The organism is Delftia sp. WY8 (assembly GCF_018437695.1).
Taxonomy (GTDB): domain Bacteria; phylum Pseudomonadota; class Gammaproteobacteria; order Burkholderiales; family Burkholderiaceae_C; genus Comamonas; species Comamonas tsuruhatensis.
On the sequence record NZ_CP049795.1, the window covers coordinates 2946684 to 3001490 of the forward strand.

A 54807-nucleotide genomic window follows, 5' to 3' on the forward strand; every position below is an offset into this window, starting at 1 on the left:
CCACGGCCTCCATGCCGAAGGTGCCGCTGCCCGGCACCAGCACGGCCGTGTGGGCGTGGTAGACCTCCTGCAGCGTGGTGAGGATGTCCTGCATCACGCCCGCGAAGCGCTTGGACATGTGGTTGAGCGCGCGGTCGGTGTAGACCACCGAGAATTCGAGCAGGCCGTCGGGATCGATATCGGGCAGAAGTCCGGGCATGGGAAGGTCTCCAGAGGCAGCGGGGCCCGCTTGAGCGGGCCCGCCATCGTGTTCGTCGAAAAGAGGATCAGCTTAGCACGCCGCCTGCAGCGTTTTCAGGGCCTACCAGGTGTCCACGAAGCCCGCCTGGGCGGGTGCCACGCGCGCCCCCGCCAGGCCGCGCGACAGCCAGGCGCGCGTGTCGGCGGGGTCGATGACGGCGTCGATCTCCAGCGTGCCGGCCATGTGCATGGCCTCGCCGTGGGCGTACTGCTGGGCCAGCAGCCGGTCGAACAGAGCGTTGCGTTCGGCGCCCTCGGGCAGGGCCTGCAGTTCCTTGCGAAAGCCCAGGCGCACGGCGCCTTCCAGACCCATGGCGCCGAACTCGCCCGTGGGCCAGGCCACGTTGAACACCGGCGCATGGAAGCTGCCCGCCGTCATGCCCATGGCCCCCAGGCCGTAGCCCTTGCGCAGCACCACGCTGAAATACGGCACGCGCAGCTTGGCCGCCGTGACGAACAGGCGGCTGACATGGCGCACCTGGGCGGTCTTCTCGATCTCGGGGCCGACCATGAAGCCCGGCGTGTCCACCAGGCTCACGATGGGCAGGCCATGGGCGTTGCACAGCTGCATGAAGCGCGCGGCCTTGTCGGCCGCATCGGCGTCGATGGCGCCGCCCAGGTGGGAGGGGTTGTTGGCCATCAGCCCCACGGGCCGGCCTTCGATGCGCGCCAGCGCCGTGTGGATGCCTGCGCCAAAGCCCGTGCGCAGCAGCAGCAGGCTGCCTTCGTCCACCAGATGCGCCATGGCCGCACGCGTGTCATAGGCACGCAGCCGGTTCTCGGGCACCACATGGCGCAGGGCGCGCGTGTCGGGCGCGGTCCACTCCGTGGTGCGGCCCTGGAAGAAGGACAGGTAGTGGCGCGCGGCGGCCACGGCCTGGGCCTCGTCCTCGACCAGCACGTCGATCACGCCATTGGCATGCTGGATGCCGCTGGGTCCTATCTCTTCAGGGCGGAACACGCCCAGGCCGCCACCCTCGATCATGGCTGGCCCGCCCATGCCGATGGTGCTGGCGCGCGTGGCGATGATGACGTCGCTGCAGCCCAGCAGGGCTGCATTGCCCGCAAAGCAGCGGCCGTGTGCAATGCCGATCACCGGCACCTGGCCCGACAGTGCCGCATAGGCCGCGAAGGTGTGCACATGCAGGCCGGCGACCACGGGCGTGTCGGTATCGCCGGGCCGCCCGCCGCCGCCTTCGGCGAACAGCACCACGGGCAGCTTCTGGGCCTGCGCAATGCCCAGCATGCGGTCGGTCTTGGCATGGTTGCGCGCGCCCTGGGTGCCGGCCAGCACGGTGGCGTCATAGGCCATGACGACGGCGCGCGAGCGCTCCTGGCCGAACTGCGCGCCGTTGATGGAGCCCATGCCCGTGACCATGCCGTCGGCCGGCGTGTTGGCGATCAGGTCGTCCATGCTGCGTCGGCGCGTCTGCGCGGCAATGGCCAGCGCGCCGTACTCGATGAAGCTGCCCTCATCGCAAAGATCGGCGATGTTCTCGCGCGCGCTGCGGCCGCCCTGGGCATGGCGTTTGGCCATGGCCTCGGGGCGGGCGGTGTCCAGCGTGAAGGCATGGCGGTCGATGACGCGGCGCAGGTCGGCGCGGATGTGGTCCGGGTCCTGGGCGATCTGCTGCGCGCGTGCGTCGGCCTGCACGCCTTCGGCGGCGGCCAGCACCAGCAGGGGCTGGTCCTGGGCCACATAGGCACCGGCCTCGGCCAGCCGTTGGGTGATGGTGCCGGCCTGCGGCGCCAGCAGAACATGCTCCATCTTCATGGCTTCGAGCACGCCCAGTTCGGTGCCTGCGGCTACGACATCGCCCACGGCCACGCTCCACTGCACGATGCGCGCGGGCATGGGGGCCGTGATGGCGCCTTGGGGGACGGGCGCGCCAGCAGCCTCGGCCGCCGCCGGAACCTCGGCGGCCACAGCCGTGCGGCGCGCGCCTTCGGCCAGCGCCTGGGCGTCCGCCACCAATTCGGGAAGGGCCTCTTCAAGCCAGCGTGTGTGCACGGCCTGCGATGCCATCTCGGGCCGGCCGGCCAGCGCCTGCAGCAGCGGCAGATTGGTGGCCAGCCCGTCGATGCGGCATTCGTCCAGTGCGCGGCGTGCGCGGCGCAGCACGTCTTCGAAGCGCGGCCCGCTGCTGTGCACGATGAGCTTGGCCAGCAGCGTGTCGTAGTGCGGCGAGGGGCTGGCGCCCGCCACCGCATGCGTGTCGATGCGGATGCCGGGCCCGGCCGGCCACTGCAGTGTGCCTATGCGCCCGCTGCCGGGGCGCGAATGGCCTGCGGCATCCAGCGTCTCGGCATTGATGCGCCACTGCATGGCATAGCCGCGCGGCGCGGGGGGGGTCCTGGCATCCAGGCCCAGCTCGCCCAGGTGATCGCCCGCCGCAATGCGGATCTGGGCCTGCACCAGGTCGATGCCGAAGACTTCCTCGGTGATGGTGTGCTCGACCTGCAGGCGCGGGTTGGCCTCGATGAACACATAGGGCAGGGAGTCGGAGGCGGCATCGACCAGGAATTCGAAGGTGCCCAGGCTCTCGTAGCCGATCTCGGCGGCCATGCGCAGCGCGTCGCGCGTGATGCGCTCGCGCAGCGGCTGCGCCAGGCTGGGGCTGGGCGCGATCTCGACCAGCTTCTGGAAGCGCCGCTGCAGCGTGCATTCGCGCTCGCCCAGCGCGATGGGGCCTGCGCCGCCATCGCCCAGGATCTGCACCTCGATATGGCGCGCGCCCGTCATCAGACGCTCCACATAGACACCGTCCACGCCGAAGGCGGCGCGCGCCTCGCTGCGGCAGCGCTCGTAGGCAGCGGGCAGGTCCTCGGCACGCGCCACGGCGCGCATGCCGCGCCCGCCGCCGCCGCCGATGGCCTTGACCATGATGCCGCTGGCGCCCCCGGCCTGCTGCGCCTCGAAGAAGGCCTGGGCCTGTTCCAGCGTGACGGCCTCGCTGCTGCCCAGCATCAGCGGCACGCCGCAGCGGCGTGCCAGATCGCGTGCGCGGGCCTTGTCGCCCAGCAGCGCCAGGTGCTCCGGCGCGGGACCGATGAAGCGCAGTCCCGCATCGGCACAGGCCTGGGCAAAGCCGGCGTTCTCGCTGAGAAAGCCGTAGCCCGGATGGATGCCGTCGCAGCCGTGCTCGCGCGCAATGCGCAGCAGGTGGGCGCCGTCCAGGTAGGCCGAGGGGCCGCTGGCGTCCAGGGGCACGGCTGCATCGGCAGCGGATACATGGGGCGCCTGCGCATCGTCTGCGGCAAAGACGGCCAGGCTCGGCACACCCAGCTCGCGCAACGCGCGCACGATGCGCAGCGCGATCTCGCCGCGGTTGGCAATCAGGATCTTCTGGAACATGGGTAAAAGGTCCGGTATCAATGGTCAACAGCGTTTGCAACTGGCGCCCTCAAATGCAAGGGGCACCGAGGAAGGGCCGCCCCGCACCGAAGGTGTCGTCCCCCTCCCCCGCGAAGCGGGTAGAGAGGGGGAAGGCGCGAAGCGACTCAGGAGGTGTCTTTCAACATCCTGCGCAGCACCTTGCCCGCGCCGGTGGCAGGCAACGCCTCGATGAAACGCACCTCGCGCGGCGCCTTGTAGCTGGCCATGTTCTCGCGCGACCACTGCACCAGGTCCTCCGCCGCGATCTGCTGGCCCGGCCGCGTGACGATGAAGGCGCGCACGACCTCTCCCTTTTGCGGGTCGGGCACGCCGATCACGGCGGCCTGGGCCACGGCCGGATGCTTGATGAGGATGGCCTCCACCTCCTCGGGGAAGACGCTGTAGCCCGAGACCTTGATCATTTCCTTGAAGCGGCCGATGAAGGTCAGGTAGCCCTCGGCGTCCAAGCGGCCCATGTCGCCCGTGTGGACCCAGCCGTTCTTCAGGGTCCTGGCCGTGGCCTCGGGCTTGTTCCAGTAGCCCTTGAAGTTGCCGGGGCCGCGGATGGTGATCTCGCCCACTTCGCCGGCCGGCAGGGGCTCGCCGGTCTCGGGGTCGATGATGCGCACCTCGTTGCCGGGCAGCGGCTTGCCGTGCGTGCCCCAGCGGATGGCATCGCCCGGCATGGTGGTGTCCATGGTGTGGGTCTCGCTGAGGCCGTAGGCCGCCTCGCTGGAGATGCAGTTCGGGGTGAAGCGCTTCCACTGCCGCGCCAGCTCCTCGGTGTAGGCGATGCCGAAGCTGGTCACCGTATTGCGGCGCAGCGCGGAAAAGTCCATGGCCTCCACGCCCGGCAGCTGCATCACGGCCACGTTCATGGGCGCGATGCTGTACCACCAGGTCACGCGGTAGCGCTCCAGGGCCTGGGCCACGGCCAGCGGGTCGAAGCGGTGCAGCAGCACGCAGGTGGCGCCGCTGTGCACGGGCATGTTCACGCCCATGGACATGCCGGCAATGTGATAGAGCGGCGCCACGGCCAGCAGCATGTCCCCGGCGTTCACGCCCGTGGCGCTGGAAGCGCCGGCCGTCTTGCTGGCCGCGTTGCCGTAGCTGAGCATGGCGCCCTTGGGCAGGCCCGTGGTGCCCGAGGTATAGGTCATCAGCGAGACATCGTCCATGGCGACATCGACGGGCACGGGCTTGGCGCCGCTGTGCATGACATCCCAGAACGATTCCACGCCCTCGGGCAGCGGCTGCACGGGGGCCTGCAGTTCGGGCGGCAGCGCCAGCGTGGCCGATTCAGGAAGCCAGTCGCCATAGCGCACGGCCAGCACATGCCTGAGCGCCGTGCTGGCGCGCACCTTGTCCACCACGGGCAGCAGCACATCGGCCGCGACGATGACGCGGGCCTGGAGGTCATCGAGCTGGTATTGCAGCTCATGCTCCTTGTTCAGCGGCCCGCAGGGGCAGACGATGGCGCCGACCTTCTGGATGCCGTAGTGCGCCACGATGTACTGCGGGCAGTTGTTCATGAACAGCGCCACGGGCTCGCCCCGGCCCACGCCCAGCGCCTGCAGCCGCGCGGCAAAGGCGTCGCTGGCCGCATCCACCTCGGCCCAGCTGATGTGGCGGCCATACCAGATGTAGGCGTCGCGGCCGGGGTGGTTGCGCGCATTGCGGCGCAGGGCCTCATGCAGGGGAATGAGGGTCTCGGAATCCGCCATGCTTGTCTCCTGGGTGTCTGGCCATCCCGGAACCAGTCCTAAGGGATAGCCTTGATTTGTTTTGGGGTCCAGCGGCTTGCCAATATATACCCGCTGGTAGAACATTGCTACCCATCGGTATAACCATCGCAGCCACCGACGCGACACGAGATTTCCCGCATGCCCAAGCCCCCTGTCACCCCGCGCGGCCGCCAGCGCCTTCCCACGGCCGGCTCCGATGAAAAGCGCGAACGCATCCTCAAGGCGGCCGAGGCCCTGTTCGACCGCAACGGCTACGCCAACACCACGATGGAGCAGATCGTCCAGGCCCTGGGCGTGACCAAACCCTTCGTCTACTACTACTTCCGCAACAAGCAGGAGATCTTCGAGACCCTGTGCTGGGCGCCCACCGAGGCCTGCTTCACGGTGCTGGACTTCGCAGCCGACGATCCGCGCGCCGCGCACGAGAAGGCCGTGGACGGCCTGCAGCGCCTGATCGCGGCCACCATTGCCCACTACCCTGCGGCCTTTTTTCCCTACCGCGAGCCCCAGGCGTTCAGCCCGGCGTACATGAAGGCCTCGCGCACGCTGGCGCGCCAGTTCTACCGTCAGTTCTGCGCGCTGCTCGAAGAAGGCCGCGCCAGCGGCCACCTGGACTTTCGCGAGACACGCATCACCGCCCAGGCCGCCTGCAGCCTGCCGGGCTTTCTCTACAACTGGTACCGCCCCGGCGGCCGCCTGGGCACGGCCGAGATGGTGGCCGAGCTGACCGAGCTGGCCAGCCGCGTGCTGGGCCTGCGCACGGCGCCAGCCACCGCGCCCGAAGCCATTGCCGCATCCCCCGCGAAAAAGACGCCTGCACGGCGCAGCCGGCCCCGGGCCGAGCCGCCCGGCAAGGACTGACGACCATTCCTTCGAGGAGACAAGACATGCCGATCCGCCGCCATTGCATCCGACGATATTCCCAGCCATCCATGGCACTCGCCGCCGCCCTGCTGTGCAGCACGGCCACCCACGCCCAGGGAACCGACAGCTTCAAGATCGCCTTCATCGACCCGCTGTCCGGCCCCTTCGTCAGCACGGGCGAGCTGATGCGCGACCACGTGCAGTACGCGGTCGAGGACGTGAACGCCAAGGGCGGTCTGTTCAACGGGGCGAAGCTGCAGCTGCTGCAGTTCGACAGCAAGCTCTCGGCCCAGGAAAGCCAGGCCGCGCTGCAGGCGGCCCTAGACCAGGGCGCGCGCGTGGTGGTGACCGGGGGATCGGGCTCGTCGGTGGTGGCAGCCCTGGTGCAGGCGGCCTCGCGCCACAACCAGCGCAATCCGGGCAAGGAGGTGCTGGTGCTCAACCACTCCTCCATCGACCCCGAGCTGACGGGCAAGGCCTGCAGCTTCTGGCATTTCATGTTCGATGCCAACACCGCCATGCGCATGCAGGCGATTGCCAGCTACATCAAGACCCAGCCCGGCATCCGCAAGGTCTACCTGCTCAACCAGGACTACGCCCACGGCAAGCAGTGGGCGGCCTACGGGCGCCAGATGGTGAGCGCGGCCCGGCCCGACATCCAGTTCACGGGCGAGATGCTGCACCCCATAGGCCGCGTCAAGGACTTCGCGCCCTACGTGGCCAAGATCAAGGAAACGGGTGCGGACTCGGTGATCACGGGCAACTGGGGGCAGGACCTGACCCTGCTGCTCAAGTCGGCGGCCGACTCGGGCTATGACCTGCGCTACTTCAACCACAGCGCCGGCGGCATGCCGGGCACGGTGACATCCTTCGCCCAGACCCGCATCGGCCAGCTGACCTGGGTGGCCGAATGGCACCCGGGCCAGGCCGGCCGCCCGCTGGCCGACGCCCGCGCCCAGGAATACAAGGCCCGCATGGGCAAGGACTTCCTGGCCCCGCGCATGGACCTGGTGCCGCGCATGCTGGCCGCCGCCATGGCCAAGGCACAGTCCACCGAACCTGTGAAGATCGCGCTGGCCCTGGAGGACCTGCAGATGGACACCGTGGTCGGCCCCGTGCGCATGCGCGGCAAGGACCACCAGTTGCTGCTGCCCCAGGTGGTCAACACCATCGCGCCCGTGGATGGCAAGCTGGTCAAGACCGGCTGGGAAGGCACGAACTACGGCTTTCGCACCGACGCCGTCTACACGCCCGAGCAGGTGGAGCTGCCCACGGACTGCCAGATGAAGCGGCCCGGCGGGCGCTGAGGCGGCCTGCCCCGCCAGCCAAGCCAGCTACGCCCCGCTCAATGCGGGGCGTAGTTTCGTTGGCCGAAGATGCCGCTGCCCACGCGCACCATGGTCGATCCGGCGGCCACGGCCGCTTCCAGGTCGCCCGTCATCCCCATGGATACCGTGTCGAAGCGCTCCAGCCCCGGCAGGCCGCTGGCGCGGATCTGCGTGAACACGGCCGTGGCGCGGGCATGCACCTCGCGCTGGGCCTCGAAGCCCGGCACATCGTCGGGAATGCTCATCACGCCGCGCAGCGCCAGGCGCGGCAGCTGCACGATGGCGGCGGCCAGCTCCAGCGCCTGCTGGGGCGCCACGCCGGCCTTGGTCTCGCCGCCATCCACGTTCAGCTGGATGCAGACCTGCAGCGGCGCCAGGCTTTCGGGGCGCTGGGCCGACAGGCGTTCGGCGATCTTCAGGCGGTCCACGGTCTGGGCCCAGTCGAAATGCTCGGCCACCAGGCGCGTCTTGTTGCTCTGGATGGGGCCTATGCAATGCCATTGCAGGGCCTCGCCGCCCGGCAGGCCCATGGCGCGCACGGCGGCGATCTTGTCCACGCCTTCCTGGATGTAGTTCTCGCCAAAGCTGCGCTCGCCGGCCAGCACGGCCTGGCGCACGGCGTCGGGGCCGAAGGTCTTGGAGACGGACAGCAACTGCACCGAGCCGGCCGCCCGGCCCGCCTGCGCGCAGGCCGAGGCAATCCGTTCGTGAATCTGTTGAAGCTTGTTTTCAATCGTCGTCATAATTGCCGCCAGCGTACCAAACGAGGGAGCGAACTCCGTGGACATCACCCAATTGCTGGCTTTCAGCGTCAAGAACAAGGCCTCCGACCTGCACCTGTCCGCGGGGCTTCCGCCGATGATCCGCGTGCACGGCGATGTGCGCCGCATCAATGTCGATCCGCTGGACCACAAGACGGTCCACGCCATGGTCTACGACATCATGAGCGACTCCCAGCGCAAGGCCTACGAGGAGTTCCTGGAGGTGGATTTCTCGTTCGAGATCGAGGGGCTGGCGCGCTTCCGTGTCAACGCCTTCAACCAGTACCGGGGCGCGGCCGCCGTCTTCCGGACCATTCCCAGCAAGATCCTGACGCTGGAGCAGCTCAACGCGCCGCGCATCTTCGCCGACCTGGCCCTGAAGCCGCGCGGCCTGGTGCTGGTGACCGGCCCCACGGGCTCGGGCAAGTCCACCACGCTGGCCGGCATGGTCAACCACCTCAACGAGACCGAGTACGGCCACATCCTGACGGTGGAGGACCCCATCGAATTCGTGCACGACTCCAAGAAGTGCCTGATCAACCAGCGCGAGGTCGGGCCGATGACACAGTCGTTCTCGGCCGCACTGCGCTCGGCGCTGCGCGAGGACCCGGACGCCATCCTGGTGGGCGAAATGCGTGACCTGGAAACCATCCGCCTGGCCATGACCGCAGCCGAGACGGGCCACCTGGTCTTCGGCACCCTGCACACCTCCAGCGCCGCCAAGACCATCGACCGCATCATCGACGTCTTCCCGGCCGAGGAAAAGGAGATGGTGCGCGCCATGCTTTCCGAATCGCTGCAGGCCGTGATCTCGCAGACGCTGTGCAAGACCAAGGACGGCCAGGGCCGCATCGCGGCCCACGAGATCATGCTGGGCACCAGCGCCATCCGCAACCTGATCCGCGAGGCCAAGGTGGCCCAGATGTACTCCACCATCCAGACGAGTCAGAATGTGGGCATGCAGACGCTGGACCAGAACCTGACCGATCTGGTGCGGCGCAACCTGATCAGCCCGGCCGAAGCGCGCGCCAAGGCCAAGATACCGGACAACTTCCCGGGCTGACCGCCACCGGCCCAGCCTCTCGCCACGCGCCATGAAAAGCATTTTCCGCAAGCTGCGAAGCGGCCAGGACCCTTCGGCCCCGGCCTCCGAGTCGGCCTTCTTCACGACCACGCTGGCGGCGCATGGCTTCATGGACCCGCACACGCCTCCCGTTCCCTGGGAGGCGCGCGCCATCGAGGTGGGCGCCACGCGGCTGCCGCGCGGCAGCGTCACCCAGCTGGAGCAGCTGTGGTCGCGCGACCGCTACCTGGGCCAGCTGGATGCGGCCAGCCTGCAGCGGCTCAGTGAATACTTCATCTACGCGGCCGTGGCACCGCAACGCGACGTGATCCGCCAGGAAGAGAACGGCAGCTTCATGGCGGTGGTGCTGTCCGGCCAGATCGCCGTGGAGCGCCAGCAGCCCTGGGGCGAGCGCATGCGCCTGGCGCAGACACGGCCCGGCGACATCCTCGGCGAGATGTCGCTGCTCGACGGCGGGCCGCGCTTTTCCAGCTGCACCACGCTGACCGACTGCGAGATCGGCGTGCTCAGCGCAGAGGCGCTGGACGAAATGATGGTCAAGGATGCCGCGCTGGCCGCCAAGCTGATGGCGCTGCTGGCGCGCAAGCTCTCGTTCCGGCTGCGTGCCATCAGCGTGCGCCTGGGCGAGGAGCAGCACACTTAGATGGCGAATGAGTCGGCGAATGAGTCGAATATGAGGACGCCTGGCCCATCCGGGCCGGACCGGACCACCTGCACATAACAAAACAACCTGCGCGCCACGACGGCGCGCAATGCCCGGGGGAATACGGCAATGGAAAGAGATCAGGCCACCAAGTTCATCAACGACCTGCTCAAGCTCATGGTCAGCCGCAACGGCAGCGACTTGTTCATCACGGCGGAATTCCCGCCGGCGATCAAGATCGACGGGCGCATCACCAAGGTGTCGCCGCAGCCGCTGTCGCCGGTGCACACGCTGACGCTGGCGCGCTCCGTCATGAGCGACAAGCAGATCGCCGATTTCGAGCGCACCAAGGAGTGCAACTTCGCCATCTCGCCGCCGGGCATAGGGCGCTTTCGCGTCAACGCCTTCATCCAGCAGGGCCGCGTGGGCATGGTGATGCGGACGATTCCGCTGGCCCTGCCCACCATCGACAGCCTGGGCGTACCCCAGGTGCTCAAGGAAGTGACCATGACCAAGCGCGGCCTGTGCATCCTGGTCGGCGCCACGGGCTCGGGCAAGTCCACCACGCTGGCCGCCATGGTGGACTGGCGCAACGAGAATTCCTACGGCCACATCGTGACCATCGAGGACCCCATCGAATTCGTGCACCCGCACAAGAACTGCGTGGTCACGCAGCGCGAGGTGGGCCTGGACACGGACAGCTGGGAAGCAGCGCTCAAGAACTCCCTGCGCCAGGCACCGGACGTGATCCTCATGGGCGAAATCCGGGACCGCGAGACCATGGAGCACGCCATCGCCTTCTCGGAAACCGGCCACCTGTGCCTGGCCACGCTGCACGCCAACAGCGCCAACCAGGCGCTGGACCGCATCGTCAACTTCTTCCCCGAAGAGCGCCGCCCGCAACTGCTGATGGACCTGTCGCTGAACCTGCGCGCCATGGTCTCCCAGCGCCTGCTGCCCAAGCAGGACAGCAAGGGGCGCGTGGCCGCCATCGAGGTGATGCTCAACTCGCCGCTGATCTCCGACCTGATCTTCAAGGGCGAAGTCACCGAGATCAAGGAGATCATGAAGAAAAGCCGCAACCTGGGCATGCAGACCTTCGACCAGGCGCTGTTCGACCTGTTCGAGTCCAACCTCATCACCTACGAGGATGCCCTGCGCAATGCGGACTCGGTCAACGACCTGCGGCTGCAGATCAAGCTGGGCAGCCAGCGCGCCAAGTCGCTGGACCTGGCGGCGGGCACCGAGCATTTCGCCATCGTCTGAACGCGCCTTCAGCGCGCCGAGCCGGGACACCGGCTCCTTCCAGGGCCGCACACCGCGCGCCCCTGCGCCACCCGCTCCCACCACCTCTCAGGAATCCCCCATGTCCGACTCCTCCATCGCCGCCCGCAGCTATGCGGCCATCGCTCCCCTCTCCGTAGCCTTCCTGGGGCTGGGCGTCATGGGCTATCCCATGGCCGGCCACCTGGCCACGGCAGGCCACCGCGTCACGGTCTACAACCGCACGCAGGCCAAGGCCCGCGCCTGGTGCGAGGAGTTCAACGGCGGCCATGCGGCCACGCCGCGCGAGGCCGTGGCCGGCGCCGACATCGTGTTCAGCTGCGTGGGCAATGACGATGACCTGCGCTCGGTCGTGCTGGGGCCGGACGGCGCCTTCGCGGGCATGCGCCGCGGCGCCATCTTTGCCGACCACACGACGGCATCGGCCGAAGTGGCGCGCGAGCTGCATGCGGCCGGGCTGGAGCTGGGCCTGCAGTTCATCGACGCGCCCGTCTCGGGCGGCCAGGCGGGCGCCCAGAACGGCCAGCTCACCGTGATGTGCGGCGGTGACGAGGCCGCCTTCGCCACCATGCAGCCCGTGGCCATGGCCTTCTCGCGCGCCTGCACGCTGATGGGCGACAGCGGCGCCGGCCAGCTCACCAAGATGGTCAACCAGATCTGCATCGCAGGCCTGGTCCAGGGCCTGTCCGAGGCCATCGCCTTCGGCCAGCACGCGGGCCTGGACATTCCCGCCGTGCTCGACGTCATCGGCAAGGGCGCAGCCCAGAGCTGGCAGATGGACAATCGCGGCCGCACCATGGCCGAAGGCAAGTTCGACTTCGGCTTTGCCGTGGACTGGATGCGCAAGGACCTGGGCCTGGTGCTGGCCGAGGCCCAGCGCAACGGCGCCCGCCTGCCCGTCACGGCCCTGGTGGACCAGTTCTATGCCGATGTGCAGCAGATGGGCGGCAGGCGCTGGGATACCTCCAGCCTCATCAAGAGGCTCACCCCCTGAGCGGCTTACGCCGCTTCCCCCTCTCTACTTGCTTCGCAAGGGAGGGGGACGACACCATCGCTGCGGGGCGGCCCTTGCTTGGTGTCCCTGGCTTTAGGCCCTGCCAGATTCAAGTGCTATGCCCTGAGGAACGAGATCTTCCTATGTCCAAAACAAAAAGCCGGAACATGTTCCGGCTTTTGCTTTCAGGCGGCAGTGATCATTTCACCGGGGTGACGGTGGCGCCCACGGGGGTGGACAGGCTGCTTTCCGTGGGGCTGGAGGGGGCGCGGGCTGCGGCGGCCTTGCCGGAGTCGTCGGTGACCACGGGTGCGGACTGCGGCTGCATGCGGGCCAGTTCGTCCTCGGAGATGACTTCCACCACGCGCACGACCTTGGTCACGTCGTTGATGCCGCGGGCGATCTCGGCGCCGCGCTTGGCTTCGCGCGGGGTGACGATGCCCATCAGGAAGACGACCTTGTTCTCGGTCACGACCTTGAAGGCCGAGGCCTGGATGTCCTTGGCGTCCAGCAGGCTGGCCTTGACCTGGGTGGTGATCAGGGTGTCCTTGGAACGCTGGCTCAGCGTGGAAGTGAAGGGCGCCACCACCACTTCGTTGAAGACATTGCGCACCGTGGGCTGCTCGCGCACGAGCTTCTCGATGGTCTGGCGGTCGGCCTCGTTGCCGGCCTCGCCGGTCAGCAGCACCTGGCGGTTGTAGCTGGTGACGTTGACATGGGCCTTGTCGCCCAGCACTTCGGAGATGCGGTTGTTGGCGCGCAGCTCGATGCCCTGGTCTTCCACCTGGGTGCCGGTGGTGCGGCGGTCCGCCACCGACATGCCGGCCATCACGGCGCTGCCGCCCACCAGGGCGACGCAGCCCGACAGGGCGGCGCCCAGGGACGCAACGGCGAGCACACCGCAGGCGGCGCGGGACCAACGGAACTTCATAGAGGCATCTCCTGTTCACCAAGTAACTGGGCATCCACGCCGTCGCACAGGCAGTGCAGCACCAGCGTATGGGTTTCGCGCACGCGCGCCGCACGGTCATGCGGCACGCAGATCAGAACATCGGTCTCGCGCACGCGGCCGGCCAGGGAACCGCCCGTGCGGCCGGTCAGCACCACGGCCATCATGTCGCGCTCATGGGCGGCATCCAGGGCCTCCAGCACGGCCACGTCGTTGCCCGTGGCGGACAGCACCAGCAGCAGGTCGCCGGGCTGGCCCAGGGCGCGTATCTGGCGCGCCAGGTACTGGGTGGCGTTGCCGCCCGAGCCCGTGGCGCCCACGGTGCCCAGCAGGCCGCCGTCGGACACCAGGGCCACGGCGGCCAGCTCGGGCCGGTCGCGCTCGAAACCGGCCACGCACAGGGCGGCGAAGAGCTGGGCGTCGCTGGCCGAGGCGCCAGCGCCGCAGGCCAGGACCTTGCCGCCGCTGGTCACGCAGGCCAGCATGGCCTGTACCGCTGACGCAATGGGCTGGCTCAGCGCCTGGGCGGCCTGGTATTTCAGGTCGGCGCTGTCGATGAAATGCTGTTGGATACGTTGCTCAAGCATGGAGGCCCGATGATAACTGCCGCCCTTGAAGTCTTTCGTAGCCAGGCGTTATTTGTGCTGCAGCGGTAACGGATCAGGCGCCTTCGGCGTCAAAGGCGGCCTGCAGCCACTGCACGGCGGACCCGGCGCCGGGCTCGACCAGCACCACGTCGAAGCGGCATGGCGGCGGCGCGGACCAGCGCATCAGGTAGTGGCGCGCCGCAAACACGATGCGCCGCTGCTTGGTGGCACCGATGCTGGCGCCGGCACCGCCGAAGGCGCGCGTGCCGCGGCTGCGCACCTCGACGAAGACCACGGTGCCGTCGCGCGCCTGCACGATGAGGTCGATCTCGCCGCCGCCGCGGCCCGGCGTCCGATAATTGCGCTCGACCAGACGCAGGCCGGCAGCCTGCAGATGGGCCAGCGCCGCGTCCTCGGCCTGCTGGCCCCGATGCCGGGTCGTGAGGGCAGACGGCCCCGCGCCTGCCGGCTTTTTCGCAAGGAAACCCATTGACTACCTCTTTCGCCACCGCGCTGGGCGCAGCCAAGGATGCTGCGGCATCCCAGCATTATCCGCAGGGCGCCCTCTACGTGGTGGCCACCCCCATAGGCAACCTGGCCGACATCAGCCTGCGCGCCCTGCATGTGCTGCAGCTGGTGGACTGCGTGGCCTGCGAGGACACGCGCCACACCCAGGGCCTGCTGCGCTCCTATGGACTGGACCGCCCCGGCAGCCAGCTGCTGGCCGTGCACCAGCACAACGAGGCCGAGGCGGCACAGCAGATCGTGGCCCGGCTGCAGCAGGGCCAGCGCATCGCCTATGTCAGCGACGCCGGCACACCCGGCGTCAGCGACCCCGGCGCACGCCTGTGCGCCGCCGTGCAGGCCGCGGGCCTGCGCTGCATTCCGCTGCCCGGCGCCAGCAGCATCACGGCCGCCATCAGCGTGGCCGGCGCGGTCACGCCTTCGCAGGGCGAGGGAGGTTTCGTCTTCGCGGGCTTTCTGCCCACCAAGTCGGCCGAGCGCCTGGCCGCCGTGCAGCAACTGGCGCTGCAGCCGCGCTGCACCGTGCTGCTGGAGGCGCCGCACCGCATTGCCGACCTGGCCGCCGCCCTGGCCACGCTGGGCGAGCGCCCGGTGACGCTGGCGCGCGAGATCACCAAGCAGTTCGAGGACATTGCCACCATGCCCGCCAGCGCGCTGCCGGCCTGGCTGCAGGCCGTGCCCCAGCGCAGCAAGGGCGAGTTCGCCGTGGTGCTGCACCCGGTGGCCCTGGGTGGCGATGAGGCCGACGCCGACGCCCTGCGCGTGCTGCGCCTGCTGCTGGCCGAGCTGCCCACCAAGACGGCCGTGCGCCTGGCCGCCGAGATCACGGGCGCACCGCGCAACCGCCTCTATGACGCCGCGCTGGCGATCAAGCAGGCCGCCGAGGAGGACCCGATAGAGGATTAAGCCCAAGGCGGCAGCACCACAGTGGCCTTCACCCTCAGGGACACCGAGCAAGGGCCTACGCCGGCCGCGCCGCCCCGCCGCGAGGGTGTCGCCGGTTGCCCGTACGCCCCCCGCGTAGCGAGAGGGGGCGCCGTGCAACGGGAAGCGGCGCAGCCGCTCAGGGGGACTTATGCATACGCCAGGCCGGTGGCCACGCCACCGAACAGGTCGCCCTCGACCTGCGGCACGCCGGGGAAGGCCTCGCGCAGCGCATCACGCAGCGTGCGCAGGGCCGACGAGCCGCCCGTGAGGTAGATGGCGTCCAGCGCCTGGGGCGCCACGCCGGCCAGGCGCAGGCAATCCTGGGCACAGGCCACGACCTGCTGCAGCGGGCCTTGCAGCTGCTCGTGCAGCACCTCGGGCGAGATGGCGGCGGACAGGCCCGATTCCAGCCAGCCCAGTTCGATGGGCGACTCGGCATGGCGCGTGGAAGCCTCGATCTTGGCCTGCTCCACGACGGCGGCCAGGCGGTGGCCTTCGCGCAGTTCCAGCACGTCCATCAGGCGCTTGTGCAGGCGCTGGTCGCTGTAGTCGGTGCGCAGGTTGCGCGCCTCGGCCAGGGCCTTGGGCGAGTACAGCCACTGGATCAGGTGCCAGGTCGAGAGGTCGAAGAACACGCGGCTGGGCACTTCGCGGCCGCTGGGGCCGGTGTGGCGGTAGCCCAGCAGCGGCATGATCTGGGCCAGGTTGAGCCGGTGGTCGAAGTCCGTGCCGCCGATGTGCACGCCGCTGGTGGCCAGGATGTCGTCGCGGCGGTCGCGGCGGCCGGCCTGCTCGGGCCCCAGGCGCACGACGGTGAAGTCGGAGGTACCGCCGCCGATGTCCACCACCAGCACCACGGATTCCTGCGTGAGGCGCTGCTCGTAGTCCAGCGCGGCGGCGATGGGCTCCATCTGGAAATCCACTTCGCCAAGGCCGGCGGCGCGCGCGGCGTCGGCCAGGGCCTGCTGGGCCTGGCGGTCGCGCTCGGGATGGTCATCCACGAAGTGCACGGGCCGGCCCAGCACCACGCGCTCGGGCAGGCGCCCGTCCAGCGAGGCACGCGCCCGGTCGGCCACGCGGCGAAGGAACAGTCCGATCACATCCTGGTAGCTGACCAGCTGGTCGTGCACGGCCGTCTTTTCCTGCAGCAGCGCGCTGCCCAGCAGGCTCTTGAGCGAGCGCATGAGCCGGCCCGGCTCGCCATCCAGGTACTGGGCCATGGCGTCGCGCCCGAAATGCGTGCTGTGCTCATCCGTATGGAAGAACAGCGCCGTGGGCATGCCGCAGGCATCGCCTTCCAGCGGCAGCAGGCGTGCGGGCTGGCCGGGCACGCGCCAGGCCATGGCGGAGTTGGAGGTACCGAAATCTATGCCCAGCGTGGCAGGAGAGGAAGCAGTCGTCATGGCAAGCGGCGCCGCGCCACGGCAGCCTGCGAAGGCTGCAGCGGCTGCAACGAAAACGCCCACCGGAGTGGGCATGGGTGTCAGCGGGGCGCCATTCTATCGCCCGCGCATTGCGCCTAGGCGGCAGCGGTTTCCCGGGGCAGGGAATCCTGGGCGAGCACGATGCGCACGCCATGCGTGGCGGCCTCGTCCAGTGCCCGTGCAGGCGCAGGCCGCCGCACGTCCAGCCCGATCGCATAAGGGCCTTCGCCGCGCATGGCCAGCCGGTGGCCCAGGGCGCCCGTGGCCACGCCCTGGGCTGGGGCAGACAGCACCAGCTCGGTGGCGCCCGGCCCCGTGCCCCGCAGCTTCAGCGAGGCGCGGTAGGCGCCGCCATCGGCCGACAGGCGGGCCTCGCCGATGTCGGCGCCCTCGCCCAGCAGCGCGCGCCAGCGCGCCAGGCTGGCCCGCAGGTCATGCACGGCCACGTGCAGCCGGGCCACGCCGGTGGCGCCGTTGGCATGCACGCGCGCATCGCCCTCAGGCACGCGCAGGGCGCGCGGCGTGAGGTCGCCGCAGAGAAAGGGCAGGTCCTGGCTGCGGGCGCGTGCATTGCGCCAGCGCAGTTGCGCGCCGTCGGGGCGCAGCCGGCCGCCTTCGTAGGGCGCCTCGTAGTCCAGCCCGCGCGCCTGGGCTGCGGCGACCACGGCGCCGGTCTCGGTGGGCAGCAGCGCGAAATCGACAATGCCCTCGCCATGGCGCTGCAGCTGCCGCCACCAGCGTTCCTCGGGCGCGGGCGCCCGCCAGGCGATGAGTTCGAAGTAGGCGCCGTCGGCAAACACCACCAGGGCGTTGTGCGTGGAGCGGCCCGGATGCTCGCCGCCGCGCAGCACGTTGAAGCCCAGCGCGGTGTAGTCGGCAATGGTGCGTTCCAGGTCCTGGACCGCGATGACGATGTGGTCGAGTGGCAGGGTCATGGCAGGGGTGCTTTCCGCACGGTGTTCAGGCCGCCAGGCGCGCGGCGGCGCTGGAGTCGGTGTGGCGCACTTCGGCGCGGATGTTCTGCGGATTGCGCAGCAGGTTGAGGATGGGGCAGGTGCGCTCCACGGCCTCGAACAGCGCATCGATCTCGGCGCGGCTGGCGGGCGAGTCGATGTGCACGGTGTAGCCGATCTCATGCGGCCAGATGGGCGTGGCCTCGTGGCCGGGCCTGCCGCCGCGCGGATCGATGATGCCCGTGACCTCGACCTCCAGGCTCTCCACCGGCACCTGGCGCTCGGCCGCCTGGATCAGAAAGATGTGGGTCACGCAGGTGCCCAGCACGCCCAGCTGCAGCTCGGGCGAGCTGGGGCCGAGGTTGTAGCCCGCGAAGTCGGGCGGGCTGTCGCTGATGACCTGGTGCTCGCGTATGCGCAGGCGGCGCACGCCGCTGCGGCCCTCGGCGCGCACATGGGCCTTGAGGTGGGCGGGCTGGGCCGTGCCGGCCGCGACGGCGGCGCTGCGGGCGAGCACGGCGGCGCGCTTTTCGGCGAGGTATTCGTTGAGATGGCTCATGGACGGGCTTTCGGTGAAGGAAGTACCAGCCCATTGTTGGGACCGCCGCATGCGCGGCAAACAAACGAATCCGTCTGCGCTTATACACTGGACAGATATGCGGGGCACCCATCCCTTAGTCGTTTTCCAAATAACGATGCAACTCGATATATGAGCGCAAATATTTGCCATCGATAGCATGAAAAACATGGAGCCGGTCCTGTGGCCGGCAGTCTTGTTTTTCAGCGCCCCAGCGGCGGCGAGGTACGAACGTGTTTTCCCAATCGAAGGCGGGTCAGGCGGCATGGAAGGCCGCGATAGCGGTATTGGCGGGCAGCAGCCTGCTGCTGGCGGCGTGCTCCAGGCAGGCCGATACGGCCCAGGCAGGCGCGGCTGCTGGCCCCGTGGAAGGTGGCACCCTGGTCTACCTGGAGCAGCAGGCCCATACCAACCTCTATCCGCCGGCCGGGGGCTTCTATCCCAACGGCGGCGTGCTCAACCAGATCACCGACAAGCTGACCTACCAGGACCCGAAGACGCTGGAGATCCAACCCTGGATCGCCGAGTCCTGGACCGTGAATGCCGACGCCACCGAGTACCGCTTCAAGCTGCGGCCCGGCGTCACCTTCTCCGACGGCACGCCGCTGGACGCAGCGGCCGTGGCGCGCAACTTCGACACCTACGGCCTGGGCAACAAGGCGCTCAAGCAGCCCGTGTCCGAGGTGATCAACAACTACGAGCGCAGCGAAGTGGTCGACCCACTGACGGTGAAGTTCTTCTTCAGGAAGCCTTCGCCGGGCTTCCTGCAGGGCACCTCGGTGATCGGTTCGGGCCTGGTCTCGCCGGCCACGCTGGACCGCCCCTTCGAGGAGCTGGGCGACGCCACGCGCATCATCGGCTCCGGCCCCTTCGTGGTGGCCAGCGAGACGCTGGGCAAGGAGCTGGTGCTCAAGGTGCGCAAGGACTACGCCTGGGGTCCCGCCAAGCTGGCCCACCAGGGCCGCGCGCGGCTGGACGAGGTGAAGTTCATCGTCACGCCCGAGGACAGCGTGCGCATCGGCGCGCTGCTGGCCGGCCAGGCCGGGCTGATCCGCCAGATCCAGGCCTACGACGAAAAGCGCGTCGAGGACCAGAAGTTCAGCATCTACGCCCCGCCTACGCGCGGCGTGAACAACAGCGTGGCCATCCGCCCCGACAACGCCCTGGTGGCCGACCTCAGGGTACGCCAGGCCCTGCTGCATGGCACCAACGCCAAGGAGATCGTGGAGACGCTGTTTTCGCCGCGCTATCCGCAGGCGCGCTCGGTGATTGCCTCCACGGCGGCCGGCTTCGTGGACCTGTCGGCCAAGCTGGCCTATGACGAGGCCAAGGCGAAACAGCTGCTGGACGAGGCCGGCTGGACGCTGGGCGCCAACGGCCTGCGCCAGAAGGACGGCCGCGATTTCGTGCTCTCCACCTACGAGTCCCTGCCCCAGCCGCAGAACAAGGAGACGCTGCAGCTGGTGGCCCAGCAGTGGGCCCGCCTGGGCATCAAGCTCAACGTGCTGTCGGGCGACGCGGGCAGCCGCGCCGTGGACACGCTGGACCCCGACAAGACCGGCGTGCTGCCCGGCATGGTGGGCCGCGCCGATCCCGACGTGATCAAGAGCAACTACTACCCGACCAACCGCAACGTGCTGCTGCAAAAAGGCGGCGTGAGCCAGAAGGTCAAGTCCTTCGAGGACACCAAGCTCAACGGCCTGTTCGACGCCATCGCGGCCGAGACCGATGCCGCCAGGCGCCTGGCGCTGGCCGGCGAAGTGCAGAACTACCTGATCGACCAGGCCTATGTGATCCCCATCTTCGAGGAACCCCAGGCCTTTGCGGGCGCAGGCTGGGTGCGTGACGTGGGCTTCGAGGCCGTGGGCCGGCCCAGCTTCTACAGCACCTGGCTGGCCAGGCGCTGACCGGAACGCTCCCTGAGGAACCGCTCCCATGCCGCGCCGCTATCTGCTCAACCGCATCGCACAGGCCGCCCTGGTGCTGTGGGCGGCCTTCACGGTCTCGTTCATCCTGCTGCAGCTGCTGCCGGGCGACGCCGTGCTGATCAAGTTCCTGAACCCCGAGCTGGGCCTGGGCCCGCAGGAGATTGCCGACATCCGCGCCGCCTACGGCTCGGACCAGCCCGTGTGGCAGCAGTACCTGCATACACTGGGCCAGTTCCTCACAGGCCATTTCGGCTATTCGCTGCAGGCCGGCGTGCCGGTGAGCCAGGGCCTGGCCACCAGCCTGCCGCCCACGCTCAAGCTCGCGGCCCTGGGCTTTGCCGCAGCCGCGCTGCTGGCCGTGGCGCTGGCGGCGGCCGCCAGCCTGGCGCCCTTTGCCTGGCTGCGCAACGCGCTGTATTCGCTGCCCTCGGTCTTTGTCTCGGTACCCGTGTTCTGGCTGGGGATCATGCTGATCCAGGTGGTGTCGTTCCGCCTGGGCTGGATCGCCGTGATCAATCCCGGCCCCTGGGAAGGGCTGGTGCTGCCCACGCTGACCCTGGCCGTGCCGATCTCGGCGCCGCTGGCCCAGGTGCTGCTGCGCAATATCGACGCCGTGCTGGCCCAGCCCTTCGTGGCCGTGGCGCGGGCCAAGGGCGCCTCGCGCCGCTGGGTGCTGCTGCGCCATGTGGCACGCAATGCCCTGCTGCCCACGCTGACCATTGCCGGCGTGCTGTTCGGCGAGCTGCTGGCCGGGGCCGTGGTGACGGAGGCCGTGTTCGGCCTCAACGGCCTGGGGACGCTGACCCAGCAGGCCGTGGGCAACCAGGACACGGCCGTGCTCCAGGCCGTGGTGGTCGTCTCGGCCGCCGCCTTCGTACTCATCAACCTCGCCGTGGACCTGCTGTACCCGCTGCTTGATCCGCGCCTGCGCCATTCCGTGGAGAACCGGCCATGAACACTGCCGTCCCCAGCGCTCTTTCCCCGGCCCTGGATGCCCAGGCCGCGCCCGCCACTCCTACTCCCATTCCCACGGCGCTGCCAGCGCCGTCCCTGGCCCCTGCGCCAGCCGCCCCGCGCCGCAGCTTCGCCTTGCCGGCCCGCCTGCAACCCCTGAAACGCCTGCCACCCACGCTGGCCCTGGCCTGGCTGGTGATTGCCGTGGCCGCGCTGTGGGCGCTGGCGCCCGGCTGGTTTGCCCACCAGAACCCGATCGCGGGCCAGGCCGGCCAGCAGCTGCTGGCGCCCGGCGCCGCGCACTGGCTGGGCACGGACGCGCTGGGGCGCGACCTGTGGGCGCGCGTGGTGCATGGCGCCGTGCATTCGCTGTCGGGCGCCTTCGTGGCCGTGGGCGTGGGCCTGGCCGTGGGCACGCTGATCGGCCTGCTGGCCGGGGCCACGGGCGGGCGCACGGAAGATGCGCTGATGCGCCTGGTCGATGTGCTGCTGGCCGTGCCTTCGCTGCTGCTGTCGCTGACCATCATCATCGTGCTGGGCTTTGGCACCATCAACGCGGCCATTGCCGTGGGCGTGGTCTCGGTGGCCAGCTTCGCGCGCCTGGTTCGCTCGGAGGTGGTGCGCGTGCGCCGCTCCGACTACGTGGAGGCCGCCTTTGGCAGCGGCGGGCGCTTTGCCGCCGTGCTGTGGCGCCATGTGCTGCCCAACTCGCTGACGTCGGTCATCGCCATGGCGGCGCTGCAGTTCGGCTCGGCGATCCTTGCGATTTCCACGCTGGGTTTTCTGGGCTACGGCGCGCCGCCGCCCACGCCCGAATGGGGGCTGCTGATCGCCGAAGGCCGCAACTACATCGCCACCGCCTGGTGGCTGACCACGGCGCCGGGCCTGATCGTGGTGGCCGTGGTGCTGGCGGCCAACCGCATCGCCACGGCCTTCGCACGGAGGCCTGCATGAGCGCCGCCATCGAGGAACGCATCCACGCCACACCAGCGGTGGCAACGACCGCTCCCGTGCTCGAAGTGCAGGACCTGGCCGTGGCCTACCGCGATGCCGCAGGCCAGGCGCAGCGCGTGGTGCACGGCGTGTCGTTTTCCGTGGCGCCGGGCGAGGTGGTGGCCCTGGTCGGCGAATCGGGCTCGGGCAAGACCACCACGGCCCAGGCCGTGATCGGCCTTTTGGCCGACAACGGCCACCGCGAGCACGGCAGCATCCGCCTGCAGGGCACCGAGGTCTCGGGCTGGCCGGCCGCACGCTGGAACGCCATCCGCGGCCGCGTGGTCAGCCTGGTGCCGCAAGACCCCACCATGTCGCTGAACCCCGTGCGCACGGTGGGCGACCAGGTGGGCGAGATCCTGCGCATCCACGGACTGCGCGACCGCACGGCCGTGCAGGCGCGCGTGCTGGAGCTGCTGGCCCGCGTGGGGCTGTCCCAGCCCGCGCTGCGCGCACGCCAGTATCCGCACGAACTGTCGGGCGGCATGCGCCAGCGCGTGCTGATCGCCATTGCGATTGCGCTGCGGCCCGCCCTCATCATTGCCGACGAGCCCACCAGCGCGCTGGACGTGACCGTGCAGCGGCGCATCCTGGACCTGATCGACGCGCTGCGCCGCGAGACCGGCACGGCCGTGCTGCTGGTCACGCATGACCTGGGCGTGGCGGCCGACCGCTCGCACCGCCTGGTCGTCATGCAGGGCGGCCGCATCCAGGAGCAGGGCCCCACGCTGGAGCTGCTGCGCAATCCGCAAAGCGCCTATACGCGGCGGCTGCTGGCCGATGCGCCTTCGCTGGCGCCCGCACCGCGCCGCACGCCCAGGCCCGCCACCACCGATGACTGGGCCATCGAGGTCGAGGACCTGGTGCATGAGTTCGCGGCCCCCGGCCATGCCTCGGCCCACGGGCGCGGCATCTTCCGCGCCGTGGACGGCGTGTCGCTGCGCGTGCGCCGGGGCAGCACGCATGCCATCGTGGGCGAGTCGGGCTCGGGCAAGACCACCACCATCCGCGCCATCGTGGGCCTGGGCCGGCCCACGGCGGGCCGCATCCGCATCGAAGGCACCGAGGTCACGGGCCTGCGCGGCGAGGCCCTGCGCCAGCTGCGCCGCCGCGTGCAGCTGGTCTACCAGAACCCGTTCAGCTCTCTGGACCCGCGCCAGAGCGTGTTCGACATCATCGAGGAGCCCCTGCTGAACTTCGACCCGCTGCCGGCCGATGAGCGCCGCCGGCGCGTGCACGACATGCTGGAGCGCGTGGGCCTGCCGGCCGCCGTGCTGCAGCGGCGCCCGCATGCGCTGTCGGGCGGCCAGCGCCAGCGCGTGGCGATTGCGCGCGCCCTGGTGCTGCAGCCGCAGGTGCTGGTGCTGGACGAGGCCGTATCGGCCCTGGACGTGACGGTGCAGGCGCAGATCCTGGCCCTGCTCGCCCAGCTGCAGCAGGACCTGGGGCTGACCTATCTCTTCATCTCGCACGACCTTGCCGTGGTGCGCCAGATCGCCGACACGGTATCGGTGCTGCGCGCGGGCCGGGTGGTGGACGCGGGCAGCGTGGAGGAGGTGTTCCAGCGCCCCACCAGCGACTACACACGCGAACTCATGGACGCCATTCCCGGCAAAAGGAGCATTGATTTTGTCCCTCACCCCGCCTGATACCAACCGTGGCCACGGCTCCCGCACCGGCCCGCGCCTGGGCTTCTTCAGCCGCCTGCTCGACGATGCGCCGGCCGGCGAGCGCTACCGCCTGGTGGCCGAGCAGATCGCCCATGCCGAGGCCCAGGGCTTCGACTCGGCCTGGGTAGCCCAGCACCATTTCCATGAAAGCGAGGGCGGCCTGCCCTCGCCCTTCGTCTTCCTGGCCCATGTGGCGGCGCGCACGCGGCGCATCCGCATCGGAACGGGCGTGATCACGCTGCCGCTGGAAAACGCGCTGCGCGTGGCCGAGGATGCGGCCGTGCTGGACCTGCTGACCGGCGGCCGCCTGGAAGTGGGCCTGGGCACGGGCGGCACGGCCGAATCCTTCGAGGCCTTTGGCGTGCAGGGCGCCGAGCGCGGCGCCGTCTTCGCGCGCAACTTCGGCGTGCTGCAGGACGCCTGGGCCGGGCGCGCGCTGGCCGGTGGCGTGCACCTGTACCCGGCCGCGCCGCAGCTGCTGGAGCGCGTCTGGCAGGCCACGTTCTCGGCCGAGGGCGGCGCGCGGGCCGGGGCCAACGGCGACGGCCTGATGCTGTCGCGCACCCAGCCACGGCCCGAAGGCGCGCCGCAGGCCACGCTGTCCGAGATCCAGAACCCCATCATCGACGCCTACCTCGCCCGCCTGCCCGCAGGGCGGGCGCCGCGCATCCTGGGCTCGCGCACGCTGTTCGTGGCCGACCGCCGAGACGAGGCGCTGCGCTGGGCCGAGGCCGGCCTGCGCCGCGTGGCCCGGCGCCATGCCGCCCAGCCCTCGCAGTGGGCGGCCCGCGTCGATCCGCAGGCGCCGCTGGCCGATCTCATCGCCGCCTACGACGTGCATGTGGGCACGCCCGACGAGGTCATCGCCTCGCTGCGCGCCGACACGGCGCTGGCGCGCGTGAGCGACATCGTCTTCCAGGTGCATTCCATCGACCCGCCGCACGACGCCATCCTGCGCTCCATCGAGCTGACGGCCGCCCATGTGGCGCCAGCCCTGGGCTGGCGCCGTGCAGATCTGCAGGCACCCTCTTCCCTCCCCGCAGCCCGGGCCGGACTGCTGCAAGCCGCATGACCATGAACACCACCGTACAGCCCCGTTTTCCGGACGACGTCATCGACCACCTCGCCGGCATCACCCCCGGCAGCGCCCTGGACCGCGTGCGCCGCCACCGCACCGAGGCGCGCACGCAGGCCCAGCAAAGCTTTGCCGCCCTGTTCACGCCCGCCGAGCCCGTGCCCGGCACGGTCTCGCTGCGCGAGCGGCTGGCCCTGGCCGCCTTCACGGCCGGGCTGCATGGCGAGCCGCGCAGCGCCGCCTTCTATGCGAAGGCGCTGGCGGCCGAAGATGCGGAACTGGCTGCCGCCGTGGCATCCGAAGTCGTGCGGGGCCGTGCACAAAGCCTTCAGCCCGGCAGCGGCCCGCACGGGCCGTACGGCCGCTACCCGGCAGGCCCGCTGAGCCGCGAGGACCAGAGCGGCCCCGCCTATGCCGTGGACCCGGCCCATGCCGCGCTGCTGGGCGCGCGCCTGGCCGCGGCGCTGGCCCATGCGCACCTGCTGGCCTACCACCCGCGCGACGCCAGCGCCGGGGCCCTGCAGGCGCTCCAACAGGCGGGCTGGAGCGAGACGGACATCGTCATCGTGTCCCAGCTGGCGTCCTTCCTGTCCTTCCAGATCCGCGTGGTCGCGGGGTTGCGCGTGCTGACTGCACGCCCCGCGTCCCCGGCAGCCCATCAACCCACCCTGCAAGCCCAGCCATGACCTCAACGAACTCCGCCGCTCCCCAGGTCTTCACCCAGGAACAGCTCGACTGGCTGCCATGGATTGAGCCGCTGGACGAAAGCGAGCTGACCGAACGCCACCATGCAGGCCTGGTCGATGCCTCACGCGCGCAGTCCCCCTACTTCCGCCTGCTGGCGCGCGACCCCGACACGCTGGGCGCACGCACGCGCACCGACAAGGACATCTTCTACAACCCCGACGCCGGCCTGCCGCGTGCCGAGCGGGAGCTGGCGGCCGCTGCCACCTCGCGCGCCAATGGCTGCATCTACTGCGCCTCGGTCCATGCGCGCTTTGCCACGCACTTCTCGCGCCGGGGCGGCGACGTGCAGCGCCTGCTCGACGAGGGTCCGGGCACGGACCTGGGGCCGCGCTGGAACGCCATCGTCACGGCGGCCGTGGCGCTGACCCAGACGCCGCCTGCGCTGGAGCCCGCCCACATCGATGCGCTGCGCGCCGCCGGCCTGGACGATGCCGCCATCTCCGATGTGCTGCACGGCACGGCCTTCTTCAACTGGGCCAACCGGCTCATGCTGTCGCTGGGCGAGCCACGGACCACCGCATGAGGGCTTTCGCCCTCACCACAGGCCCAGCAGCTTCCACCAGGCGCTGCCGACCACGGCAAAGACCAGCAGCTCGATCACGCACATGGCCGCGCCCACGCGCCACCAGTTGCCCAGCGTGACATAGCCGCTTCCGAAGATGATGGGCGAAGTGCCGGTGGCGTAGTGGGTCAGCGTCATCATGATGGCCGAGCCGGCCGTCATCATCAGCATGAAGGGCACGACATAGTCGGCCGGAATCAGCTGCGCGCCCACGGTCAGGAAGGCCAGCATCATGGCGCTGATGTGGGCCGTGGTGCTGGCGAACAGGTAATGCGAGAACACGAACACGCCCACCAGGATGGCCGCCACCGGCAGCCAGTCCAGACCGCTGGCGACGATGGCGTTCTTCATGCCCACCGCGAACCAGGACACCACGCCCAGCTTGTTGAGCTGCTCGGCCAGCATGACCAGGGCGCCGAACCACACCAGCGTGTCCCAGGCGCTTTTCTCGGACAGCACGTCATCCCAGTCGATGGTGCCCGTGATGATCAGCACGAACAGGCCCAGGAAGGCGACCACCGTCGGGTCCAGCGTGAAGGCAGGCCCGAACAGCATCTGCGGCACGTTGGCCCACAGCAGCAGCATCAGGCCGAAGGTGCCCAGCATCACGCGCTCCTTGCCCGACAGCGGCCCCATGCGGGCCATCTCGCTGCGCGCGTACTCCACGGCATTGGGCGTGGCCTTGAGTTCGGGAGGCGACAGCAGGTAGATCACCAGCGGCATCAGCAGCAGGCACAGCAGGCCCGGCAGCAGCATGTACAGCGCCCAGGTGGTCCAGCTCAGGTGCAGGGCCTGGCCCGTGGCCTTGGCCACGAAGTCCACCACCAGCGGATTGGGCGCCGTGGCGGTCAGGAACATGGCCGAGGTGATGGGATTGGCGTGGTAGTTGACCAGGGCCAGATAGGTGCCCACCTTGCCCTGCGTACCCTTGGCCGGGTCCGACTCGAAGGCATTGGCGATGGACTTCATGATGGGGTGCACGATACCGCCGCCGCGCGCCGTGTTGCTGGGCGTGAACGGTGCCAGCACCAGCTCGCAGATCGCCAGGCCGTAGCCGATGCCGATGGTCCGCTTGCCCAGCAGCGCGATGAACATCAGTCCGATGCGGTTGCCCAGCCCCGTCTTCTTGAGGCCGCGCGAGATCAGGATGGCCACCACGATCAACCAGATCAGCGGGCTGGAAAAGCTGCTCAGCGAATCGGTGACTGCGCCCTTGGACGAGCCTGACGTGACCTGGGACAGCGAGACGATCACGATGGCCATCAAGGCCATCACGCCAATGGGCATGACCTTGAGGATGATGGCCACGATGGTGGTCAGGAAAATGGCCACCAGCTGCCAGGCCTTGGGCGTCAGCCCCTCGGGCACGGGCACCAGCAGCAGCCCGAACAGCACGGCGGTGGCGATCAGCGCCGGCACCAGCCGGAACGGCACGGCCGACTTGAAGTAGCGGAACAGCGAGGCAATCTTCTCGAGCATGTGGATCCTTTGCGTTGCCGGAGCGGCGCCGAGAGAGCATGGCCTGCCGGGAGCAAAAGCCCACCAGCCTGCACGGGCACTGGCGGCCGCGCCGCATGACTGACATCATGATGCAGTGCAGCATGAGCCCGGCTTCCAGCGGGCGCCTGCGCCACCGAAGTTTGACAGGCATCAAGGCCGGGCCAGTAAACCTGGCGACCCAGGCCACCGAGCCCCGCTCACATGACAGCATCCCCAGACCGGGTGCCTTTCGCCCCGGTGTACCCATGCAGTGAAAAAAGGAGAAAAGCCGACATGCCAGCCAACCGATTCTTGCCCGAGGAATGGGAATGCCGGCTCCAGGAGATCGACCTGGAGATCGCCCGCCACGCCGTCATCTGCAAGATCCCGCTGCTGCAGGCCGGCGTGGTGGAGCGCGTGCTGGCCGATGACGCCAGCGTCTGCGGCGGCGACCACGAGGCCGCTTTCAAGACGCTGCGCGGCCTCTTGTACATGCACTACACCGAGCTGCTGCACATCAGCGAGGTGCTCAGCCCCGATGCCGCCCAGGAAATCGCCCACCGCGTGCGCCTGCGGCTGGGCCAGCGCATCGGCAACCAGCTGGGCGGCTGATGCCGGGCTGTCTGCCTGGCCTTTGCCCTGGCGCGAGGGCATGAAAAAAGGGCTACGACAGTTGTCGTAGCCCTTTTCAATTTGGTTGCGCGAGAAGGATTTGAACCTCCGACCTTTGGGTTATGAGCCCAACGAGCTACCAGACTGCTCCATCGCGCGGTATTCCAAAATTATAGCAGATTATTCAGCTGCCTTGGCTTCGGCGGCGCCTTCTTCAGCGCGCTCGACCAGTTCCACGAAGGCCATGGGGGCGTTGTCGCCCACGCGGAAGCCCATCTTCAGGATACGGGTGTAGCCACCAGGACGCTTTGCGAAGCGGGGGCCCAGCTCGTTGAAGAGCTTGGTCACGCTGTCGCGGTCGCGCAGGCGGTCGAATGCCAGGCGGCGGTTGGCAACGGTGTCGACCTTGGCCAGGGTGATCATGGGCTCGATCACGCGGCGCAGTTCCTTGGCCTTGGGAACGGTGGTCTTGATGGCTTCGTGCTCGATGAGCGAATTCATCATGTTCTTCAGCATCGCCAGGCGGTGCGAAGAGGTGCGATTGAGTTTGCGGAGGCCGTGACCGTGACGCATGGTGCTTTATTCCTAAAATATGTAATTAGGGCTTGCGCAAACAAGGATGCAAGCCTGGACCCGTTACCGGATCTGCAGCTTGCCTCAACCGAATTTGCGCAAGTTGTTGATTAATTCGGGCAGCCGTATCAGGTACTGCCCGAGGCACTGAGGCTCTCCAAAAAGGAGAGCCCGCAATTATAGTGCTTAGCGCTTTTCCAGGCCAGCAGGCGGCCAGTTCTCCAGCTTCATGCCCAGCGTCAGACCGCGGGAAGCCAGGACTTCCTTGATCTCGTTGAGCGACTTGCGACCCAGGTTGGGGGTCTTGAGCAGCTCGTTTTCGGTACGCTGGATCAGGTCGCCGATGTAGTAGATGTTCTCTGCCTTGAGGCAGTTGGCCGAACGCACGGTGAGTTCCAGCTCGTCCACGGGACGCAGCAAGATGGGATCAAAGGCGGTTGCGGCACCACGGCCACCGGCCGGAGCATCGAAGACGCTGGCGATATCGCCGCCGTCCAGCTGAGCGAACACGGCGAGCTGTTCCACCAGGATCTTGGCGGAGGCGCGCACGGCGTCCTCGGCAGTGATCGCACCATTGGTTTCGATCTCCACCACCAGCTTGTCGAGGTCGGTGCGTTGTTCAACGCGGGCCGATTCGACGGCGTAGCTCACGCGCTTGACGGGCGAGAACGAAGCGTCCAGCACGATACGGCCGATCGACTTCGTGGACTCGTCGCCATAGCGGCGCACATTGCCGGGCACATAGCCGCGGCCCTTCTCGACCTTGATCTGCATGTCCAGCTTGCCGCCTTGCGACAGGTTGGCGATGACATGATCAGGGTTGATGATTTCCACGTCGTGGGGCGTCTGGATGTCGCGCGCCGTCACGACGCCTTCGCCATCCTTGCGCAGGGAGAGCGTGACCTCGTCGCGGTTGTGCAGCTTGAACACCACACCCTTGAGGTTCAGCAGGATGTTGACCACATCTTCCTGGACACCGTCAATGGACGAGTACTCGTGCAACACACCAGCAATCGTCACTTCCGTCGCTGCGTAACCCACCATGGACGAGAGCAGGACACGGCGCAGGGCATTGCCCAGCGTATGGCCGTAGCCACGCTCAAACGGCTCCAGAACAACTTTGGCGCGATTGTGGCCAAGCTGCTCGACATTGATCGTCTTGGGCTTCAGCAAATTGGTTTGCATGCAGACTTCCTCTCAATACCCCCGGCTCGTTACACCGGTAAGGCTGGTGAAGCACCCCAGCGCGATGCCTCGCGGCTGGGGGACGGTTTTACAGAAATGTCGCTGCGCGGAATTAACGCGAGTACAACTCAACGATCAGGGATTCGTTGATGTCTGCACCGAACTCGTCGCGGTCAGGCGACTTCTTGAACGTGCCTTCAGCCTTGTCGGCCGACACTTCCACCCATGCGGGGAAACCGACTTGACCAGCCAGTTGCAGGGCTTCGACGATGCGGGCCTGCTTCTTGGACTTTTCACGCACGGCGACCACGTCACCCACCTTCACCATGTAGGAAGGGATGTTGACGGATTGGCCGTTGACCGTGATGGCCTTGTGCGACACCAGCTGACGCGCTTCCGAGCGGGTCGAGCCGAAGCCCATGCGGTACACCACGTTGTCCAGACGCGACTCCAGCAGCGACAGCAGATTGGCACCGGTGTTGCCCTTCTTCTTGTCGGCGGCTTCGAAGTAGCGGCGGAATTGCTTTTCCAGCACGCCGTACATGCGCTTGACCTTCTGCTTTTCACGCAGCTGCAGGCCGAAGTCGGAAGTACGCTGACCGGAAGTGCGGCCGTGCTGGCCGGGCTTGGTGTCGAACTTGGACTTGTCGGCGATCGAGCGACGTGCGCTCTTCAGGAACAGGTCAGTGCCTTCACGGCGGGAGAGTTTGGCCTTGGGGCCGATATAGCGTGCCACTTGATTTCCTTTGTGTCATCTGCCGTGCACAAGCACGGGAGCCGCCCGCGATGTTACACATCTGGGCGGCGGTGGGCTTGGTGAAAAAGCTTAGATACGACGGCGCTTTTGAGGGCGGCAGCCGTTGTGGGGAACCGGCGTCACGTCCGCGATGGAAGTGATGCGGATGCCCAGGGCGCCCAGGGCGCGAACCGAGGATTCACGGCCGGGACCGGGACCCTTGATTTCGACGTCCAGGTTCTTGATGCCCTGTTCGATGGCAGCACGACCAGCCACTTCCGAAGCCACCTGGGCAGCGAAGGGAGTCGACTTGCGCGAACCCTTGAAGCCCTGGCCACCCGACGAGGCCCACGACAGAGCGTTGCCTTGGCGGTCGGTGATGGTGATGATCGTGTTGTTGAACGAAGCGTGCACGTGGGCAATGCCGTCCGAAATGTTCTTACGGACTTTCTTGCGAACGCGCTGTGCAGCGTTGTTTGCGGGAGACTTAGCCATAGTGATCTTTCAATCTCTTTATTTCTTCAAAGCCGCGGCACCCTTGCGCGGACCCTTGCGGGTACGTGCATTCGTGCGGGTACGCTGACCACGCATGGGCAGGCCACGACGATGACGGAAACCGCGATAGCAACCGATGTCCATCAAACGCTTGATGTTCATCGTTGTTTCGCGACGCAGATCACCTTCCAGCGTCAGGGAAGTCAGCTGATCGCGGATCTTTTCCAGATCACCGTCAGTCAGTTCCTTGATTTTCTTGGAATATGCGATGCCAGCGGCTTCGCAGATCTTGCGTGCAGTGGTGCGACCGATCCCATAGATAGCGGTCAGGCCGATTTCAGCGTGCTGATGCGGCGGGATGTTAATGCCAGCGATACGTGCCATTATTCGTCCTCAAACTTTCCTATCAACCCTGGCGCTGCTTGTGGCGCTGGTCCGTGCAGATCACTCGCACCACACCCTTGCGGCGGATGATCTTGCAGTTACGGCAGATTTTTTTGACCGAAGCCGAAACTCTCATTTCATTCTCCTAAAACTCTACATCCGTTACGGCCTATCGACCGGGAAACATGCCCGCGATGGATAGATCGAATGGGCGTCTACTAACTCTTACTGGACCCGCCGGCACCGCCGGCCAGGCCCATCACTTAGTTCAATTGCCAAGTGTCGCTTTGAAGTTCGCCTTTTTGAGGAGCGATTCGTACTGTTGCGACATCATGTAGTTCTGCACCTGGGCCATGAAGTCCATGGTCACCACCACAATAATCAGCAGTGATGTACCACCGAAGTAGAACGGGACGTTGTACTTCAGGATCAGGAACTCGGGCAACAAGCACACGAATGTGATGTACACCGCACCAGCCAGGGTCAGGCGAACCAGGATCTTGTCAATGTAGCGGGCCGTCTGGTCACCGGGACGGATCCCGGGGATGAAGGCACCACTCTTCTTCAGGTTGTCGGCGGTTTCCCGGCTGTTGAACACCAGGGCCGTGTAGAAGAAGCAGAAGAAGATGATGGCGGTGGCGTAGAGCATCACATAGATCGGCTGACCGGGGGTCAGCGTGCTAGCAATGTCCTTCAGCCAGCGCATGGATTCCCCTGCACTGAACCAGTTCACAACGGTCGCCGGCAGCAAGATGATCGAGGAAGCGAAGATGGGAGGAATGACCCCCGCCATGTTCAGCTTCAGCGGCAAGTGCGAAGACTGACCGCCATACACCTTGTTACCCACCTGACGACGCGCATAGTTCACCAGGATCTTGCGCTGTCCCCGCTCGACAAACACGACGAAGTACGTCACGGCTGCCACCACGAGAACGATGAAGATCGCGGCCAGGATGCTCATGGCACCGGTGCGCACCAGCTCCAGCAGACCACCGATGGAGCTCGGCAGACCTGCGGCGATACCTCCAAAGATGAGGATCGAGATGCCGTTGCCCAGACCACGTTCCGTGATCTGTTCACCGAGCCACATCAGGAACATGGTGCCGGCCGTCAGGCTGACCACCGCCGTGAGGCGGAAGCCGAAACCGGGGCTCAGAACCAGACCTGCGGAGCTTTCCAGAGCCACGGCAATTCCCAGGGACTGAAAAATCGCCAGGCCCAGAGTGCCATAGCGGGTGTACTGGGTGATCTTGCGACGACCCGATTCACCTTCCTTTTTCAGCTGCTCGAATGTAGGGACCACGTAGGTCATGAGCTGCATGATGATCGATGCCGAGATGTACGGCATGATCCCCAGTGCGAACACCGTGAAGCGCGACAGCGCCCCACCCGAGAACATGTTGAACAGATTGAGAATGCCGCCCTGCTGGCCATTGAACAGCTGCTGCAGCTGCGCTGGATCGATGCCCGGCACGGGGATATGAGCCCCGATGCGGTAAACGACCAGCGCGAGCAACAGAAAAACCAGACGGCGGCGAAGATCGCCGAATTTTCCGGTTTTTGCAATTTGAGCTGCGCTAGTAGCCACGGATGTCTTCTTTCAGATCATTAATCAGGCGATGCTGCCGCCGGCAGCTTCGATGGCAGCCTTGGCGCCGGCGGTAGCGCCGATGCCGTTGAGCTTGACAGCCTTGCTGATTTCACCGCTCTTGATGATCTTGACCACCTTTGCGATTTCACCAACCAGACCGGCTTGCTTCAGAGCTGCCAGATCGACTTCGGCCAGGCCCAGCTGTTCCAGAGCGGACAGGGTCACTTCTGCGTTGAACTTCAGCAGATGCGACTTGAAGCCACGCTTGGGCAGACGGCGCTGCAGAGGCATTTGACCGCCTTCGAAGCCCACCTTGTGGTAGCCACCCGAACGCGACTTCTGGCCCTTGTGACCACGGCCGGCAGTCTTGCCCAGGCCGGAGCCGATGCCGCGGCCGACACGGCGCTTGGCATGCTTGGCACCTGCTGCAGGCTTGATGCTATTGAGTTCCATCATCAATCCTTTCAGAGGACTTTGACCAGATAGCTGATCTTGTTGATCATGCCGCGCACAGCAGGCGTGTCCTGCAGTTCGCTGATGCTATTCAGCTTGCGCAGGCCCAGGCCACGGACGGTGGCGCGGTGCGATTCCTTGGTGCCAATGGGGCTGCGCACCAGTTGCACCTTCACGGTTTGTTGCGTTGTCATGTGATTGACTCCGATCAGGCGGTGAAGATGTCTTCAACCGACTTGCCGCGCTTGGCTGCCACTTCCGAAGGGGTCGTGGAGTTCTTCAGAGCGTCAAAAGTCGCGCGGACCATGTTGTAGGGATTCGACGAGCCATGGCTCTTGGCCACGATGTCGGTGATGCCCAGCACTTCGAAGACGGCGCGCATCGGGCCGCCGGCGATGATGCCGGTACCCTTGGGAGCGGGGTTCAGCATCACGGATGCTGCGCCATGCTGACCCATCACGGTGTGATGGATCGAGCCGTTCTTCAGGGACACCTTGATCATGTTGCGACGGGATTCTTCCATCGCCTTTTGCACGGCTGCAGGCACTTCCTTGGACTTGCCCTTGCCCATGCCAACACGGCCATCACCGTCGCCAACCACGGTCAGTGCAGCGAAGCCGAGGATACGACCGCCCTTCACAACCTTGGTGACGCGGTTCACCGCGATCATTTTTTCGCGCAGACCGTCGTCACGACCTTCGTCTTGCACCTTGGGAGAAAACTTTGCCATTTCTATCCGCTCCGCTTAGAACTGCAGGCCGGCTTCACGAGCGGCTTCTGCCAAAGCCTTCACGCGGCCGTGGTATGCGAAACCAGCGCGATCGAAAGCCACTTTCTCCACGCCTGCAGCCTTGGCCTTCTCGGCAATGCGCTTGCCGATCAGCGTAGCGGCAGCCACGTTGCCACCCTTGCCGATGGCGCCCAGTTGGGTGCGCACTTCGGCTTCGGCAGTCGAGGCCGAAGCCAGCACCTTGGTGCCGTCTTCCGACACCACGCTTGCGTAGATGTGGAGGTTCGTACGGTTCACGCTCAGACGTGCCACGCCTTGCTGTGCAATGCGGATGCGGGTCTGGCGGGCACGACGGAGACGCTGCTCTTTCTTGGTCAACATAATGCAGCTCCTTACTTCTTCTTGGTCTCTTTGATCACGACCTTCTCATCCGAGTAACGGATGCCCTTGCCCTTGTAGGGCTCGGGAGGACGAACGGCACGGATCTCAGCAGCCAGTTGGCCAACGGCCTGGCGGTCAGCACCCTTGACCACGATTTCCGTGGGCGTGGGGGTGGCAACAGTGATGCCGGCCGGCATTTCGAAGTTCACCGGGTGCGAATAGCCGATCGCGAGGTTCAGCTTGGCGCCAGAGGCCGAAGCCTTGAAGCCCACGCCGACCAGCGACAGCTTCTTCTCGAAGCCCTTGCTCACGCCCACCACCATGTTGTTCACCAGCTGACGCATGGTGCCGCTCATGGCGTTGGCTTCGCGCGAGTCGTTGACGGGCTCGAAAGACAGCTTGCCTTCGTTGTTGGAGATCTTCACCAGAACGTTCTGGGCCAGCGACAGCGTGCCGCCGGTGCCCTTCACATTGATCTGGTCAGCCTTGATGGACACATCCACGCCTGCGGGGATGGCCACGGGAGTCTTTGCTACGCGAGACATTTCAGTATTTCTCCTTAATGTCCGTTAGGCCACGTAGCACAGCACTTCGCCGCCCACGCCGGTGGCGCGTGCCTTGCGATCCGTCATCACGCCCTTGGGAGTGGTGACGATGGCCACGCCCAGACCGTTCATGACCTGGGGGATTGCGTCGCGGCCCTTGTACACGCGCAGGCCGGGACGGCTCACGCGCTCGATGCGCTCGATCACCGGACGGCCGGCGTAGTACTTCAGGGTAATTTCGAGTTCGGACTTGCCAGCGTCGGTCTTCACTTGGAAGCCGTCGATGTAGCCTTCATCCTTCAGCACCTGGGCGATGGCAACCTTGACCTTGGAGGAAGGAGCCGTCACGGTGGTCTTGGAGACCATTTGTGCATTGCGGATGCGGGTCAGCAAGTCAGCGATGGGATCACTCATGCTCATGTTTAATCTCTCCTGCTTGCTTACCAGCTGGCCTTGGTGACACCGGGGATGTCGCCAGCGAAGGCCAGTTCACGGATCTTGGCGCGGCCCAGACCGAATTGACGGAAGGTGCCACGGGGACGACCCGTGATCTCGCAGCGGTTGCGCTGGCGAGTGGGGTTCGCGTTACGGGGCAGCTTCTGCAGGCCCAGGCGAGCGGCGTCGCGCTCTTCGTCGCTGCGCTTTGCGTCAGCGGCGATCGCCTTCAGTTCTGCGTACTTGGCAGCGTACTTGGCCGCCAGCTTTTCGCGCTTGAGTTCGCGCTGAATCAATGCAACTTTAGCCATGCGCCACCTCAGTTCTTGAAGGGGAAACGGAAAGCGGCGAGCAGTGCCTTGCACTCGTCGTCGGTCTTTGCCGTAGTCGTGATGCTGATGTTCAGACCACGCAGAGCGTCCACCTTGTCGTACTCGATTTCGGGGAAGATGATCTGTTCCTTGACGCCGACGTTGTAGTTGCCGCGACCGTCGAACGAACGGCCGGAGATACCACGGAAGTCACGCACGCGGGGCAGAGCCACGGTGACGAAACGATCCAGGAATTCATACATCTGAACGCCACGCAGGGTCACCATGCAGCCGATGGCCTGGCCTTCGCGGATCTTGAAGCCGGCGATAGCCTTCTTGGCCTTGGTCACCACGGGCTTCTGACCAGCAATCTTGGTCAGGTCGGCCACGGCGTTGTCCATCACCTTCTTGTCGGCCACGGCTTCGCTCACACCCATGTTCAGGGTGATCTTGGTCAGGCGGGGCACTTCCATGGTGGAGGTGTAGCCGAACTTTTCCTTCAGTTCAGCCGCGATCTTTTCGCGATACAGTTTTTGCAGTCGTGCCATGTGTTACCCCTTAGGCCGCCTTGATTTCGGCGCCGTTGGACTTGAACACGCGAACGCGCGTGCCGTCGGCTTGCACCTTGATGCCCACGCGATCGGCCTTGCCGGTCGCTGCATTGAAGATGGCCACGTTGGATTGGTGGATAGGCATGGCCTTTTCCACGATGCCGCCGGTGGTGCCCTTCATGGGGTTCGGCTTGACGTGCTTCTTCACCAGGTTGATGCCGTCGATCAGCAGGTGGGAGTCGTCCTTGCGAGCCGAGACCACGCCTTGCTTGCCCTTGTCACGGCCGGTCAGCACGATGACTTGGTCGCCCTTGCGAATCTTGTTCATGGTGCTTCCTTTAGAGAACTTCAGGTGCCAGGGACACGATCTTCATGAACTTTTCGTTGCGCAGTTCACGAGTCACGGGGCCAAAGATGCGGGTGCCGATAGGCTCCAGCTTGGCGTTCAGCAGCACGGCGGCATTGCCGTCGAACTTGACGAGCGAGCCATCAGCGCGGCGAATACCCTTCGCCGTGCGCACCACGACCGCGCTGTAGACCTCGCCTTTTTTGACGCGTCCACGCGGTGCAGCTTCCTTGATGCTCACCTTGATGATGTCACCAACACTCGCATAGCGACGATGAGAACCGCCCAGCACCTTGATGCACTGAACAGACTTCGCGCCGGTGTTGTCGGCAACCTCTAACCGAGATTCTGTTTGGATCATTTCAATATTCCCAACTTGCTCCAGCAAACACCCGACAGCCCCAGAGTCTTCTCAAGGGCCGCGAGCAGCCAGTCAGTCTTGGGCCCGTCGTCCACGCCGAAAACCATTTCTCGGCGCTTCCACTGGGCAGATAACTTCACGATTTTCACGTGAAGCATGGGATTGTCCCAGAAATTCCTTTGCGCGTCAAACCCTTAGCGACTTTTCCCGCCCCTGCCCGGCAGCGTTGCGCAACGCCCACAAGGGCGCCGGCAACCGAGGGGCCGCCCGGGCCTCCCGATCGGCCCATGCCACCGGAGACGCCCATAAAAAAGCCGAGCCACGCGGGCTCGGCAAAGGGTGGCAGACTCAACGCAATTGTTGGCTGCGGACGGACCGCACCGACGACGGCACAGACCGCGCAGCGGCTTTGGGGCCACCGCGTCGGGCTTGGGCGCGGCCCTTGCCCTGCGGAAAACGCACTTTCAAGCGCTTTCTTTTTGCTTCCCTCCCTCGTCAGCCTTGTGCTGGCTGCTGTTCACTGGCACTGAAGCTGGGCGCCATGAACCGCATTCTCATTCATAAAACCAATCGAGTACATATATTCATCAATTTTGACAATCATTTGTGGCGCAAGCGTCTTACGCAGAAAGCACAACGCCCTGCGTTGCAGGGCGTTGTGCATGGAGATGGACAGGATCAGGCAGGCAGGTACTGCGCCGCCAGCGGCATGAAGTCCGCCAGGCCGGCGTCGTGTCCCAGCTCCTCCTGGAGGATGGCCGCCACGCGCGGGGCCACTTCGGCGGCCTTGCGCGCATCGAGGAACAGCAGGCGGCTGCGGCGCGCCAGCACGTCTTCCACGGTGCGCGCGTATTCGAAGCGCGCGGCAAAGCGCACCATGGCTTCGTTCAGGCCGTCGGCCAGCCATTCGTCGTTGCCCGGCAACGCCTGCACCGCCGAGGCTTCCGTGCCGTAGGAATGCAGGCCCTGGATCTGGTTCATGCGGTGGTGCACGGCGGACTCGGCCGGGGCGCCGGCCAGCGGCAGGCGGGCCGTGACACCCCCGGGGCGGTACGGCAGGCGGCCGATGGCAAAGCATTCGGAGAGCACGTCTTCGGCCATGGCGCGGTAGGTGGTCCACTTGCCGCCCGTGACGGTCACCAGGCCGGTGCGGCTGGACATGACGGTGTGCTCGCGGCTGATCTTCTTGGTGTTTTCGCCATCGTCGTCCTGGGGCTTGACCAGCGGGCGCAGGCCCACCCACATGCTGCGCACGTCGGCCAGCGTGGGCTGGCGCGTGAGGTAGCGGCCTGCCTCGGTGAGGATGAAGTCCAGTTCTTCGGGGAAAGGCAGGGGTTCGCGCGCCAGGTCGTTGCGCGGCGTGTCGGTGGTGCCCAGGATGACCTTGCCCAGCCAGGGCACGGCAAAGAGCACGCGGCCGTCGGCCGTCTTGGGCACGAGCAGGGCATGGTCGCTGGGCAGGAAGTCGCGGTCCACGACCACGTGCACGCCCTGGCTGGGCGCGACCATGGGCTTGACGGGACGGCCCTGGGCCTCGGCGTCCTGCTGGCGAAACAGGTCCACCCAGGGGCCGGTGGCGTTGACCACGCACTTGGCGCGCAGCGTGAAGCGCTGGCCGGATTCCGAGTCTTCGCAGATCAGGCCGGCGACCTTGCCGCCTTCGTGCAGCAGTTCACGTGCGGGGCAGTAGTTGACCAGCAGCGCGCCTTTGGCAGCGGCCGTGCGGGCCAGCGCCAGCGCCAGGCGGGCATCGTCGAACTGGCCGTCCCAGTATTTGACGCCGCCCTTGAGGCCCTGCTGCCGCACGGTGGGCAGGCACTTCACGGTGCTGGAGCGCGAGAGGAATTCCGTGGCGCCCAGGCCGGCCTTGCCGGCCAGCGCGTCATACATCTTGAGGCCGATGCCATAGAACGGCGTGTCCAGCAGCTTGTAGGACGGCATGACGAAGGCCAGCGGCTGCGCCAGGTGGGGCGCGTTGTGCAGCAGCGTGGTGCGCTCATGCAGCGCTTCGCGCACCAGGGCGATGTTGCCCTGCGCCAGGTAGCGCACGCCACCATGGACCAGCTTGGTGGCACGCGAGGACGTGCCCTTGGCGAAGTCATGCGACTCCACCAGCACGACCTTGAACCCGCGCGCCGCCGCGTCCAGGGCCACGCCCAGGCCGGTGGCACCGCCGCCGATGATGGCCAGATCGTAGGTTTCAGGCTGGGCCAGGCGTTCCAGCAGGGCGGCGCGGCCGGTGGGCAGAGGGGAAGCAGCGAGGGACATGGATCTTCGACGAAGGAATGTGGGGCAAGTTAACAGGGCGCCATGTAGCCGCCATGTCAGCACCCGGGACGCCACGCCTGCGCCCAATGCGAAGGGGACGGAATCGGGTTTTCCGCTATTTTCGCTCGTTTTTGTATTTTTTTCTTCGCTATCTTTCGTTTCGTGTTTTTTGCAGTCAACGAATTTGGCGATAGGCCGGGAGACCAGCACAGGGCATGTTGTCCAAAGCCGACACGGCCCAACTCAGGGACGCCGAGCAAGAGCCGCCTCGCGGCGAGGGCGTCGTCCCCCTCCCTTGCGAAGCAAGTAGAGAGGGGGAAGGCGCGCAAGCGCCTCAGGGGGTGCTAACGCACCTTGCCGTTTTTCCAGGCATTGAGCAGCGTGTCATACGCAATCGTCTCGCCCTTGGGCTTTTCATTGGCCAGCTTCTTCCACGGCGCCTGCTTGTCGCTGAGCCACTTGGCCGGGTCGCCCTTGGGGTTGAGCTTGGGCGCGCAGTGCGCCATGCCGGCACGCTGCAGGCGGGACATGACCTGGTCCATTTCCTCGGCCAGGTTGTCCATGGCGCCCTGGGGCGTCTTCTCGCCGGTGACGGCCTGGGCCACGTTCTTCCACCACAGCTGGGCCAGCTTGGGGTAGTCGGGCACGTTGTTGCCGGTGGGCGTCCAGGCCACGCGGGCGGGGCTGCGGTAGAACTCGACCAGGCCGCCGAGCTTGGGCGCCATGTCCGTCATGGCCTTGGAGCGGATGTCGCTTTCGCGGATGGGCGTCAGGCCGACGATGGTCTTCTTGAGGCTGGTGGTCTTGGCGGTGACGAACTGCGCGTAGAGCCAGGCGGCGGCCGTGCGGTTGGCGTCATGGTCCTTGAAGAAGGTCCAGCTGCCCACGTCCTGGTAGCCGTTTTGCATGCCGTCCTTCCAGTACGGCCCGTTGGGGCCGGGCGCCATGCGCCATTTGGGCGTGCCGTCGGCATTGACCACGGGCAGGCCGGGCTTGGTCATGTCGGCCGTGAAGGCGGTGTACCAGAAGATCTGCTGCGCGATATGGCCCTGGGCCGGCACGGGGCCGGACTCGCCGAAGGTCATGCCCATGGCTTCCTTGGGCGCGTATTTCTTCATCCAGTCCACGTACTTGGTGAGCGCGAACACGGCGGCCGGCGAGTTGGTGGCGCCCCCGCGCGAGACCGAGGCGCCCACGGGCGTGCACTTGTCGTCGGCCACGCGGATGCCCCATTCATCGACGGGCATGCCGTTGGGAATGCCCTTGTCGGCCGCGCCGGCCATGGACAGCCAGGCATCGGTGAAGCGCCAGCCCAGCGAGGGGTCCTTCTTGCCGTAGTCCATGTGGCCGTAGACAGGCTTGCCGTCGATCTGCTTGACGTCGTTGGTGAAGAACTCGGCGATGTCCTCGTAGGCGCTCCAGTTCAGCGGCACACCCAGCTCGTAGCCGTACTTGGCCTTGAACTTGTCCTTGAGGTCCTTGCGCTCGAAGAGGTCGGCGCGGAACCAGTAGAGGTTGGCGAACTGCTGGTCGGGCAGCTGGTAGAGCTTGCCGTCGGGCGCGGTGGTGAAGCTGGTGCCGATGAAGTCCTTGATGTCCAGGCCCGGATTGGTGAAGTCCTTGCCGGCGCCGGCCATGTAGTCGGTCAGGCTCATGATGCGGCCGTAGCGGTAGTGCGTGCCGATCAGGTCGGAGTCGGAGATCCAGCCGTCATAGATGGACTTGCCCGACTGCATCGAGGTCTGCAGCTTCTCGACCACGTCGCCTTCCTGGATCAGGTCGTGCTTGACGGTGATGCCCGTGATCTCGGTGAAGGCCTTGGCCAGCGTCTTGCTCTCGTACTCGTGCGTGGTGATGGTCTCGGAGACCACGGCGATCTCCTTGACGCCCTTGGCCTGCAGCTTCTTGGCCGCCTCGATGAACCACTTCATCTCGGCCATCTGCTGGTCCTTGGACAGCGTGCTGGGCTGGAACTCCGCGTCGATCCACTTCTTGGCTTCCGCCTCTCCGGCCCAGGCCGCCTGCCCCGCCGCCAGCAGGGCCGCCGCGAGGGCGATGGTGTGAAGTCGTTGTTTCATCTGCCGTCTCCTAGATTCTTGCTGTCTCCCCGACATGCACATGCACCAGCGGGCCCCGGGGGAGCTTCGGACCCGGCTGTCGATAAATGGAATGAAGTGATCAGCCTTTGCGCATCACGACGGCCAGCACGAGCATGGACAGCACAAAACTGATCCACACCGAAGGCTCGGCCTCCAGCGAGAACCACTGCGCCATCTTCTCGCCCAGCCCCACCCAGGCCAGATTGACATAGGCCGCCAGCAGCAGCCCGATGAACAGCCGGTCCCCGCGCGTCGTCGCCATCGGCAGCCAGCCCTTGCGCATCACGGTCGGGCTGCGCAACTCCCACAGCGTCATGCCCACCAGCATCAGCACGATGCAACTGAAGAACACCGCCACCGGCAGCGTCCAGGCCATCCAGGAAAACATTGACGAGTCCTTTCAGAAACAAAAACCACTGCCCGTCGAAACTGGCGCGACCCCAAGCGAGGGACAGCAAGCAAGGGCCGCCCCGCCGCGAGGCTGTCGTCCCCCTCCCCCGCGAAGCGGGTAGAGAGGGGGAAGGCGCGCAAGCGCCTCAGGGGGTGCCTCACACCCTCCCCATTGCGAACCCCTTGGCGATGTAGTGCCGCACGAACCAGATCACGATGGCGCCCGGCACGATGGTCAGCACGCCCGCCGCCGCCAGCGTCGCCCAGTCCATGCCCGAGGCCGAGACGGTGCGCGTCATGGTCGCCACGATGGGCTTGGCGTTCACGCTGGTCAGCGTGCGCGCCAGCAGCAGTTCCACCCAGCTGAACATGAAGCAGAAGAAAGCCGCCACGCCCACGCCGGCCTTGATCAGCGGCAGGAAGATGGTGAGGAAAAAGCGCGGGAAGGAGTAGCCGTCGATATAGGCCGTCTCGTCGATCTCGCGCGGAATGCCGCTCATGAAACCCTCCAGGATCCAGACGGCCAGCGGCACGTTGAACAGCAGGTGGGCCAGGGCCACGGCGATGTGCGTGTCCATCAGGCCCACCGTGGTGTAGAGCTGGAAGAAGGGAAGCAGGAAGACGGCCGGCGGCGTCATGCGGTTGGTCAGCAGCCAGAAGAACACATGCTTGTCGCCCAGGAACTGGTAGCGCGAGAACGCATAGGCCGCCGGCAGCGCCACCGTCAGCGAGATCACGGTGTTGATGGCCACGTAGATCAGGCTGTTGATGTAGCCCGAGTACCAGGAGGCGTCGGTGAAGATGGTTTGGTAGTTGGCCCAGGTGAAATGCTGGGGCCACAGCGAGAAGCTCGACAGGATCTCCTCGTTGGTCTTGAAGCTCATGTTGACCATCCAGTAGATGGGCAGCACGGCGAACAGCAGGTAGGCGACGAGGAACAGCGTGCGCTTGTGGAAACGGCGGTCTTCAGTCATGTCCGGCCTCCCGCAGGGCCACCCCAAGGCAGGCCGAGCCCCCTCGAGGAGGCAGTGAACGAAGGGAGCGTGGGGATCATTCTTTTGCCCCTTCCTTGTCTGCCGTGCCCACGCGCTGCATCCAGTTGTAGAGGATGAAGCACAGCAGCAGGATGATGAGGAAATAGATCAGCGAGAAGGCCGCCGCCGGCCCCAGGTCGAACTGGCCCACGGCCTTTTGCGTCAGGTACTGCGACAGGAAGGTGGTCGCATTGCCGGGCCCGCCGCCCGTGAGCACGAAGGGCTCGGTATAGATCATGAAGCTGTCCATGAAGCGCAGCAGCACGGCGATCATCAGCACGCCGCGCATCTTGGGCAGCTGGATGTAGCGGAACACCGCGAACTTGCTGGCGCCGTCGATGCGCGCGGCCTGGTAGTAGGCGTCGGGAATGGAGCGCAGGCCCGCGTAGCACAGCAGGGCCACCAGCGGCGTCCAGTGCCAGACATCCATGACCAGCACGGTGAGCCAGGCATGGGTGGCATTGCCCGTGTAGTTGTAGTCCACGCCCAGCGTGTTGAGCGCCGCGCCCAGCAGGCCGATGTCGGCGCGGCCGTAGATCTGCCAGATGGTGCCGACCACGTTCCACGGAATCAGCAGCGACAGCGAGACCACGACCAGCACCGCCGAGGCCTTCCAGCCCTGGGCCGGCATGGACAGGGCCAGCGCGATGCCCAGCGGGATTTCCACCAGCAGCACGGCCAGCGAAAAGCCGATCTGGCGCAGCAGGGCCGAGTGCAGTTCCTCGTCGCGCATGACCTGGGCAAACCACTCCGTGCCCACGAACACGCGCCGGTCCGGACTGATGATGTCCTGCACCGAGTAGTTCACCACCGTCATCAGCGGGATGATGGCCGAGAAGGCCACGCAGATGATGACCGGCAGGATCAGCAGCCAGGCCTTCTGGTTGACGGGCTTGATGGTCTGGCTCATGCCTGCAGCTCCTCGTTGACGTAGTAGCAGGTGTGGGGGCCCTGCAATTGCACCCAGACGGTCTGCCCTGCGGCGGGCAGGAAGGCGTCGGCGCCGCAGCGCAGCTTGAGAAGCCGCTCGCCCAGGCGCGCCACCAGCAGCTGGTGCGTGCCCACGTCCTGCACGCGCTCCACCGTGCAGGCCACGGCGCCGGGCGCGTCGGCCGAGGCCAGTGCCAGGTACTCGGGGCGTATGCCCAGGCTCAGGGGCAGGCCGGGCGCCACGCCGGCCAGCGCTTCGGGCAGGGGCAGGTACTGGCCCTCGGCCAGCAGCCGGCCGCCGTCCTGCTGCAGCGGCACGAAGTTCATGCCCGGCGAGCCGATGAAGTGGCCGACGAAGGCGTGGCTGGGCCGCTCGAAAAGCTGGGCGGGCGTGCCCACCTGCACGGCGCGCCCGCGCGTCATGACCACAACGTGCTCGGCAAAGGTCAGGGCCTCCACCTGGTCGTGCGTCACATAGATCAGCGTGAGCCGCAGCTCATGGTGGATCTGCTTGAGCTTGCGGCGCAGCTGCCACTTGAGCTGGGGGTCGATCACCGTGAGTGGCTCGTCGAACAGCACGGCCGACACATCGGGCCGCACCAGGCCCCGGCCCAGCGAGATCTTCTGCTTGGCATCGGCCGACAGGCCCGCCGCGCGCTGGTCGAGCTGGCCGCTCATCTCCAGCATCTCGGCGATCTGGCCCACGCGGGCGCGGATGCGGTCGGCAGGCATGCGGCGGTTCTTCAGCGGAAAGGCCAGGTTCTCGGCCACGGTCATGGTGTCGTAGATCACCGGGAACTGGAACACCTGGGCTATGTTGCGCTCCTGGGGCGTGGCGCGCGTCATGTCCTTGCCGTCGAACAGCACGCGGCCCTGCGAGGGGACCAGCAGGCCCGACATGATGTTGAGCATGGTGGTCTTGCCGCAGCCCGAGGGACCCAGCAGCGCGTAGGCGCCGCCGTCCTCGAAAACCATGCTCAGCGGCAGCAGCGCATAGTCGCTGTCCTGCTGCGGGTTCGGCTTGTAGGAGTGGGCCAGATCGAGTTCTATGCGGGCCATCTCATCGTCCTCCGGGCCGCGCCGGCGCCAGCAGCAGCGCGCCGTCCGTGCCGAACACGTAGGCATGGGCCGGGTCCAGGTGCAGCGTGACCGCGCTGCCCAGGTCCAGGTGGTGCACGCCCGTAACCTGGGCCACCAGCTCGCCCCAGGGCGTGGTGGCATGCACGAAAGTGTCCGACCCCGAGATCTCGGCCAGTTCCACCACGCCTTGCAGCGCAACATCCCCGGGCCGGGCCTGCAGGCGCAGCGCGCTGGCGCGCAGGCCCAGGGTCAGGGGGCCGGCAGCGGCCAGGCCCACTGGCAGCGCCATGGGCAGCCGCGCGCCGCCGGGCAGCTCCAACCCGGTGTCCACGGCCTGCGCGGGCACCAGGTTCATGGGCGGATCGCTGAAGGCCCGCGCCACGCGCAGCGAATTGGGTCGGTGGAACACCTCCGCCGTGGGGCCGTACTGCAGCAGCTCCCCCTCGTGCAGCACGGCCGTGTGGCCGCCCAGCAGCAGGGCCTCGCCGGGCTCGGTGGTGGCGTAGACCACGGTGGAGCTGCCGGTGGCGAACAGCTGGGTCAGCTCCTCGCGCAGTTCCTCGCGCAGCTTGTAGTCGAGGTTGACCAGGGGCTCGTCCAGCAGCATCAGCGGAGCGCCCTTGGCCAGCGCCCTCGCCAGGGCCACGCGCTGCTGCTGGCCACCCGACAACTCGGCCGGATAGCGGTCCAGGAACATCTCTATGTGCAGCCGCTCGGCCAGGGCGCGCACGCGCTGCGCCACGTCGCGATCGCCGCGCAGCTTCAGCGGCGAGGCGATGTTGTCCGCCACCGTGAGCGAGGGATAGTTGATGAACTGCTGGTAGACCATGGCCACGTTGCGCTCGCGCACGGGCATGCCGGTCACATCGACGCCATCGACGCGCACCCGGCCTTCGGTGGGCACGTCCAGGCCGGCCATGATGCGCATCAGGCTGGTCTTGCCGGCCTGCGTGGCGCCCAGCAGCACGGTCACCGCGCGGCTTTCCAGTTCCAGGTGCATGGGGTGCAGCCAGGTCTGGCCGCCCACACGCTTGCTGATTCTCTCCAACACCAGTTCCACGACTGCCCTCTTTTGGCGAGGCCGCCACCGGGGCAGCATTTGAACAAGGAGAAAGGCGGGCCTCCAAAGCGCGTTTGAAGGCCCGAACGTCTTCATTTTTGTTCTTTCCGGATCGCAGCCCATCAACACATACCCTAGGTGCTGTTCCTTTTTCTTCGTTTTAAAGTTCCCCAGCCCACGGCTGGCCGCGTCAAATGCGCTATAAACCCGTCGCCCGGCCCGATTGACTGCCCGACCATCCACCCGTCCCCCCGATCGCCCCTCCGATGGATTTGCCGTGAACACCAACCCCCGCCAACTACAGCTGCTGGACGAAGTCCGCAGCCGCCAGTCCACCACGGTGGAGCAGCTGGCCGAGATCCTGGGCGTGACGCTTCAGACCGTGCGCCGCGACATTCAGAAGCTGGCAGATGCCGGGCTGATGGTGCGCTTTCACGGCGGCGTGCGCGTGCCCAGCGCCACGGTCGAGAACCTGGGCCACCCCCAGCGCCAGGTGCTGCATGCCGAAGGCAAGTCGCGCATTGCGCGCGCCGTGGCCGAGGCCATTCCCAACGGCTGCTCGCTGATCCTGAACATCGGCACCACCACCGAGGCCGTGGCCCAGGCCCTGCTCAAGCACCGGGGCCTGCGCGTGATCACCAACAACCTCAACGTGGCGGCCATCCTCAGCTCCAACGCCGACTGCGAGGTCATCGTGGCCGGCGGCGTGGTGCGCACGCGCGACCGGGGCATCGTGGGCGAGGCGGCCGTGGACTTCATACGCCAGTTCAAGGTGGACATCGCCCTGATCGGCATCTCGGCCATCGAGCCCGATGGCAGCCTGCGCGACTTCGACATGCGCGAGGTCAAGGTGGCCCAGACCATCATTGCCCAGTCGCGCGAGGTCTGGCTGGCCGCCGACCACAGCAAGTTCCACCGCCAGGCCATGGTGGAGCTGGCCCGCCTGGACCAGATCGACCGCCTGTTCACCGATACCGCGCCCCCTGCGCCCTTCGACGCACTGCTTCGCGAAGCCGAGGTGCAATGCGTGGTGGCGCAATAAGTTTTCCGCAGCCGCTGCGCCACCGCCCGCACAGGACACGCGCACCGGCCCTGCTTTTCCTGGATACCGCACCATGACCTATCTGCTTGCCCTGGACCAGGGCACCTCCAGCTCGCGCAGCATCGTCTTCGACACCCAGGGCCGCATCGTGGCCTCTGCCCAGCTGGAGCTGCCGCAGATCTATCCGCGCCCCGGCTGGGTGGAGCACGATCCGCGCGAGATCTGGCGCACCCAGCTGGCCACGGCGCGCGAGGCCCTGGCCAAGGCCGGGCTGGCGGCGGCCGACATCCGCGCCCTGGGCATCACCAACCAGCGCGAGACCACCGTGGTCTGGAACCGCGCCACGGGCCAGCCCCTGCACCACGCCATCGTCTGGCAGGACCGCCGCGCCGAGCCGCTGTGCGCCCAACTGCGCGAGGCCGGCCATGCCGACACCATCCAGGGCAAGACCGGCCTGCTGATCGACGCCTATTTCTCGGGCACCAAGCTGCGCTGGATCCTGGACAACGTCAACGGCGCGCGCACCGCCGCCGAGCGCGGCGAACTGGCCTTCGGCACCGTGGACAGCTGGCTGATCTGGCAGCTCACGGGCGGGCGCCGCCATGTGACCGATGTCTCCAACGCCAGCCGCACCATGCTGTTCAACGTCCACACCAACCAGTGGGACGACGATCTGCTGGCGCTGCTGGAGATTCCGCGCGCGCTGATGCCCGAGGTGCTGCCTTCCGCCGCCGATTTCGGCCGCACGGCAGCCGAGGTGCTGGGCGGCGAGATCGCCATCGGCGGCGTGGCCGGCGACCAGCAAAGCGCCCTCTTCGGCCAGGCCTGCTTTTCCGCCGGCATGGCCAAGAACACCTATGGCACGGGCTGCTTCATGCTCATGCACACGGGCGGCGTGTTCCAGACCTCTGCCAACGGCCTGCTGACCACCGCTGCGGCACAGCCCACCGCTGCGCCGGCCTATGCGCTGGAAGGCAGCGTCTTCGTGGGCGGCGCCGTGGTCCAGTGGCTGCGCGACGGGCTGCGCGCCATCGAGCACAGCGGCCAGGTGCAGCAACTGGCCGAGAGCGTGCCCGACTCGGGCGGCGTGATGATGGTGCCGGCCTTCACGGGACTGGGCGCCCCCTACTGGAAGCCCGATGCGCGCGGCACCATCACGGGCCTGACGCGCGGCACCACCATGGCCCACATTGCGCGGGCCGCGCTGGAATCCATCGCCTTCCAGAGCGCCGCCCTGCTGCTGGCCATGAGCCGCGACGCGGTGGCCAGCGGCGGCGCGCCGGTGAGCGAACTGCGCGTGGACGGCGGCGCCTGCGTCAACAACCTGCTCATGCAGTTCCAGGCCGACCTGCTGGGCATTCCCGTCGTGCGCCCGGCCTGCGTGGAGACCACGGCCCTGGGCGCGGCCTACCTGGCGGGCCTGTCCTCGGGCGTGTACCAGAGCACCGAGGAACTGTCGGCGCTGTGGAAGGCCGAGCGCCGCTTCGTGCCCACGCTGGACAAGCACCGCGCCGACGAGCTGATGGCGTGCTGGGAGCATGCGGTGGCCCAGACCGCGCTGGCGGCCTGAGGCTGACTGTCTTGCGCCGGCTTGCCAGCCTGGTTGCTTGCGGCCTGTGGCTGGCAGGCTGTGCCGCGCCACCGCAGGCGCTGCTGGTCCCGCAGCCCACCGCCTGCGCACGCCTGCAATGGCTGGGCAGCACCACGATTGCGCGCGATGAGCCCATCCATGGCGCCACCACCGGCGGCATCTCGGGCCTGGACTACGACGCGCAGCGCGGCGACTACGTGGCCATCAGCGATGACCGCTCGGCACGCGGGCACGCACGCTGGATGCGGCTGCGCGTGGAGCAGGTTCCTGCCGGGCAGCGCGCCGGCTCCAATCCCTGGCAGGCGCGGATCACCGAGCTGCACCCGCTGCGCGATACCCAGGGCCAGCGGCTGCTCCCGCGCCACGCTGCGCCCGCCACCCAGCCCGTGCCCGACCCCGAAGCCATCCGCCTGCTGCCGGACGGCGGCCTGCTGTGGACCGATGAAGGCGACCCGGGCCGGGGCTTTGGCACCTCGCTGGTGAGGACCGACGCCACGGGCCGCCAGATCGCGCGGTGGTTCTACGCATTCAAGGACAAGGACGGCAGGCCGGGCCTGCGCTCGAACTTCGGCTTCGAGGGGCTGGCCGTCACGCCGGACGGACAGCAGGCCTGGCTGGCCCTGGAGGCGCCGCTGCGCCAGGACGGCCCGCGCGCCAGCGCCGCCACGGCGGGCGCGCCCGTGCGCATCAGCCTGGTCAGCCTGGACGACGGCCGGCTGCTGCGCCAGATCGCCTACCAGCCCGATGCCGTGCCGGCCGCCAGCTGGGCCCTGCCCCAGCGCGAGGTCAACGGCATCAGCGAAATCCTGCCGGACGGTCCCGACCATCTGCTGGTACTGGAGCGCTCCTACAGCCCGGGCCACGGCTTTGGCGCGCGGCTGTACCGCATCGGCCTGCAAGCGCCCGATACGCTGGCCATGGACAGCTTCATGCGCAACCCGCCGCAGGTGGCAGCCAAGCAGCTGATTGCGGACCTGTCCACGGTTCAGCGCGGGCGGCTGGACAACATGGAGGCCATGTCCTGGGGCCCGCCGCTGCCCGATGGCACGCGCGTGCTGGTGTTCGCCAGCGACGACAACTTCAACCCGGCGCAGGCCAACCAGATCCTGGTCACCGCCTACCGGCCCTCGACGCCCTGCGCCCCCTGAAGGCGCTTCAGGGCGTGGCCTGCACCTGCTCCTGCGGCAGGTAGATGCGCGTCAGACCGCGCGCAATCGCCTCCACGATCTGCTCGCGCCGCAGGCCGATGTGCTCGGCCATCAGGCGCTCGCTGGCCTGGGCGTCGCGGTCGCTCAAGGCCTGCAGGATTTCCAGGTGCTCGTGCTGGGTGGAGGCGCGCCCCACGTTCTCCATGTCGATCCACCGGATGAAGCGGATGCGCTCGTTCAGGCTCACCAGCATGCGCCGCAGCTCGGCATTGCCAGCCATGTCGGCAATGCGCAGATGGAATCCCTCGTCCAGGTCCACCAGCTGCCGCACCGGCGTGTCGGAGGCCACGCGCTGGCTCTGCTCCAGATAGGCCCGCGCCTCGTCGATCTGGGCATCGGTGGCGCGCTCCACGGCCAAGCGCACGCATTCGCGCTCCACGGCCACGCGGGCCTCGTACAGGTCCAGTGACTCCTTCACGTCCAGCTCGCGCCGCATGTAGCCGCGGCTGGCGGGCAGCAGAAAACCGTCGGCCACCAGCCGCGTCAGTGCCTCGCGCACGGGCGTGCGGCTCACGCCCAGGCGCAGCGCCAGTTCGCTCTCGCTCAGGCGCTCGCCCGGTTTGAACTCGTAGGAAATGGCCATGTCACGCAGCGTGCTGTAGACGCTGGAGCCCCGTTCGTGGCGGATGTTGGAGATTTTCATGGCGCCATTGTGCCCTCTGGCGCTTTGGATACTTTTAAGTATACTGAAATGGATTCTTAAAAATCCCTCATCCAACCTGCCCGGAGACTCCCGACATGACCACCGCTTTCAATGGCGCCGACGCCATGGTCCGCATGCTTCAGCTCAACGGCGTCAAGCACATCTTCGGCCTGTGCGGCGACACCAGCCTGCCCTTCTACGACGCCATGGCGCGGCTGGACCACGGCATGGACCACATCCTCACGCGGGACGAGCGCAGCGCCGGCTACATGGCCGACGCCTATGCGCGCGTCACCGGCAAGGTGGGCGTGTGCGAAGGCCCCAGCGGCGGCGGCGCCACCTACCTGCTGCCCGGCCTGGCCGAGGCCAACGAGTCCTCGGTGCCCGTGCTGGGCATCACCTCGGACGTTTCCGTGGGCGCGCGTGGCAAGTTCCCGCTGACCGAACTGGACCAGCAGGCGCTGTACAGGCCGCTGACCAAGTGGAATACCACCATCGACCGCGTGGACCAGATTCCGCATGCCGTGCGCAGCGCCTTTCGCGCCATGACCACGGGCCGGCCCGGCGCCACCCATATCTGCCTGCCCTACGACGTGCAAAAGCACGCGCTGGATCCGGCCGATGTCTGGGCCCAGCCAGGGCATGACCACTATCCCGCCTACCGGTCCGCGCCCGATCCGGCGGCCGTGGCCGAGGCGGCCGACCGCCTGGTGGCGGCACGCTGCCCCGTGCTGATCTGCGGCGGCGGCGTGCTGATCGCGGGCGCCAGCGCCGCACTGGATGCGCTGGCCACCCTGCTCAACGCGCCCGTGTGCTCCAGCGTCAGCGGCCAGGGCAGTCTTGCCGGCAGCCATCCGCTCAATGCCGGCGTGGTGGGCACCAATGGCGGCGTCGAGGCCACGCGCGCCGTGGTGGCGCAGGCCGATCTGGTGATGTTCATCGGCGCACGCGCCGGCTCCACTACCACCGAGCACTGGCAGATGCCCTCGCGCAAGGTGACCATCGTCCATCTGGACGTGGACGCCATGACCATAGGCACCAACTACCGCACCGACGTGGCCCTGGTGGGCGACGCCCTGCTGGGCCTGCAGGCGCTGCACGCGGCCGTGCAGCAGCGCATCGCCCGCCGCCCCGTCGATGCCGCGGACGGCGCCGCGCTGGCGGCCACCGCGCGCGCCGCCAAGCAGGCCTTCTTCGCGCCGCTGGCCGCCTCGCTGGAGCGCCCCATCAAGCCCGAGCGCGTGGTGGACACGCTCAACCGCCTGCTGCCCGCGCGCGCCATCGTGGTGGCCGACCCCGGCACGCCCTGTCCCTACTTCACGGCCTATTTCGACGCGCCCCAGGCCGGCCGGCACTTCATCACCAACCGCGCGCACGGGGCGCTGGGCTTTGCCATGTCCGCCGGCTTTGGCGCAGCCATCGGCCAGCCCGATTCCGTGGTCGTCGCGGTCATGGGCGACGGCAGTTTCGGCTTCACCTGCGGCGAGCTGGAAACCATCGTGCGCCGCAACGTGCCGCTGAAGATGATCGTGTTCTCCAACAGCGTGTTCGGCTGGATCAAGGCCAGCCAGAAGTCCGGCTACGATGAACGCTACTTCTCCGTCGACTTCAACCGCACCCACCATGCCCGCGTGGCCGAGGCCTTCGGCGTCAAGGCATGGCGCGTGGAGGACCCGGCAGACCTCGAAGCCGCGCTCAAGGCTGCGCTGATGCACGACGGCCCGGCGCTGGTGGATGTGATCTCGCAAGAGCTCCAGGACACGGCCGTGCCGGTGAGCCAATGGATGGGTTGACGCCAGGCCCCACGCACAGACCCCCTCTCCCCTCTGCCCGTCAATGCGCTTGAAAAGGAGTTTCCATGCCCTGCCGCCCTTCACGCAGCCCTACACGCAGCCCTTCACGCCACCTTTACCGCCGCCAGCTGCTGCTGGCCATGGCCGCCGCATCCCTGCTGGGGCCGGCGGGCACGGCGTTCGCGCAGGGTGCCGCCCCGCTCAAGCTGGTCATCACCTTCCCGCCAGGGGGCAGCACCGACATCGCCGCGCGCATACTGCAGCCGCGCCTGGGCGAGGTGGCCGGGCGGTCGGTGATCGTCGAGAACCGCCCCGGCGCCGCCAGCCAGATCGCCACCCAGTACGTGGCCAAGTCGGCCCCGGACGGCAACACCCTGCTGTTCAGCTTCGACACCCATGCCATCAATCCCATCGCCAAGTCCCGGCTGCCCTACGACACCTTCAAGGACTTCACGGGCGTGTCGCTGGCGCTGCGCTTTCCGCTGGTGATCGGCGCCTCGGCCTCGGTGCCCGCCAAGGACCTGGCAGGCTTCCTGGAGCTGGCGCGCCGCAACCCGGGCAAATACAGCTACGCATCGACCGGCCTGGGGTCCATGAACCACCTGGTGATGGAAGACATCAAGCGCCGCTCGGGCACCTACGTGCTGCACGTGCCCTACGGCGGCGGCGGCCCGGCCGTGCAGGCCGTACTCGGCAATGTGTCCGACCTCACGCTGCTCAGCTACGCGGCGCTGCGCGGCCAGATTTCGGCGGGCAAGATCAAGCCGCTGGCGGTGACCGGCCTCAAGCGCCTGCCCGAGCTGCCCGACGTGCCCACCGTGGCCGAATCGGGCTTTGCGGGCTTCGAGGCCTATTCGTGGATCGGCGTGTTCGCGCCTTCCGCCACGCCGGCCGCCACGGTGCACAAGCTCACCGAAGACTTCCAGGCCACGCTGAACACGCCCGACATCCGCAGCAAGCTCATGCAGTCGGGCTTCGAAGTCATGGCCACGGACGGACCCGCCCTCGACCGCTGGGTGCGCCAGGAATATGAGCGCTGGGGCCGCTTCGTGCGGGACAACAAGATCCAGCTCGAAGACTGAGAATCCGGACGGCACCCCCTTACAACACAGGAGCATTCATGGCACTTCCGCTGGACCACATCGTCATCGCCGTGCAGGACCTCGAGGCCGCCGTGGCGGACTACCGCGCGCTGGGCTTCCAGGTCGTCATCGGCGGCCGCCATCCGGGCCGCACCTCGCACAACGCACTGGTCGTCTTTGCCGATGGCGCCTACCTGGAGATCATTGCCTGGACCGCCCCGGCGCCCGAAGAGCGCTGGTACCGCACGCTGCGCGACCATGGCGAAGGGCTGGTGGACTTCGCCCTGCTGCCCGGCAGCACCTCCCAGGCCCTGGCCGAGGCGCGCGGGCGGGGGCTGGACACCCTGGTCGGCCCCGTGGATGGAGGCCGCGTACGCCCCGACGGCGCGCAACTGCTGTGGCAGACGGCGCGCCACGCCACGCCCGACCTGCCCTTCCTGTGCGGCGACATCACGCCGCGCGCGCTGCGCGTGCCCGAAGGCAGCGTGCGCGAGCATCCCAACGGCGCGCTGGGCGTAGCCTCGCTGACCGTCGCCGTGCACGACCTGGAGGCCAGCCTGGACCGCTACCGGGCGCTGCTGGGCCCGGGCCTGCCGCTGGAGAAGCTGGACAACCAGGGCGCGCGGCTGGCATTGCCAGGCTTCGATCTGCTGCTGCAAGGCGCGCAGGCACTGGCGGCCTGCGACGCACTGCGCCAGCGCCTTGCCACGCGCGGAGAGGGCCCTTGCGCGCTCACCCTGCGCCAGCGGCCCGGCGCCCCGGCACAGCCCCTGGACCTGGCCGCCAGCCATGGCGTGGACATGCGCTGGCACGGTGGGAACACGCTCTAAACTCTTCGTTTTCCTTCTCCACCGCCACCAGCATGAACACCGTTTCCACAGCCTCCCCTGTCATCGCCTTCATCGGTGGCGGCAACATGGCCAGCGCCATCATCGGCGGACTGATCGGCCAGGGCCAATCCGCAGACCGCATCGTCGTCGTCGAACCCTTCGAGGCTGCACGCGATGCGCTGCGCACGAACTTCGGCATCACGGCCCATGCCGATGCCGCGGCCGCCGCCAGCGCGCTGGACGGTGCCGGCATCGTGGTCTGGGCCGTCAAGCCCCAGACCTTCAAGGAAGCCGCCCAGGCCGTGGCGCCGCACACCGCCCAGGCCCTGCACCTGAGCGTGGCCGCCGGCATTCCCACGGACGCCATCGCCCAGTGGCTGGGCACGGGCCGCATCGTGC

Annotated in this window: 59 protein-coding genes and 1 tRNA gene (2 of these 60 running past the window's edge); 22 read left to right on the forward strand and 38 right to left on the reverse strand. The window is 67.4% G+C overall.

Annotated features, from left to right (window positions below; translation table 11 throughout):
* The 3 genes from G4D77_RS13555 to G4D77_RS13565 all read right to left on the reverse strand — a co-directional run.
* A protein-coding gene (locus G4D77_RS13555) for a pyridoxal-phosphate-dependent aminotransferase family protein (protein WP_012203005.1) crosses the window boundary here: on the reverse strand, positions 1-199 show its start. It extends 944 nt beyond the left edge of the window; the window shows 199 of its 1143 coding nt (coding positions 1-199); it begins with the start codon at positions 197-199; the stop codon falls past the left edge of the window.
* Between the two features lie 102 nt (positions 200-301).
* Positions 302-3595, reverse strand: coding sequence for a carboxyl transferase domain-containing protein (locus tag G4D77_RS13560; protein WP_154835981.1), 3294 nt, complete (start codon positions 3593-3595; stop codon positions 302-304).
* A 146-nt stretch (positions 3596-3741) separates the two neighbouring features.
* Positions 3742-5340, reverse strand: a complete 1599-nt coding sequence (locus G4D77_RS13565; RefSeq protein WP_154835983.1) for an AMP-binding protein — start codon at positions 5338-5340, stop codon at positions 3742-3744.
* 159 nt (positions 5341-5499) lie between these two features.
* On the opposite strand from G4D77_RS13565, the gene G4D77_RS13570 reads away from it, so the two are divergent.
* A complete protein-coding gene (locus tag G4D77_RS13570) occupies positions 5500-6222 on the forward strand; it encodes a TetR/AcrR family transcriptional regulator (RefSeq protein ID WP_016446678.1) in 723 nt (240 codons plus the stop codon).
* Between the two features lie 26 nt (positions 6223-6248).
* Positions 6249-7532, forward strand: a complete 1284-nt coding sequence (locus G4D77_RS13575; protein WP_154835985.1) for a branched-chain amino acid ABC transporter substrate-binding protein — start codon at positions 6249-6251, stop codon at positions 7530-7532.
* Between the two features lie 38 nt (positions 7533-7570).
* Here the strand turns inward: G4D77_RS13575 and G4D77_RS13580 are convergent, their stop codons facing one another.
* Positions 7571-8296 (reverse strand): YggS family pyridoxal phosphate-dependent enzyme, encoded by a 726-nt coding sequence (locus G4D77_RS13580; RefSeq protein ID WP_154835988.1) that lies wholly within the window; start codon positions 8294-8296, stop codon positions 7571-7573.
* A 37-nt stretch (positions 8297-8333) separates the two neighbouring features.
* Here G4D77_RS13580 and G4D77_RS13585 point away from each other — a divergent pair, with 37 nt between their 5' ends.
* The 4 genes from G4D77_RS13585 (at position 8334) to G4D77_RS13600 (ending at position 12319) form a co-directional block, all read left to right on the forward strand.
* Complete coding sequence (locus G4D77_RS13585; protein WP_016450723.1) at positions 8334-9377, forward strand: type IV pilus twitching motility protein PilT; 1044 nt, start codon at positions 8334-8336, stop codon at positions 9375-9377.
* Between the two features lie 31 nt (positions 9378-9408).
* The gene (locus tag G4D77_RS13590) at positions 9409-10041 is read left to right on the forward strand and encodes a cyclic nucleotide-binding domain-containing protein (RefSeq protein ID WP_017406039.1); all 633 of its coding nucleotides are present in this window, start codon (positions 9409-9411) and stop codon (positions 10039-10041) included.
* Positions 10042-10170: 129 nt separating this feature from the next.
* Positions 10171-11307 carry a PilT/PilU family type 4a pilus ATPase gene (locus G4D77_RS13595; protein ID WP_016450725.1) on the forward strand — a complete coding sequence of 379 codons (1137 nt, stop codon included), beginning with the start codon at positions 10171-10173 and terminating at the stop codon, positions 11305-11307.
* 100 nt (positions 11308-11407) lie between these two features.
* Complete coding sequence (locus G4D77_RS13600) at positions 11408-12319, forward strand: NAD(P)-dependent oxidoreductase (RefSeq protein ID WP_016450726.1); 912 nt, start codon at positions 11408-11410, stop codon at positions 12317-12319.
* Positions 12320-12518: 199 nt separating this feature from the next.
* Here the strand turns inward: G4D77_RS13600 and G4D77_RS13605 are convergent, their stop codons facing one another.
* The 3 genes from G4D77_RS13605 to G4D77_RS13615 all read right to left on the reverse strand — a co-directional run bounded on the left by G4D77_RS13605 (position 12519) and on the right by G4D77_RS13615 (position 14345).
* Positions 12519-13250 (reverse strand): BON domain-containing protein, encoded by a 732-nt coding sequence (locus G4D77_RS13605; RefSeq protein WP_154835992.1) that lies wholly within the window; start codon positions 13248-13250, stop codon positions 12519-12521.
* Positions 13247-13855: an SIS domain-containing protein gene (locus G4D77_RS13610; protein WP_016451992.1), complete on the reverse strand. Its 609-nt coding sequence runs from the start codon at positions 13853-13855 to the stop codon at positions 13247-13249. Before G4D77_RS13610 ends, G4D77_RS13605 begins: the two co-directional genes overlap by 4 nt.
* Positions 13856-13928: 73 nt before the next feature.
* The gene (locus G4D77_RS13615) at positions 13929-14345 is read right to left on the reverse strand and encodes a YraN family protein (RefSeq protein WP_013804432.1); all 417 of its coding nucleotides are present in this window, start codon (positions 14343-14345) and stop codon (positions 13929-13931) included.
* Here G4D77_RS13615 and rsmI point away from each other — a divergent pair.
* The gene (gene rsmI, locus G4D77_RS13620; RefSeq protein ID WP_012202992.1) at positions 14345-15286 is read left to right on the forward strand and encodes a 16S rRNA (cytidine(1402)-2'-O)-methyltransferase; all 942 of its coding nucleotides are present in this window, start codon (positions 14345-14347) and stop codon (positions 15284-15286) included. The two genes, G4D77_RS13615 and rsmI, sit on opposite strands and share 1 nt — an antisense overlap.
* Before the next feature lie 167 nt (positions 15287-15453).
* On the opposite strand, the gene G4D77_RS13625 is transcribed toward rsmI, so the two are convergent.
* From G4D77_RS13625 to G4D77_RS13635, 3 genes are all read right to left on the reverse strand, one after another.
* A complete protein-coding gene (locus G4D77_RS13625) occupies positions 15454-16710 on the reverse strand; it encodes an Hsp70 family protein (RefSeq protein ID WP_016451995.1) in 1257 nt (418 codons plus the stop codon).
* 116 nt (positions 16711-16826) lie between these two features.
* Entirely contained in the window at positions 16827-17666 is an 840-nt protein-coding gene (locus G4D77_RS13630) for a VOC family protein (protein WP_016451996.1), read from the reverse strand.
* Between the two features lie 25 nt (positions 17667-17691).
* Positions 17692-18243 carry an OsmC family protein gene (locus G4D77_RS13635; protein ID WP_034400151.1) on the reverse strand — a complete coding sequence of 184 codons (552 nt, stop codon included), beginning with the start codon at positions 18241-18243 and terminating at the stop codon, positions 17692-17694.
* A gap of 251 nt (positions 18244-18494) precedes the next feature.
* Between G4D77_RS13635 and G4D77_RS13640 the strand changes: the two genes are divergently transcribed.
* From G4D77_RS13640 to G4D77_RS13670, 7 genes are read left to right on the forward strand one after another with little or no spacing between them, the layout of a single operon-like run.
* Complete coding sequence (locus tag G4D77_RS13640) at positions 18495-20168, forward strand: TIGR04028 family ABC transporter substrate-binding protein (protein WP_061287244.1); 1674 nt, start codon at positions 18495-18497, stop codon at positions 20166-20168.
* Positions 20169-20196: 28 nt separating this feature from the next.
* Entirely contained in the window at positions 20197-21144 is a 948-nt protein-coding gene (locus G4D77_RS13645; RefSeq protein ID WP_154835994.1) for an ABC transporter permease, read from the forward strand.
* Positions 21141-22097, forward strand: a complete 957-nt coding sequence (locus G4D77_RS13650) for an ABC transporter permease (RefSeq protein ID WP_154835996.1) — start codon at positions 21141-21143, stop codon at positions 22095-22097. Before G4D77_RS13645 ends, G4D77_RS13650 begins: the two co-directional genes overlap by 4 nt.
* The gene (locus G4D77_RS13655; protein WP_154835998.1) at positions 22094-23785 is read left to right on the forward strand and encodes a dipeptide ABC transporter ATP-binding protein; all 1692 of its coding nucleotides are present in this window, start codon (positions 22094-22096) and stop codon (positions 23783-23785) included. Before G4D77_RS13650 ends, G4D77_RS13655 begins: the two co-directional genes overlap by 4 nt.
* Positions 23766-24878, forward strand: a complete 1113-nt coding sequence (locus tag G4D77_RS13660) for a putative FMN-dependent luciferase-like monooxygenase (RefSeq protein WP_212645152.1) — start codon at positions 23766-23768, stop codon at positions 24876-24878. The genes G4D77_RS13655 and G4D77_RS13660 overlap by 20 nt, the downstream gene beginning before the upstream one ends.
* Positions 24875-25567, forward strand: a complete 693-nt coding sequence (locus tag G4D77_RS13665; protein ID WP_016449183.1) for a CMD domain protein — start codon at positions 24875-24877, stop codon at positions 25565-25567. The genes G4D77_RS13660 and G4D77_RS13665 overlap by 4 nt, the downstream gene beginning before the upstream one ends.
* Positions 25564-26151: an alkylhydroperoxidase domain protein gene (locus tag G4D77_RS13670; protein WP_016449182.1), complete on the forward strand. Its 588-nt coding sequence runs from the start codon at positions 25564-25566 to the stop codon at positions 26149-26151. The genes G4D77_RS13665 and G4D77_RS13670 overlap by 4 nt, the downstream gene beginning before the upstream one ends.
* Before the next feature lie 12 nt (positions 26152-26163).
* Here G4D77_RS13670 and G4D77_RS13675 read toward each other — a convergent pair whose 3' ends face one another.
* Complete coding sequence (locus G4D77_RS13675) at positions 26164-27669, reverse strand: DASS family sodium-coupled anion symporter (RefSeq protein WP_154836000.1); 1506 nt, start codon at positions 27667-27669, stop codon at positions 26164-26166.
* A gap of 294 nt (positions 27670-27963) precedes the next feature.
* Between G4D77_RS13675 and G4D77_RS13680 the strand changes: the two genes are divergently transcribed.
* Positions 27964-28281, forward strand: coding sequence for a hypothetical protein (locus tag G4D77_RS13680; protein ID WP_016449180.1), 318 nt, complete (start codon positions 27964-27966; stop codon positions 28279-28281).
* 82 nt (positions 28282-28363) lie between these two features.
* Here G4D77_RS13680 and G4D77_RS13685 read toward each other — a convergent pair.
* From G4D77_RS13685 to G4D77_RS13810, 26 genes are all read right to left on the reverse strand, one after another.
* Positions 28364-28440 (reverse strand) — tRNA-Met (locus tag G4D77_RS13685).
* Between the two features lie 21 nt (positions 28441-28461).
* A complete protein-coding gene (gene rplQ / locus G4D77_RS13690; RefSeq protein WP_012202979.1) occupies positions 28462-28854 on the reverse strand; it encodes a 50S ribosomal protein L17 in 393 nt (130 codons plus the stop codon).
* 186 nt (positions 28855-29040) lie between these two features.
* The gene (locus G4D77_RS13695) at positions 29041-30039 is read right to left on the reverse strand and encodes a DNA-directed RNA polymerase subunit alpha (RefSeq protein WP_012202978.1); all 999 of its coding nucleotides are present in this window, start codon (positions 30037-30039) and stop codon (positions 29041-29043) included.
* A gap of 112 nt (positions 30040-30151) precedes the next feature.
* On the reverse strand, positions 30152-30775 hold the full coding sequence (rpsD, locus tag G4D77_RS13700; RefSeq protein WP_012202977.1) for a 30S ribosomal protein S4: 624 nt from the start codon (positions 30773-30775) through the stop codon (positions 30152-30154).
* Between the two features lie 90 nt (positions 30776-30865).
* Positions 30866-31270: a 30S ribosomal protein S11 gene (gene rpsK / locus G4D77_RS13705; protein ID WP_012202976.1), complete on the reverse strand. Its 405-nt coding sequence runs from the start codon at positions 31268-31270 to the stop codon at positions 30866-30868.
* 18 nt (positions 31271-31288) lie between these two features.
* Positions 31289-31654, reverse strand: coding sequence for a 30S ribosomal protein S13 (gene rpsM, locus G4D77_RS13710; protein ID WP_012202975.1), 366 nt, complete (start codon positions 31652-31654; stop codon positions 31289-31291).
* Between the two features lie 22 nt (positions 31655-31676).
* Positions 31677-31790 (reverse strand): 50S ribosomal protein L36, encoded by a 114-nt coding sequence (gene rpmJ, locus G4D77_RS13715; protein WP_003050535.1) that lies wholly within the window; start codon positions 31788-31790, stop codon positions 31677-31679.
* A 132-nt stretch (positions 31791-31922) separates the two neighbouring features.
* Positions 31923-33242 (reverse strand): preprotein translocase subunit SecY, encoded by a 1320-nt coding sequence (gene secY, locus G4D77_RS13720; RefSeq protein WP_012202974.1) that lies wholly within the window; start codon positions 33240-33242, stop codon positions 31923-31925.
* Between the two features lie 24 nt (positions 33243-33266).
* Positions 33267-33698: a 50S ribosomal protein L15 gene (gene rplO, locus G4D77_RS13725; protein ID WP_016449179.1), complete on the reverse strand. Its 432-nt coding sequence runs from the start codon at positions 33696-33698 to the stop codon at positions 33267-33269.
* Positions 33699-33709: 11 nt separating this feature from the next.
* On the reverse strand, positions 33710-33892 hold the full coding sequence (gene rpmD, locus G4D77_RS13730; RefSeq protein WP_012202972.1) for a 50S ribosomal protein L30: 183 nt from the start codon (positions 33890-33892) through the stop codon (positions 33710-33712).
* A 14-nt stretch (positions 33893-33906) separates the two neighbouring features.
* Positions 33907-34428 carry a 30S ribosomal protein S5 gene (gene rpsE / locus G4D77_RS13735; protein WP_016449178.1) on the reverse strand — a complete coding sequence of 174 codons (522 nt, stop codon included), beginning with the start codon at positions 34426-34428 and terminating at the stop codon, positions 33907-33909.
* A gap of 15 nt (positions 34429-34443) precedes the next feature.
* Complete coding sequence (gene rplR, locus G4D77_RS13740; RefSeq protein WP_012202970.1) at positions 34444-34809, reverse strand: 50S ribosomal protein L18; 366 nt, start codon at positions 34807-34809, stop codon at positions 34444-34446.
* 11 nt (positions 34810-34820) lie between these two features.
* The gene (rplF, locus tag G4D77_RS13745; protein WP_016449177.1) at positions 34821-35354 is read right to left on the reverse strand and encodes a 50S ribosomal protein L6; all 534 of its coding nucleotides are present in this window, start codon (positions 35352-35354) and stop codon (positions 34821-34823) included.
* 24 nt (positions 35355-35378) lie between these two features.
* Positions 35379-35774, reverse strand: coding sequence for a 30S ribosomal protein S8 (gene rpsH, locus G4D77_RS13750; RefSeq protein ID WP_016449176.1), 396 nt, complete (start codon positions 35772-35774; stop codon positions 35379-35381).
* Positions 35775-35794: 20 nt separating this feature from the next.
* Positions 35795-36100 (reverse strand): 30S ribosomal protein S14, encoded by a 306-nt coding sequence (gene rpsN / locus G4D77_RS13755; RefSeq protein ID WP_012202967.1) that lies wholly within the window; start codon positions 36098-36100, stop codon positions 35795-35797.
* Positions 36101-36108: 8 nt separating this feature from the next.
* Positions 36109-36648, reverse strand: coding sequence for a 50S ribosomal protein L5 (gene rplE / locus G4D77_RS13760; RefSeq protein WP_016449175.1), 540 nt, complete (start codon positions 36646-36648; stop codon positions 36109-36111).
* 10 nt (positions 36649-36658) lie between these two features.
* On the reverse strand, positions 36659-36979 hold the full coding sequence (gene rplX, locus G4D77_RS13765; RefSeq protein ID WP_016449174.1) for a 50S ribosomal protein L24: 321 nt from the start codon (positions 36977-36979) through the stop codon (positions 36659-36661).
* 10 nt (positions 36980-36989) lie between these two features.
* Positions 36990-37358, reverse strand: coding sequence for a 50S ribosomal protein L14 (rplN, locus tag G4D77_RS13770; protein ID WP_016449173.1), 369 nt, complete (start codon positions 37356-37358; stop codon positions 36990-36992).
* Positions 37355-37516, reverse strand: coding sequence for a hypothetical protein (locus tag G4D77_RS13775; protein ID WP_016449172.1), 162 nt, complete (start codon positions 37514-37516; stop codon positions 37355-37357). The genes rplN and G4D77_RS13775 overlap by 4 nt, the downstream gene beginning before the upstream one ends.
* Before the next feature lie 520 nt (positions 37517-38036).
* Positions 38037-39626, reverse strand: coding sequence for a glycerol-3-phosphate dehydrogenase/oxidase (locus tag G4D77_RS13780; RefSeq protein ID WP_213757969.1), 1590 nt, complete (start codon positions 39624-39626; stop codon positions 38037-38039).
* A gap of 344 nt (positions 39627-39970) precedes the next feature.
* A complete protein-coding gene (locus G4D77_RS13785) occupies positions 39971-41704 on the reverse strand; it encodes an ABC transporter substrate-binding protein (protein WP_154836002.1) in 1734 nt (577 codons plus the stop codon).
* Between the two features lie 100 nt (positions 41705-41804).
* Positions 41805-42113, reverse strand: coding sequence for a DUF2160 domain-containing protein (locus G4D77_RS13790; protein WP_016449169.1), 309 nt, complete (start codon positions 42111-42113; stop codon positions 41805-41807).
* 160 nt (positions 42114-42273) lie between these two features.
* A complete protein-coding gene (locus G4D77_RS13795) occupies positions 42274-43089 on the reverse strand; it encodes a carbohydrate ABC transporter permease (RefSeq protein ID WP_013804448.1) in 816 nt (271 codons plus the stop codon).
* A 76-nt stretch (positions 43090-43165) separates the two neighbouring features.
* Positions 43166-44059 (reverse strand): carbohydrate ABC transporter permease, encoded by an 894-nt coding sequence (locus tag G4D77_RS13800; protein WP_154836004.1) that lies wholly within the window; start codon positions 44057-44059, stop codon positions 43166-43168.
* Entirely contained in the window at positions 44056-45138 is a 1083-nt protein-coding gene (locus G4D77_RS13805; RefSeq protein ID WP_154836006.1) for an ABC transporter ATP-binding protein, read from the reverse strand. Before G4D77_RS13805 ends, G4D77_RS13800 begins: the two co-directional genes overlap by 4 nt.
* Position 45139: 1 nt before the next feature.
* Complete coding sequence (locus G4D77_RS13810; RefSeq protein WP_034363480.1) at positions 45140-46219, reverse strand: ABC transporter ATP-binding protein; 1080 nt, start codon at positions 46217-46219, stop codon at positions 45140-45142.
* Between the two features lie 277 nt (positions 46220-46496).
* On the opposite strand from G4D77_RS13810, the gene G4D77_RS13815 reads away from it, so the two are divergent.
* From G4D77_RS13815 to G4D77_RS13825, 3 genes are all read left to right on the forward strand, one after another.
* Positions 46497-47261: a DeoR/GlpR family DNA-binding transcription regulator gene (locus tag G4D77_RS13815; RefSeq protein WP_016452008.1), complete on the forward strand. Its 765-nt coding sequence runs from the start codon at positions 46497-46499 to the stop codon at positions 47259-47261.
* A gap of 73 nt (positions 47262-47334) precedes the next feature.
* A complete protein-coding gene (gene glpK, locus G4D77_RS13820) occupies positions 47335-48831 on the forward strand; it encodes a glycerol kinase GlpK (protein ID WP_154836008.1) in 1497 nt (498 codons plus the stop codon).
* An 11-nt stretch (positions 48832-48842) separates the two neighbouring features.
* The gene (locus tag G4D77_RS13825) at positions 48843-50000 is read left to right on the forward strand and encodes an esterase-like activity of phytase family protein (RefSeq protein WP_154836010.1); all 1158 of its coding nucleotides are present in this window, start codon (positions 48843-48845) and stop codon (positions 49998-50000) included.
* Between the two features lie 7 nt (positions 50001-50007).
* On the opposite strand, the gene G4D77_RS13830 is transcribed toward G4D77_RS13825, so the two are convergent.
* Positions 50008-50703, reverse strand: a complete 696-nt coding sequence (locus G4D77_RS13830; protein ID WP_016449162.1) for a GntR family transcriptional regulator — start codon at positions 50701-50703, stop codon at positions 50008-50010.
* Between the two features lie 95 nt (positions 50704-50798).
* On the opposite strand from G4D77_RS13830, the gene G4D77_RS13835 reads away from it, so the two are divergent.
* The 4 genes from G4D77_RS13835 to proC all read left to right on the forward strand — a co-directional run.
* Positions 50799-52496 carry a thiamine pyrophosphate-binding protein gene (locus G4D77_RS13835; RefSeq protein WP_154836012.1) on the forward strand — a complete coding sequence of 566 codons (1698 nt, stop codon included), beginning with the start codon at positions 50799-50801 and terminating at the stop codon, positions 52494-52496.
* A gap of 65 nt (positions 52497-52561) precedes the next feature.
* Positions 52562-53578 carry a tripartite tricarboxylate transporter substrate binding protein gene (locus G4D77_RS13840; protein WP_016452013.1) on the forward strand — a complete coding sequence of 339 codons (1017 nt, stop codon included), beginning with the start codon at positions 52562-52564 and terminating at the stop codon, positions 53576-53578.
* A gap of 38 nt (positions 53579-53616) precedes the next feature.
* On the forward strand, positions 53617-54408 hold the full coding sequence (locus G4D77_RS13845; RefSeq protein WP_154836014.1) for a VOC family protein: 792 nt from the start codon (positions 53617-53619) through the stop codon (positions 54406-54408).
* 32 nt (positions 54409-54440) lie between these two features.
* Positions 54441-54807: the 5' end (the start) of a pyrroline-5-carboxylate reductase gene (gene proC, locus G4D77_RS13850; RefSeq protein WP_016449158.1), read on the forward strand. The gene runs 473 nt beyond the window's last position; the window shows 367 of its 840 coding nt (coding positions 1-367); its start codon is at positions 54441-54443; the stop codon falls past the right edge of the window.

What these genes read in the sequence shown, in the direction of transcription:
- G4D77_RS13560 (WP_154835981.1), bottom strand. Translation starts at nt 3,595, where the DNA reads ATGTTCCAGAAGATCCTGATTGCCAACCGCGGCGAGATCGCGCTGCGC.
- G4D77_RS13565 (WP_154835983.1), bottom strand. Translation starts at nt 5,340, where the DNA reads ATGGCGGATTCCGAGACCCTCATTCCCCTGCATGAGGCCCTGCGCCGC.
- G4D77_RS13570 (WP_016446678.1), top strand. Translation starts at nt 5,500, where the DNA reads ATGCCCAAGCCCCCTGTCACCCCGCGCGGCCGCCAGCGCCTTCCCACG.
- G4D77_RS13575 (WP_154835985.1), top strand. Translation starts at nt 6,249, where the DNA reads ATGCCGATCCGCCGCCATTGCATCCGACGATATTCCCAGCCATCCATG.
- G4D77_RS13580 (WP_154835988.1), bottom strand. Translation starts at nt 8,296, where the DNA reads ATGACGACGATTGAAAACAAGCTTCAACAGATTCACGAACGGATTGCC.
- G4D77_RS13590 (WP_017406039.1), top strand. Translation starts at nt 9,409, where the DNA reads ATGAAAAGCATTTTCCGCAAGCTGCGAAGCGGCCAGGACCCTTCGGCC.
- G4D77_RS13595 (WP_016450725.1), top strand. Translation starts at nt 10,171, where the DNA reads ATGGAAAGAGATCAGGCCACCAAGTTCATCAACGACCTGCTCAAGCTC.
- G4D77_RS13600 (WP_016450726.1), top strand. Translation starts at nt 11,408, where the DNA reads ATGTCCGACTCCTCCATCGCCGCCCGCAGCTATGCGGCCATCGCTCCC.
- G4D77_RS13605 (WP_154835992.1), bottom strand. Translation starts at nt 13,250, where the DNA reads ATGAAGTTCCGTTGGTCCCGCGCCGCCTGCGGTGTGCTCGCCGTTGCG.
- G4D77_RS13610 (WP_016451992.1), bottom strand. Translation starts at nt 13,855, where the DNA reads ATGCTTGAGCAACGTATCCAACAGCATTTCATCGACAGCGCCGACCTG.
- G4D77_RS13615 (WP_013804432.1), bottom strand. Translation starts at nt 14,345, where the DNA reads ATGGGTTTCCTTGCGAAAAAGCCGGCAGGCGCGGGGCCGTCTGCCCTC.
- G4D77_RS13625 (WP_016451995.1), bottom strand. Translation starts at nt 16,710, where the DNA reads ATGACGACTGCTTCCTCTCCTGCCACGCTGGGCATAGATTTCGGTACC.
- G4D77_RS13630 (WP_016451996.1), bottom strand. Translation starts at nt 17,666, where the DNA reads ATGACCCTGCCACTCGACCACATCGTCATCGCGGTCCAGGACCTGGAA.
- G4D77_RS13635 (WP_034400151.1), bottom strand. Translation starts at nt 18,243, where the DNA reads ATGAGCCATCTCAACGAATACCTCGCCGAAAAGCGCGCCGCCGTGCTC.
- G4D77_RS13645 (WP_154835994.1), top strand. Translation starts at nt 20,197, where the DNA reads ATGCCGCGCCGCTATCTGCTCAACCGCATCGCACAGGCCGCCCTGGTG.
- G4D77_RS13650 (WP_154835996.1), top strand. Translation starts at nt 21,141, where the DNA reads ATGAACACTGCCGTCCCCAGCGCTCTTTCCCCGGCCCTGGATGCCCAG.
- G4D77_RS13655 (WP_154835998.1), top strand. Translation starts at nt 22,094, where the DNA reads ATGAGCGCCGCCATCGAGGAACGCATCCACGCCACACCAGCGGTGGCA.
- G4D77_RS13665 (WP_016449183.1), top strand. Translation starts at nt 24,875, where the DNA reads ATGACCATGAACACCACCGTACAGCCCCGTTTTCCGGACGACGTCATC.
- G4D77_RS13670 (WP_016449182.1), top strand. Translation starts at nt 25,564, where the DNA reads ATGACCTCAACGAACTCCGCCGCTCCCCAGGTCTTCACCCAGGAACAG.
- G4D77_RS13675 (WP_154836000.1), bottom strand. Translation starts at nt 27,669, where the DNA reads ATGCTCGAGAAGATTGCCTCGCTGTTCCGCTACTTCAAGTCGGCCGTG.
- G4D77_RS13680 (WP_016449180.1), top strand. Translation starts at nt 27,964, where the DNA reads ATGCCAGCCAACCGATTCTTGCCCGAGGAATGGGAATGCCGGCTCCAG.
- rplQ (WP_012202979.1), bottom strand. Translation starts at nt 28,854, where the DNA reads ATGCGTCACGGTCACGGCCTCCGCAAACTCAATCGCACCTCTTCGCAC.
- G4D77_RS13695 (WP_012202978.1), bottom strand. Translation starts at nt 30,039, where the DNA reads ATGCAAACCAATTTGCTGAAGCCCAAGACGATCAATGTCGAGCAGCTT.
- rpsK (WP_012202976.1), bottom strand. Translation starts at nt 31,270, where the DNA reads ATGGCTAAGTCTCCCGCAAACAACGCTGCACAGCGCGTTCGCAAGAAA.
- rpsM (WP_012202975.1), bottom strand. Translation starts at nt 31,654, where the DNA reads ATGGCACGTATCGCTGGCATTAACATCCCGCCGCATCAGCACGCTGAA.
- rpmJ (WP_003050535.1), bottom strand. Translation starts at nt 31,790, where the DNA reads ATGAGAGTTTCGGCTTCGGTCAAAAAAATCTGCCGTAACTGCAAGATC.
- rplO (WP_016449179.1), bottom strand. Translation starts at nt 33,698, where the DNA reads ATGGAACTCAATAGCATCAAGCCTGCAGCAGGTGCCAAGCATGCCAAG.
- rpmD (WP_012202972.1), bottom strand. Translation starts at nt 33,892, where the DNA reads ATGACAACGCAACAAACCGTGAAGGTGCAACTGGTGCGCAGCCCCATT.
- rpsE (WP_016449178.1), bottom strand. Translation starts at nt 34,428, where the DNA reads ATGGCAAAGTTTTCTCCCAAGGTGCAAGACGAAGGTCGTGACGACGGT.
- rplR (WP_012202970.1), bottom strand. Translation starts at nt 34,809, where the DNA reads ATGTTGACCAAGAAAGAGCAGCGTCTCCGTCGTGCCCGCCAGACCCGC.
- rplF (WP_016449177.1), bottom strand. Translation starts at nt 35,354, where the DNA reads ATGTCTCGCGTAGCAAAGACTCCCGTGGCCATCCCCGCAGGCGTGGAT.
- rpsH (WP_016449176.1), bottom strand. Translation starts at nt 35,774, where the DNA reads ATGAGCATGAGTGATCCCATCGCTGACTTGCTGACCCGCATCCGCAAT.
- rpsN (WP_012202967.1), bottom strand. Translation starts at nt 36,100, where the DNA reads ATGGCTAAAGTTGCATTGATTCAGCGCGAACTCAAGCGCGAAAAGCTG.
- rplE (WP_016449175.1), bottom strand. Translation starts at nt 36,648, where the DNA reads ATGGCACGACTGCAAAAACTGTATCGCGAAAAGATCGCGGCTGAACTG.
- rplX (WP_016449174.1), bottom strand. Translation starts at nt 36,979, where the DNA reads ATGAACAAGATTCGCAAGGGCGACCAAGTCATCGTGCTGACCGGCCGT.
- rplN (WP_016449173.1), bottom strand. Translation starts at nt 37,358, where the DNA reads ATGATCCAAACAGAATCTCGGTTAGAGGTTGCCGACAACACCGGCGCG.
- G4D77_RS13775 (WP_016449172.1), bottom strand. Translation starts at nt 37,516, where the DNA reads ATGCTTCACGTGAAAATCGTGAAGTTATCTGCCCAGTGGAAGCGCCGA.
- G4D77_RS13780 (WP_213757969.1), bottom strand. Translation starts at nt 39,626, where the DNA reads ATGTCCCTCGCTGCTTCCCCTCTGCCCACCGGCCGCGCCGCCCTGCTG.
- G4D77_RS13785 (WP_154836002.1), bottom strand. Translation starts at nt 41,704, where the DNA reads ATGAAACAACGACTTCACACCATCGCCCTCGCGGCGGCCCTGCTGGCG.
- G4D77_RS13790 (WP_016449169.1), bottom strand. Translation starts at nt 42,113, where the DNA reads ATGTTTTCCTGGATGGCCTGGACGCTGCCGGTGGCGGTGTTCTTCAGT.
- G4D77_RS13795 (WP_013804448.1), bottom strand. Translation starts at nt 43,089, where the DNA reads ATGACTGAAGACCGCCGTTTCCACAAGCGCACGCTGTTCCTCGTCGCC.
- G4D77_RS13800 (WP_154836004.1), bottom strand. Translation starts at nt 44,059, where the DNA reads ATGAGCCAGACCATCAAGCCCGTCAACCAGAAGGCCTGGCTGCTGATC.
- G4D77_RS13805 (WP_154836006.1), bottom strand. Translation starts at nt 45,138, where the DNA reads ATGGCCCGCATAGAACTCGATCTGGCCCACTCCTACAAGCCGAACCCG.
- glpK (WP_154836008.1), top strand. Translation starts at nt 47,335, where the DNA reads ATGACCTATCTGCTTGCCCTGGACCAGGGCACCTCCAGCTCGCGCAGC.
- G4D77_RS13830 (WP_016449162.1), bottom strand. Translation starts at nt 50,703, where the DNA reads ATGAAAATCTCCAACATCCGCCACGAACGGGGCTCCAGCGTCTACAGC.
- G4D77_RS13835 (WP_154836012.1), top strand. Translation starts at nt 50,799, where the DNA reads ATGACCACCGCTTTCAATGGCGCCGACGCCATGGTCCGCATGCTTCAG.
- G4D77_RS13840 (WP_016452013.1), top strand. Translation starts at nt 52,562, where the DNA reads ATGCCCTGCCGCCCTTCACGCAGCCCTACACGCAGCCCTTCACGCCAC.
- G4D77_RS13845 (WP_154836014.1), top strand. Translation starts at nt 53,617, where the DNA reads ATGGCACTTCCGCTGGACCACATCGTCATCGCCGTGCAGGACCTCGAG.